The following is a 53,835-nucleotide window of genomic DNA, read 5'->3' on the forward strand; positions in this document are numbered from 1 at the left end:
CCTGAAAGTTGGCCCCGCCGCCCGCCAACAGGACGGACAGAGCTATAGTCGACACGCCCACTTCCGTACTTCCTCTGATGAACCCATCCGCACGGTACGGCTGCGACCCGAAGTGGAGTGAACACCACTATCATCATAAAATCGAGAGACTTTGTCAGCGCGGCTGCATGCACCGTTCCGCTTCGGGAGACTGCGGTGAGAAAGGGAGTTCCCCACCCCCCGCATCCTGTGGCACAGGGAGGTTCATGTTAGCTGACCTTCCTGTCACAATGACCGCCGTTGGTTACGATGCACCCGGCGGCCCCGAAGTCCTGCGACCTGAAACGGTCCCGGTGCCCCGGCCGGGTCCCGGCGAAGTGCTGGTCAAGGTCGCCTTCGCGGGCGTCAATCGCCCCGATGTGGTGCAGCGCATGGGCAATTACCCGCCGCCGCCGGGCGCCTCGCCGATCCCCGGGCTGGAGATTTCGGGCACCGTTGCCGCGCTGGGCGAGGGGGTGAGCCGGCTCCTTCCGGGGCAGGAGGTCTGCGCGCTCGTTTCGGGCGGCGGATATGCGCAATACTGCATCGCCAGGGCCGGACACTGCCTGCCGGTGCCCGAGGGTCTGTCCCTCGCCGAAGCGGCGGCGCTGCCGGAAACCCTGTTCACCGTGTGGCACAACGTCTTCGAGCGCGGCTGCGCGCGTGAAGGCGAACGGCTGCTCGTCCATGGCGGCACCAGCGGCATCGGCACGATGGCGGCGATGCTGGGGCGCCATTTCGGGCTGACGGTGATCGTCACTTGCGGCTCGGCCGAGAAGTGCGCGGCGGCGCTGGAGATCGGCGCCCATCACGCGATCGACTACAAGGCGACCGACTTCGTCGAGGAAGTCGCGCGGATCACCGGCGGGCGCGGTGTCGACGTGGTGCTCGACATGGTCGCGGGCAGCTATGTCGCGCGCAACCTCAAGTGCCTTGCGCCGGACGGCCGCCACGTCACCATCGCGGTGCAGGGCGGGACGAAGGCGGAGATCAACATGGCAGTGGTCATGACCCGGCGCTACACGCTGACCGGCTCGACGCTGCGGCCGCGCTCCGATGCGTTCAAGGAGGCGGTCGCGCAGGAGATTCTCGAATGCGCCTGGCCTCTGGTCGAGGAGGGCCTGCTGCGCCCGGTGATGGACGCGCGCTTCCCGCTCGCCGATGCCGCCGTCGCTCATGCGCGGATGGAGGCCGGAGATCACGTCGGGAAGATCGTGCTGGAGGTGTGAAGGTGCGCTTGTGGCACCCTTGAGTGCCTTTGAGTGCCGTCAAATCGTGACGAAATGCGCGTTCCACGTGAAACGCATCGACGGAATGACGCAATTTTCGGCCCCTTTTGCTTGCTCCTTCGGCAAAAATTCCCTAAATCGACCCGGTGAGGCCGCTCCGCGAAGGGGCGGCCCTTATTGTTTCCGCCGGAGATAGAGACATGAGCCAGCCCACTCCGCTGATGCCGCACGCGACCGCCTCGTGGCTGGTCGACACGACCGCGCTGACTTTCGAGCAGATCGCAGAATTCTGCGGCCTTCACATGCTCGAAGTACAGGCGATGGCCGACGATCTGGCGTCCAGCAAGTATACCGGCCGCGACCCCGTTCGCTCGGGCGAGCTGACGATGGAAGAGATCGAGAAGGGGCAGGCCAACCCCGACTACAAGCTGCGTATGCACAAGGTGCCGCTCGCGCAGAACCGTACGAAAGGCCCGCGCTACACCCCGGTGTCCAAGCGTCAGGACAAGCCGGACGGCATCGCCTGGATCCTGCGCAACCACCCCGAGGTTTCGGACGCGCAGATCGGCAAGCTGATCGGCACCACGCGCAACACGATCGCGGCGATCCGCGACCGTTCGCACTGGAACATCGCCAACATCACCCCCAAGGACCCGGTCACGCTGGGCCTGTGCTCGCAGCGCGAGCTGGACGCCCTCGTCGCCAAGGCCGCGAAGAAGGCGGGCATTCAGGACACCGGCGAGGGCGATGAGCGTCTGGTCGACGATCGCCAGGCCCTGATCGACGAACTGCGCGCAGAGCGTCAGGCGCAGGCCCAGGCCGCGTCGGAAGCCGCGCAGGAAGCCGAAGTCGCCGCCTGGCTCGAAGCCAAGCGCGCTGCCGAAGCCGCCGAAGCCCGCGGCGAGTAACTTCGCTTCGGCCTGAGGGCTGAATCGAAAAGGGGACATGGGATCGGCTCCCATGTCCCTTTTTCGTGTCCGCTTTCGGGGGGCTTCGACAAGCTCAGCCTGAGCGGGATTTGAGGTTTACACTGCTTCCGCTCACCCTGAGCTTGTCGAAGGGTCACGGCTGAGCTTGCCGAAGCCCTCACTCCGCCGCTGCCGAAAGCTCCTCGTCCTCTTCCTCCGCGACGACCTCGACCGGCGGTGCCGAAGCGGGCAGCCGCGCGATCGCCGGGGGCATCTGCCCGCCGTTCGGCGACAGGCGCCCTTCGAGCCGCGCGCCCTGCTCGATGGTCAGGGTGTCGTAGGATACGTCGCCCTCGATCCGCGCGGTCTTGAGGATCACGACCTCACGCGCCGACACCGAACCCCTTATGAGGCCCGCGACGCGCACTGATTCGGATCTGACCGCGCCGGTGATCTCGCTGCCTTCGCCCTGGATCAGGGCCTTGCAGGAAATGTCGCCGTTGACGCTGCCGTCCACATGCAGGTCGGCGCTTGCCGAAATGTCTCCGCTGATGACGGTGTCGCCGCCCAGCATCGAAAAGCTCGAACTGTTGATGCTCGCACGCGAGCTTATGAAGGCCTTGGCCATGTCAGTGGTTCTCCTCCTGGCCCCTGTTGCTGCTCTTGTTCGCCCCCTGAAGACGTGCCGCTTCGAGGAACGGGCGCGGGTTGACCGGGCGGTCGTTCACGCGAACCTCGAAGTGGAGATGCGGGCCGGTCGAGCGCCCGGTGCTGCCCATTGCACCGATCAGCGCCCCGGCGTCGACTTCCTGACCCACACGGGTGCGGAAGCCGGAAAGGTGGCCGTAGCGGGTCATCAAGCCGTTGCCGTGCGTCACCTCGATGCAGTTGCCGTAGCCGGACTTCTGCCCGACGAAGGTGACGCGCCCCTTGGCAGCGGCATAGATCGGCGAGCCCATCGGTCCCGGAAAGTCGAGCCCGGCATGGAACGCCGCGCCGCCGGTGAACGGGTCCGAACGATAGCCGTAGCTGGACGAGACGTAGGCGACGTGCGCCGGACTCACCTGCGGGATCGAGGCGAGGCCGTTCTCCAGCGCGTCCATGCGGGCAAGGCTCTTGCCCATCGTCAGGAAGCGCGGATCGACGCTGCCGTCGGCCCCGGTCGCCAGCTTCACCAGCGGGCCACCCTCGGCCATGCGCGCGCGCGAAATCATCGCATTGGGATTGAGCCCCAGCTTGCGGATCGAAGCCATCGCGGCGTCCGAACGCTGGTCGGCATAGCGGGTGAGGCGATCGACCAGCGCCAGCTGCTTCGCCTCGATGTCGGCAAGGTTGCCGACGCCAGGAACGGCGGCGCTGACCTTCTTCGCGGTCGCTTCGGTTCGGGCCGTAGGTTGCCCCTCATCCGCCTCTTCAGGGACATCGTCGATATGGGCATCGACCACCTGGGTGATGAATTCCTGGCGCTGCTGAAGGTCAGCGACGACCGAATCGACGTTGCGGCGGTACTGCGCGACGCTCTTCTCGGCCTTGGCGACATTGGCCGCGCGCTCGGCGAGGGAGGCGCTTTCGCTGCCGACGGATGCCTGCGAGAGCGCCAGAGCGCCCACCGATGCGGCCCACATGCCGAGCACGCCGACGGCCGCTCCCGCAGCGATCTTCTGTGCCCGCGAGGAAACGCGGATGAAACGGACCTGTCCCTGCGACCGCATGATGAACTCGCGGTCGGGGAACGCCGTCCTGAGGCGCTGGATGAACGCCCCGGTTGACTTGGAAAGCAAAACGACCCCGCTTGAAATCTATGTCTCAGTCCCGGACCGCGCCGGTAGCAGGCGGTAGTTACCAAAGCGAATCGGCTCGGCCCGAACCTCTGCGGAATCGGGGCGAGTCGAAAACAGATAGCGGTGAGCCGAGGAACCTTACCTTTTCGCGACGGTGAAACGACATGCGAATCGATTTCACGACGATGATTTGACCGCCGCAATCCGGTGACAACTGCACGCTTCGATGGTAGTTCGCCCGCATGACTTTGCAGAGCACCCTGACCGCACAGCCCGTAGCGCTCTCGCCCGAGGCGGCCCCTGAGCAGCTCGTCGAGCAACTGGCCCGCGACGGCCGCGCCGCGCAGCGCGTGCTGGCGAAGCTGACCGACGCCGATAAGGCTGCTGCCCTGCGCGCCGCCGCCACGGCGCTGCGCGAGGCGGAAGGGGAAATTCTCGAAGCCAACGCGAAGGACATCGCGGCGGGCGAGGCCAAGGGGCTTTCGGGCGCGATGCTCGATCGCCTGAAGCTCGATTCCGCGCGGCTGGCGGGAATCGCCGACGCGGTCGATCAGGTCGCTGCCCTGCCCGACCCGGTGGGCGAGGTGATCGCTTCCAGCGAACGCCCCAACGGCCTCAAGCTGTCGCGCGTGCGCATCCCCATCGGCCTGATCGGCATCATCTACGAAAGCCGCCCGAACGTCACCGCCGACGCTGCCGCGCTGTGCCTGCGCTCGGGCAATGCGGTGCTGCTGCGCGGCGGCAGCGAGGCGATCCATTCCAACCACGCGATCCGCGCCGCCTTCGCCAAGGGCCTCGCCACCGTGGGCCTGCCCGAAGCGGCGATCCAGCTGATCCCGACGCAGGACCGCGCGGTGGTCGGCGCGATGCTGACGGCGGCGGGCCTCATCGACATGATCGTGCCGCGCGGAGGCAAGAGCCTCGTCGCGCGGGTGCAGGCCGATGCGCGGGTGCCGGTGCTCGCGCACCTCGACGGCATCTGCCACACCTATGTCCACGCCTCGGCCGATGCGGAAATGGCGCGCAAGCTGACGCTCAACGCCAAGATGCGCCGCACCGGCATCTGCGGGGCGATGGAGACGCTGCTGCTCGACACCCAGTTCCCCGAGAGCGAATCGGTCGTCGCCGGCCTGCTCGACGCGGGCTGTGAACTGCGCGGCGATGCGCGCGCGCAGGCGCTCGACCCGCGCGTGCTGCCCGCCAACGACGAGGACTGGGATACCGAATACCTCGACGCCGTGCTGGCCGTGGCGGTGGTCGATGGCATCGAGCCCGCGCTGGAGCACATCGCCGCGCATTCCTCGCACCACACCGATGCGATCGTCACCGAAGACGCGGAATCGGCCGAGCGCTTCCTCGCCGAAGTCGACAGTGCGATCGTGATGGTCAATGCCTCCAGCCAGTTCGCCGATGGCGGCGAGTTCGGCCTCGGCGCCGAGATCGGTATCGCCACCGGCCGCCTGCACGCACGCGGACCTGTCGCGCTGGAGGGCCTGACGACCTACAAGTGGCAGGTGCGCGGAACCGGGCAGGCGCGGCCCTGAGGCGGACGACAACCCGCCCCGGCCCGGTCACCGGGCTGCTCGGCGGCAGCTTCAATCCGGCGCATGGTGGCCACCGGCGAGTCACCTTGTTCACCATCGAGGCGCTGGCGCTCGACGAGGTGTGGTGGCTTGTCTCACCGGGCAATCCGCTCAAGCCCAAGACGGGGATGGCCCCGCTGCCCGCGCGGATGAAGTCCGCTCAGAGGCAGGCGCGAGGGGCGAGAATCAGGCCCACCGCGATCGAGCGCGAACTGGGCACCCGCTTCACCGTCGACACCCTCCGCGCACTGCTTCGCCGCTACCCGAAACGGCGCTTCGTGTGGCTGATGGGGGCGGACAACCTCGCCCAGTTGCACCGCTGGAAGGACTGGCGGACACTCGCCCGACTCATGCCGATTGCGGTAATCGCGCGTCCGGGGTATGATGGCGCTGCCCTCGCGAGCCCCGCGATGGCCTGGCTGGGGAAATACCGGAGACCCCTGACCAGTCTTCGCGGTCCGGAAGAGTGGAGCGCACCCGCGCTGGTGACATTGCGATTCGACCCCGATACGCGGTCGGCAACGGCGATACGCCAGGCCGATCCGGACTGGGCACGAAGGTTTTCGGATAGACCTTCGCGTGACGCAGTCACGTTCCACTTGATCTCCGGAACGGCGGAATGAGCGGCTTTCAGGCCCTCTTCCCGCATACCCGGCTTACACGGCAGACGATCGAACGCGGCAGGATGGCCTCCATCCTGCCCGGTCGGTTTTGAAAGGAGCAGAACCCAACCAAGATGCCACAGGCAGAACTACAGCCGGAATCAACCGGCGCCACCCCGCTTCCGGTCACGATCGAAAGCGATGATCCGTTGCTGAACCTCGTGCTTTCGTCGCTGGACGACGATCAGGCGCAGGAACTGGTGACGATCGACCTCGACGGCAAATCGAGCATCGCCGACTTCATGGTGATCGCTTCGGGCCGTTCGACCCGCCAGGTTGCGTCCATGGCGCAGAAACTGGGCGAGCGACTGAAGCAGAACGGCTTTGGTCATCCGCGTATCGAGGGCCTTCCGGCGGCCGACTGGGTGCTCGTCGATGCGGGCAGCGTGGTCGTCCACCTGTTCCGTCCCGAAGTGCGCACGTTCTACAATCTCGAGCGGATGTGGGGCTTCGACGGCCCGTCCGGGGCAGCCTGATCGCTGCCTAGAGGATGATCCTCCGGTCGCGACGGTGACCGGAAAATCGAAAGGAAACACGCGGGGGTCCTGCTCCGTCCCCGCGTTCCGGCTTGCTTATGCTGCTGCACATCATCGCTCGCGGAAAGATCGCCCGCTCGCCCGAGGGCGAGATGCTGGATCGCTACGCGAAGCGCATCACCTGGCCGTTCAGGCATAGCGAACTGCCCGATGTCGGCGGCAAGGTGCCGCCTCCCGTCCATACCCCGGTCCGCGAAGTCCTGCTCGACGAGCGGGGCAAGCTGATGAGTTCGGAAGAATTCGCCGCGCTGCTCGGCCGCTGGCGCGACGAGGGCGTGCGCGAATGCCGCTTCCTGATCGGCGCCGCCGACGGCCACGGCGACGAGGCGCGGGCGCAGGCCGACCACCTCCTGTGCTTCGGCCGCATGACCTGGCCGCACCTGATGGTCCGCGCGATGCTGGCCGAACAGCTGTGGCGTGCCACCGCGATCCTGGCGGGGCATCCCTACCATCGTTCGGGCTGATGAAGCGGCTGAAAGTCTTCTTCGACGGCGGGTGTCGCCCGAATCCCGGACCTATCGAGGTCGCCGTGGTGGTGCGCGGCGTGGCGCATATCTTCGAGGATTGCGGCTCCGGCACGAATAGCGATGCTGAGTGGCTGGCGCTGATTCATGCGCTCGAACTCTGCCGGGAGCAGGGTTTGGACCATGTCGAACTGATCGGCGATGCGGTCGAGATCATCCGGCAGGCAAAACGGGCCTTGCAGGACGGCCATAGCATAGAGCCGCACGTAGCGCGGTTCCTGACGCTGGCGGCACAGGTTCGTCCTGCGCGCGTACGATGGATCAAGCGCGAGCAGAACCTTGCCGGAATTGCACTGGCAGCCCGGCACCCGCGTTGACGGCCTTCTTATCCTCCCTGTCGCGCAGCGATGGGGAGGTGGCAGCCCGTAGGGCTGACGGAGGGGTTTTCCATCCGCTCGACCACCGACTTCGTCGGCGGTCCCCCTCCCCATCGCTGCGCGACAGGGAGGATCAAGGGTGCATTTCCTCTCTTTCCGGCTGACTCCCCGTGCCCTAATCACGAATTGTGAAGCCCGCCCACCGCATTCTCCTGACCATCGCCGTACTCGGCTCTGCCGTGCTTGCCACGCAGGCGCTGACGCAGCAGGGCGGGTTTGCGGTGCTCGACCCGGCGGTGGATGCGCGGGCTGCGCGGGCGGACATGATCGCTGCGCGGCGCGAGGGCGCGGCGGCAGGCAAGCGGGCGGAGAAGCTGGAGGCGCGCGCCCGGGAAGTGACCGAGCAGGCCGAGACGACCGCGCGAGAGGCTGCCGCCGTTGCCGCGCGCATTCAGGAAACCGACGCGCAGATCGCCGTGCAGCAGGCCCAGATCCGCCTGATCGCCTCGCAGCGCGAGGGTTTGCGGGCGCAACTGGCGCAGAAGCAGGGGCCTCTGGCGCGGCTCACCGGATCCTTGCAGCGGCTGTCGCGGCGGCCGCCTCTGCTCGCGCTGTTGCGGCCGGGTTCGGTGCGGGACGCGGTCTACATGCGGGCGCTGCTCGACACGATGCTGCCCGAGGTGGAGGCGCGCACGGCGGGGCTGCGCGTGGCGATCGAGCGGGGGCGGGCGCTGGAGCAGCAGGCCAAGGCCGCCGCCGCCGGGCTCTCGCAGGCACAGGCGCAGATGCGCGAGCGGCGCGGGCAACTCGCCGCCATCGAATCGCGCCAGCGGCTCGCCGGGCGCGAGGCCAGCGGCATCGCCGCGCGTGAGAGCGAGCGGGCGCTGGCGCTGGCGGAGAAGGCGCGCGACCTTGGCGATCTGGTGGTGCAGGTCGGCCGTCAGGGCGCGTTGCGCGCGGAACTGGCTGCGCTGCCGGGGCCGATCATGCGGCCCGCCCGGCCGGAGGATGCGCAAGTCATCGGCGCCGGGCAGTTCACGCCGCTGCCCGAGGGGTTGTCGAGCTACATGCTGCCGGTGACCGGGCGGCTGGTGACCGGCTTCGGCGAGGATGCGCCGGGGCAGGCGCGGTCGAACGGGCTGGTCATGGCCCCGCGCGCGCATGCGCAGGCGGTCTCTCCGGCGCCGGGGCGGGTGGCTTTCGCGGGGCCTTATCGCGGTTTCCAGAGCATCGTCATCATTGAGCACGAGGGCGGCTGGACGTCGCTCATAACGGGTCTGGCCCGGCTGGACGTGGCGGTGGGGGCGCAAGTGGTGGCGGGGTCTCCGATCGGCGTGACCGGGCCGGGCGATCCGCGCGTGATGGTCGAACTGCGGCAGGGCGGGTCGCCGGTCAATCCGCTGCAGTATATCCGGGCGTTGTGAGGGATTGTTCGGGCAATTCCCCCGATGCCTCCTATATGAACGCAAATCCTGCCGTTCCGCTGGCGTTCACCGTCATCGGACGATAGGATGACGGTCACGAACCTCCACCGGCGCCTCGCGCCGGACCGACGCATTGAAGAGGCATCACGCCCGATGAAGATCCCTTCGTTCCGCCCCGCAGCCTTCCTGCGCGCAACCCTGCTGGTTTCCGCCGTGGCCGTGCTGCCCGTCGCGACCTCGGGCCTGGCGGCGGTGGACACGCGCACCAGTCACGAATTCGACAAGCTCTTCACGATCTACCAGATCGTGAAGGACAACTATGTCGATCAGGTGAGCGACGACAAGCTGCTCAAGGGCGCGATCGACGGGATGCTGGCCAGCCTCGACCCGCATTCGAACTACCTCGACGGCCAGTCGCTGCAGCGGCTGGAGACGATGATCGACGGCAAGTATACCGGCCTCGGCCTTTCGGTGGTCGAGGATGACGGTGCGGTGAAGATCGTCTCGCCGTTCAAGGGCAGCCCGGCCGAGAAGGCGGGGCTCAAGGCGGGCGACTACATCACCCACCTCGACGGCGTGCTCTATTACGAGCGCGATCTGGACGAGGCGGTATCGAAGATGCGCGGCGAGGCTGGCTCCTCGATCCGCCTGACGATCTTCCGCCCCGGCCGCGACGCGCCGTTCGACGTCACCGTGACGCGCGGCGTGATCGAGCTTGAGCCGGTGACCTGGGAATTCAAGGACAACGTCGGCGTGATCTCGGTGAACGAGTTCTCGCGCGATGTCGGCAACGACGTGAACAACGCCATCTCCGACCTCAAGAAGCAGGCGGCGGTGAAGGGCGGCAAGCTGACCGGGCTGGTGCTCGACCTGCGCTCCAACCCCGGCGGTTCGCTGGACGAGGCGGTGGCGCTGTCCGACCTGTTCCTCGACCATGGCGACATCGTCTCGCAGCGCGGGCGCAATGCGAACGAGAACCAGTTCTACCGCGCCGAATCGGTGTTCAAGGGCGACGTCGCCAAGGGCCTGCCGGTCGTCGTGCTGGTGGACGCGGGCTCGGCCTCAGCCTCGGAGATCGTCGCGGGCGCACTGCAGGACCAGCACCGCGCGGTGATCATGGGCGAGCGGACCTTCGGCAAGGGCTCGGTCCAGTCGTTCCTGCCACTCGACCAGAACAGCGCGATCAAGATCACCACCGCGCGGTACTACACGCCTTCGGGCCACTCGGTGCAGGAGGGCGGCATTGCTCCCGACATCAAGGTGCCGCAGTTGTCCGACCCCGATGCCCGTGCCCGCGCCGAGCGCGCGGTGCGCGAATCCGACCTGCGCGGCCACCTCATCAACGAGGCGGCGCTCAAGGACAAGGATCTGGAGACCGACAAGCAGGACGATCCGCGCTTCAAGGTGACGGCTGCGGAACTGGAAAAGGAAGGCATCAAGGACTTCCAGCTGCATTACGCGATCTCCACGCTGCAGCGCACGGCGGGCAAGCCCGCGCTCGCCGCCGTTTCCAAGAACTGACGGCCGGGAGCACGAGGGGCATGGCCGTTTCCGCCGCACCGTCCGTGCGCGCCGCGCGTATGCTGGCGCTTGGCATTCCCGTCATCGCGCTCGGCGGGGCGCTGGTGAGCCAGTACGTCTTCGGGCTGAACCCTTGCGAGATGTGCTGGTGGCAGCGCTATCCGCACATGCTGGCCATCGTCTTCGCGCTGCTGGCGTTCTTCTGGCGACCGGTGCGCCCGCTGGTGGCCGTCGCGGCGCTGGCGGTGCTGGTGTCCGGGCTGATCGGCGGCTTCCACGCGGGTGTCGAATACAAGTGGTGGGAAGGCGTGACCGCGTGCACCGCCAGTCCCTTTGCGGCAGGCGGCGACGCGCTTGACGCGATCATGAAGGCGCCGGTGATCCGCTGCGACGTGGCGCCGTGGAGCCTGTTCGGCATTTCGCTGGCGGGCTTCAACTTCCTGTTCTCGACGCTGGGCGCGCTGGCGGTCTTCGCCCTCATCGGCCGCAGCGACCGAAAGGCTTGATATGAACGCGATGACGAAGACGCCGGGGAGCAAACGCAGCGAACGCATGCTGCGGGTCGATCAGGCGGGCGAATTCGGCGCGACGCGGATCTATGCGGGACAACTCGCGGTGATGGGCACGCGCGCCCCGCACTCGACCGAGGTGGCCGGCATGGCCGCGCAGGAAGCCGAGCATCAGGCCAGGTTCGACGCCATGATCGCCGAGCGAGGCGTGCGTCCCACCCTGCTGCAGCCGGTGTGGTCGGTCGCGGGCTTTGCGCTGGGCGCGGCGACGGCGCTGATCGGGCCGGAAGCGGCGATGGCCTGCACCGCCGCGATCGAGACCGAGATCGACCGCCACTACACCGAACAGCTGGAGGAACTTGGCGACGAGGACCCCGAACTGGGCGCCGCGATCGAAAAGTTCCGCGACGAGGAGCGCGAGCACCGTGACGCCGCGCTGGCGGCAGGCGCGGAGAAGGCCCCGGCCTATCCGCTGCTGTTCCGCGCGATTCGCATGGGGTGCCGTGTGGCCATCAAGCTGTCGGAACGGATCTGACCTCTCGCGGGTTGTGCGGTTGTATTTGCCGCGTTTTTCCGAGTCGTCAGGTTTCCACCTGACTGGAAAACGCTCTTAAGCTGTCATTCAACCCGCAGCCTGCCTATATCGGGTGCGACCCGATCATGACGCCTCCGGGCCTATACCTGCTGGAGCCACCGATGACCCGCCTTCTCCTCACTGCCGCAGTTGCCGCCCTTTCGATGGCCTCTGCACCTGCATTCGCACAGGATTCGGGGCTCACCGATCCGGGCGGCGAGAAGGTCAACCAGTTGATCGTCTACGGTGACGATCCGTGCCCGGAATCGGCCTCGGGCGAGATCACCGTCTGTGCCCGCAAGCCGGAGGAAGAGCGCTATCGTATTCCCGCACCGCTGCGCGGCATCGACCAGCCCCAGTCGGAGGCATGGGCCAACAAGGTGCAGGCTTACGAGACGGTGGGCCGCTTTGGCACGCAGAGCTGTTCCCCCGCAGGTTCGGGCGGCTGGCTGGGCTGCACGCAGCAACTGATCAACAGTGCTTATGCCGAAAAGGAAAACGGTTCCGAAGTCCGCTTCGGAGAACTGATCCAGGCTGAGCGCGAGAAGCGCCTCTCGACCATCGATGCCGATGCCGCTGCCGAACAGGCCCGGGTCGAGGAAGCCGAAAAGGCCTACTTCGAGCAGCAGAAGCGCCAGGCCGCAGAGCAGGACGCCAAGGAGGGGGCAACCCCGCCGCCGCCCAGCGTCAAGTAAGGCGCCACACCCTCGTCATTGCGTCGCTTCGCTAACAATGACGGCCAGGGAAGGGCGCACACAAGTCCCTCTTCACCCCCTGAAACCCGAATTCCGCTTGTCTTGAGCGGGCAAACCGGCTGGAACGGCGCCCGACAACATAAGCCAGGCAAGGATACGGGTTTCGCGATGGGCGTGACGGGTTCGATCGATTTCTTCCACGCCGTCGCAGGGCTGCTCGTCGGCCTGCTGGTCGGGCTGACCGGCGTGGGCGGCGGCTCGCTGATGACGCCGCTGCTGGTGTTGCTGTTCGGCGTCAGCGCCAAGACGGCGGTGGGCACCGACCTGCTCTTTGCCGCCGTGACCAAGATCGCCGGCTCGGCCGTCCATGGCTCGCGCGAGAGCGTGGAGTGGAAGATCGTGCGGCGCATGGCCATGGGCAGCGTGCCCGCCGCGCTGGTCACGCTGCTGATCATGGCCCGGATGGGGTCGGTCGGCAAATCCACGGAGCACGTCATCCTCGTCTCGCTGGCCTGCCTTCTGGCGCTGACTTCGCTTGCGGTCATCGGGCGCAAGTGGTTGTTCCGCCATGCCCATGACGGGGCCGCACAGCGTTCGCCGATGGTGGAACTCGGCGGCACGATCGCGCTGGGTGCGCTGATCGGCGTGGCCGTTTCGGTATCCTCGGTGGGCGCGGGAGCGATCGGGGTCACCGTGCTCTTCGTGCTCTATCCCCGCCTGCCGGTGGCGCGAATCGTCGGATCGGACATTGCCCATGCCGTGCCGCTGACGCTGATCGCGGGCACCGGGCACTGGATCATGGGCGACGTCAACGGCACTCTGCTGACCAACCTGCTGATCGGCTCGATCCCGGGCGTGGTGGTGGGCAGCTACCTGTCCTCACGCGCACCGGACAAGGTGCTGCAGCCGCTGCTGGCGGCGGTGCTGGCGGTATCGTCGTGGCAGCTGTTCGTGAAGGCCAGCGCGCCGGAGAAGGTGAAGGTGGACGTCATCGCCCCGGCCAAGGCGGCGGAAGTTCGCTGAGGGGGTGCGTGCCGCTCGTCCTTCGACAGGCTCAGGACGAGCGGGGAGGGGCTGGCGCTTATCCTCTATCGACACCGCTCATGCTGAGTCCTGAGCCTGCCGAAGAATCGAAGCACCATCGTCGTAAAGAAAAGGCCGGAGGAGAACCTCCGGCCTTTCTTGTTTCAGCCTTCAGACCAGCGCGATGTCCGGCGCGTCTTCCTGTTTCATGCCGACGAGGTGATAGCCCGAGTCCACATGATGCGTCTCGCCGGTCACGCCCGAGGACAGGTCCGACAGGAAGTACAGGCCCGAACCGCCCACGTCCTCGATCGTGGTATTGCGGCGCAGCGGCGAGTTCAGTTCGTTCCACTTCAGGATGTAGCGGAAGTCGCCGATGCCGCTGGCGGCCAGCGTCTTGACCGGGCCGGCCGAGATCGCGTTGACGCGGATGCCCTGCGGGCCGAGGTCGTTGGCGAGGTACTTCACCGAAGCCTCCAGCGCGGCCTTGGCGACGCCCATGACGTTGTAGTGCGGCACGACCTTCTCGGCGCCGTAATACGTCAGCGTCAGGATCGATCCGCCGTTGGGCATCATCGCCATCGCCCGCTTGGTCACGGCGACCAGCGAGTAGGCCGAGATGTTCATCGTCATCAGGAAGTTGTCGAGGCTGGTGTCGACGTACTTGCCGCGCAGCTCGTTCTTGTCCGAGAAGCCGATGGCGTGGACCACGAAGTCGATCGTCTCCCAGCGCTCCGTCAGAGTGGCGAAGGCGGTGTCGATCGCGTCCATGCTGGACACGTCGCAGTCGATGAGGAAATCGGAACCGAGGCTCTCGGCAAGCGGCCTCACCCGCTTGGCAAGGGCGTCGCCCTGATAGGCGAAGGCCAGTTCGGCCCCCTGTTCGCTCAGCTTCTTCGCGATACCCCAGGCCAGCGACTTGTCGTTGGCGAGGCCCATGATGAGCCCCCTCTTGCCGTGCATCAGACCGGTCATTCGTTTCTTCCTGTAACCACTTTAATCGTTGGGCCTGTCGGCCTGTGCGGGGGCTGAAGGCACACCTGTGCCCTCATTCGCCTGCGCCAGCGCAGCGTTCAACTCTGCGCCTATGACCATCCCTAAGCCCACAAGCCAGAAAAAGAAAAGCGCGATCATCACTCCGGCGAGGCTTCCGTAAGTCAAATCGTACATGAGGAAACTCTGCAACACTTTCGGCAGCGCCCAGGCGACCAGCAGCCACCACAGCGTGACGAATGCCGGCCCGGGCCATTTGCGGTAGCGCCGCTTCTGGTAGGCCGAGGGCGTGAGCAGGTAGAACAGCATGTAGATGGAGACGAAAATCCCGCCTCCGCTCATCGCCGTGGTGAGCGCCATCTGCTCGGAAAGCGTGTCGAGCCGGGGGAACAACGTCGCCAGAACCGTCTCGGCGGTGGACAGCAGCACCTGCGAGGAGAGCGAGATCAGCAGCAGCAGCACCGAGCCGAAGATCACCGCGCTCGATACGAGGCGCGAGCGCCAGAAGCGGTGGCGCTTCTTCGCGTCGTAGGCGCGGTGAAGGATGTCGCGGATGGTCTCGACCAGGCTGCCCGCGGTCCACATGCCGAGCACCCCGCCCACCCACAGCAGCCAGCCATGGCGCGCGGCGGCGACATCGTGCGCCACCGGGCGCAGCACTTCGCCGACGCGCGAGGGCAGGGCACGCAGGATCGTGTCGATCGAGGCGCCCATCTGGTCCTGCTCGCCCAGCATCGAGAGGATCGCGGCGAGGGCGATGAAGAAGGGAAACAGCGCAAGCAGGCTCATGTACGCGAGGTTGCCCGCGTGGATGAACCCGTCGTCCCAGGTCCCCGAGACGACGCGCATCACCACGCGGAAAGTGCGGGTGCCCGGTCCCGCCTTGCGCCGCAGCTTCCTGCTCAGCGCCTCATGGTCGGCATCAGACGCCAAGCTTTCCGCGCACGTCGCGGGTGTCGTGCCAGCCTTCGAGACGGCGGGCGAGTTCGGCGCCCGCTTCGGAATCCGCATCGGGCATGGCGATCTGCAACGCGATCAACTGGTCGCCGCGAGTGCCGTCCTTGCGGGGCATCCCGCGCCCCTTGAGCCGCAGGACCTTGCCGGAGCTGGCCCCGACCGGGACGGACAGCATGACCGCGCCGGAAGGCGTCGGCGCCTTGACCTTGGCTCCGGAGAGAGCTTCGTCGAGTGTGATGGGCAGGTCGATGCGCAAGTCGTCGCCATCGCGCCGGAAGAAGGCGTGCGGCTGGATCTGGATGGTGACGGTGGCGTCGCCGTTGCCGCCGGGACCGGGCTCGCCCTTGCCCGCAAGGCGCATCTGGGTGCCGTCCTCGACGCCCGCGGGCAGCTTGAGATCGATGGTCTTGCCATCGGACAGGGTGATGCGCTGGGGCTTCAGTTCGGCCGCGTCGGTCAGCGGTACGGAGAGACGGTAGGTCACGTTGGCGCCCTTGGGCGCGGCGCGGCGCCCGCCGGCCATGCCCGCGCGTCCGCCGCCGCCGAATATCCCGCCGAAGATATCCTCCAGGTCGATGCCCTCTTCGGCCCCGAAGCCGCCGCCGAAGCCGCGCTGGCCGCCGGGGCCGCCGCCATAGCCGCCTCCGCCGAAGCCGCTGCCGAACGGATTGGCCGGATTGCCCTCGGCATCGATCTCGCCCCGGTCGAACTGGGCGCGCTTGGTCTTGTCCGAAAGCAGGTCGTAGGCGCGCGTCACATCGTTGAAGCGCGCCGCCGCTGCCGGGTTGTCCTTGTTGGTGTCGGGGTGGAGTTCCTTCGCCAGCTTGCGATAGGCGGACTTGATGTCCTTCTCGCTCGCACCGCGCGACACGCCGAGGGTGGTATAGGGATCTGCTGCCATGATGCCCCTAGCTAGGTTGCGACTCGGGTTTGGACAAGCGCTCCTTCAGGTTGCGCGGGGCCAATGTGTTCCCTAATTCGCAGGGAAGACTTGTCCGCGATCAAGGTGATGCCTTGTTCAACCGGGCACTGGCGGGCGAGTTCCCTTCTTTCCAGCTCAGGACGTTCAGACCGTGACCACCGCGCATCCTACCGAAACCGACGCCCGCGAAGTGATCCCGCATGGCGATCCCTTCGCGCTGTTCACGCAGTGGTACGATGAGGCACGGGGTACGGAACCCAACGATTCCAATGCCATGGCGCTTGCCACCGCCACCCCCGACGGGCTGCCTTCGGTACGCATGGTGCTGCTGAAGGGCTACGATTTGCAGGGCTTCGTGTTCTACACCAATGGCCACAGCCGCAAGGGACGGGAGATCGCGGCCAATCCCCGCGTCGCGCTGCTGTTCCACTGGAAGAGCCTGCGCCGCCAGATCCGTATCGAGGGCACGCTCTCGCCCGTCAGCGAGGCCGAGGCCGAGGCCTATTTCCATTCGCGCGCCCGTGATTCGCAACTGGGCGCGGTGGCGTCCGACCAGTCCGCCCCGCTCGATTCGCGCGAGACTTTCCTGGGCCGCTACGAAGAGGCGCGCAGCCGCTTCGACGGGGTCGAGGTAGAGCGTCCCGCGCACTGGGGCGGCTGGAGGGTCCGCCCGCAGGCGATGGAATTCTGGCACGACCGTCCCTACCGCCTCCATGAACGCCGCCGTTTCGAGCATGGGCCGGACGGCTGGGCCAGCACACTGCTCTATCCATGAGCGAAGCGCCGATCAGTTCCGGAGCGCTCAACCGCAGCGCGGCCCTGGCCAGCATCGGCGCGGCCACGCTGCTGCTGGCGATCAAGGGCTGGGCGGCGTGGTCGACCGGATCGACGGCGATGCTCGGCAGCCTTGCCGACACCACGCTCGATCTCGTCGCCAGTGTCGCGACGCTGATCGGCGTGTGGATCGCCGCGCATCCGCCCGACGACAAGCACCGCTTCGGCCACGGCAAGGCGGAGGCGATCGCGGCGCTGTTCCAGATCGTGCTGATCTCGATCTCGGCGCTGGCCATCGCCAGCCGGGCGGTGGAGGATTTCTTCGCGGGCGCAAGGGTCGAGGCGGCGGAGACCGGCATCGGCGTCTCGGTCGCGGCGATCGTGGTGACTTTCGCGCTGATCGGCTGGCAGCGCCATGTGATCCGCCGCACCGGCAGCCTCGCGATCGCGACCGACAGCGTGCATTATCAGTCCGACCTGCTGCTCAACGTCGCGGTGATCGCGGCGCTTGTGCTCGACCAGTTCGCCGGGCTTTCGGGTGCCGACCCGCTGTTCGGCTTCGGCATTGCGTTGTGGCTGGCCTGGGGGGCGTGGAAGGCCTCGGAGGAAGTGCTCGATCAGTTGATGGACCATGAGTGGCCTGCGGAAAAGAAGCAGCGCTTTCTCGAAGTGCTCGCCCGCAACCCCGACATCACCGGCGTCCACGACTTGCGCACCCGCACCTCGGGTAACCGCGATTTCGTGCAGTTCCACGTCTGGGTCGACGCGAACATGACCGTGCGCGAGGCGCACAAGGTCATGGATGCGCTGGAGGAGCGGTTGAAGGCCGAATTTCCCGGCACCGAAATCCTGATCCATCCGGACCCGGAAGGTCTGGTGGACGAGGCAGGGGATGCCGGGCTGGACGTGCTGCCGCCGATCCGGGTGGGATGAGGTAGCTGTGGCGGCTTACGCCCCGTTGCGGTCGCTGGAGATCGGCGCTTATTCTGTTGGCATGCGCGAACCTCTACCGTCTTCAATCAGGTCTCGGCTTTCGGGTTGCTATCCGGTCATCGCACTCTATGCGGTGATCATTCTTTTGATCGCAGGATTCCAGAGCGGGAATTTTATTGAAGCCGCAGTTGTTGGATTGTTCGGCGCTCTGATTTTGGGCGCTTCATTTTTGATATTCCGTGGCTCTCGCGACTGACCGCTAACCACCCAAATCGGCCGTCACCCTGAACTTGTTTCAGGGTCCATCAAGCCGATGGCGCAGTTTCGTGATTGGCGAACCGAGATGGCAGTTTGCGACACAACGCACCGGCACCAACTGCCCGATGGATCCTGAAACGAGTTCAGGATGACGGCGTGGGGGGCAATGGCGGTTCCCCACCCCTACACGCCGTAGTCCTGAAACACCTTGGAACGAAGGGCATCGGCAGAACCGATTCTCACCTCTGCCGCAGCGCCGCCACGCAGGCGGCGCGGTCCACGTTCTGACCGTCCGAACTGCGCCGGGTTTCCACGTAGGTCGCGTGGGGCTCCTTCGACGTCGTGCTGGGATAGAGGAACACGTCGAGCACACAGGCGGTGCCGGTGAACTGCAGCTTGCGCGCGTCGCCTTCCCACACGTCGAGGCGGGGCTCCCCGAACATGCGGGTGAGTTGGCCCTGGTTGGCGCCGATCACGCCTTCGAGGCCCGGGGCCATCTGAACGGCGGCATCGCGCGGTGCGGCGCGGGTCGGCTGGCGGGTGACGGGGACGCCCTTGATCCGCTTGCCGGGGGACGGCGCAGGCGTGCTCGCCACGCTGCCGCCGGTGGACGAACAGGCCGACAGGGCAAGCGCCAGCGCAGCCGCACCGAGCGGAAGAAGGAAGCGGGGCTGCAGGGGAACTCTCCCGGAAAACGTCGTGTTCATGATCGTCTGCGGCATCGCCCGGAGGCGAGGGCAAGTCAACGGCCCAGCGCCGGAACCGGGCACATGCGCGGGGAATGGCGGCTGTCCTACAGGGACGATGCCGGGGTATCCTTGCGCCATGTTCCGGATTGCCCACTTCGCTGACCTGTCACCTTGCATGAAACGCAAGGTGACACTTGCGGCCTGCAAGGTGACACATCGCCCGTACAAGGTGACACCTTTGCGACGCAAGGTGACACGTCCGGGTTTACAAGGTGACACTTTCAGGCCCGAAACCGTCCGGAATCGCCACAAGGTGACACCTTTTCCCTCTGGACCGTGTAAACCGTGTAAACTCTGTAACCTTGCAGCGCTTCCGGCCCCGCGCTAGTCGCTCGGGCAATCGAAATTTCCGGACACTTCCGGCTCCCACTGAAGGACTTACCCACCCCATGACGCAACCCCGTCTGGACGTCATCGCCATCGGCAACGCCATCATCGACGTCATCGGCAACTGCTCGGACGCGCAGATCGAGGAACTCGGCCTGGTGCGCGGCGGCATGCAGCTGATCGACGGCGATCAGGCCCGCACCCTCTACGACGCGATGGGGCCAGCCCGCGAAGTCTCGGGCGGTTCGGCCGCCAACACGCTGGCGGGCCTCGCCGCGCTGGGCGCCAAGTGCGGCTTCATCGGCCAGGTCGCCGACGACCAGCTGGGCGAGGTCTTCACCCACGACATCCGCGCCGGCGGCATCGAGTTCGACGTCCCCGCCCGCGCCGGCGAGACGCCGACCGCGCGCTGCCTGATCTTCGTCACCGCCGACGGCCAGCGCACGATGAACACCTTCCTCGGCGCCTCGCACCTGCTCTCCGCCGACATGGTGGCCGATGAGACGATCGCCGAAGCGGCCGTGCTCTACCTCGAAGGCTACCTGTGGGACCCGGTCGAGCCGCGCGCGGCGATGCGCAAGGCGATCGCGGCGGCCCGCGCCGCCGGCCGCAAGATCGCCTTCACGCCGTCGGAATCGTTCATCATCGACATGCACCGCGGCGATTTCCTGTCGCTGATCGACGAAGGCCTGATCGACCTCCTCTTCTGCAACGAGACCGAACTGGCGACGCTGACCGGCCTGTCTTCGTTCGAGGACGGCATCGCGATGCTGGCGGCGAAGGTCTCGGTGCTGGTCGTGACCAAGGGCGCGGACGGCGCCGTGGCGCTTTCGGGCGGTGAGCGGGCGGAAGTCGCCGCGCAGCCGATCGCGCGCGTGGTCGACACCACCGGCGCGGGCGACCTGTTCGCGGCGGGCTTCCTCTACGGCCACGTGCGCGGCAAGGGGCTTGAGGAAAGCCTCAAGATGGGCGCAATCTGTGCGAGCGAAATCATCTCGCACTACGGCGCGCGTCCGGAATGCGACCTGGCGGACTTCGTCGCGGCGCGGATGTAACGAAAGGAACCACCGGTTTGAGCTGTCCCGCGCTGATCGACTTCGAGGCGAGCTGCCTGCCCGAATATGGGCAGTCCTATCCCATCGAAGTCGCGGTGGCGCGGATCGACGGCTCGAACCGGGCCTGGCTCATCAAACCCGCCGAGGTCTGGCGCTACTGGGACTGGTCGGACGAGGCAGAGCAGCTTCACGGCATCACCCAGCAGATGCTCGACGACGAGGGCCTGCCGCCTGCGCAAGTGTTGGCGGAAATGGCTGAATTCGTGGCGGGCTGCCCGGTCTATGCCGACGCTGATCTCGACCAGCACTGGCTGGAAGTGCTGTGTCAGGCGGTGGGCACGAAGCTGCCGTTCCCGGTGCACTACCTCGGCGAGTTCCTGAAGGACGGCGGCTATTCACGCCCGCAGGTCGTCGCTGCGCTGGAAGAGGCCAAGCGCCTGCTCCCCAAGGAACATCTGGCGCGCGAGGATGCCAAGCGGCTGGCGATGGTGGTGAAGCTGCTGGTGGACGGCGAGGTGGGGTGATCAACAGACCCGTCATCCCAGCGAAGGCTGGGACCGCTGGCTGTCTTTAGGCGCACCTCATCGCCAAGGCGCCTCGCCGCTCGCAAGGCTGGTCACGGCCAGCGGTTCCAGCCTTCGCTGGGATGACGTTTTACTGACCGCCCCGCTGCGCCGCCTGCAACTGGCCCGCGCACTGCGCCTTCCTCTGATCCCGCGCCTCTGAAAGCGACTGCGCGGTCTGCGAGGGCAGAGCGCAGTCCTGAGCCGGGCGGATCGGATGTTTGGCAAGACAGCCACTGCGGGTGCTGAACAGGTCGTCGGCGCAGTCGTCGAAGGCAGACTGATCGGCATCGTGCATCGCTTGGCACGCCTGCGTCCAGCGCTGGCGATAGGCGCTCTCGGCCAGATCCGTGCACTGGCCGTATGCGGCCTGCGCCTCCTGTTCCCGCCGGGCGCGTTCGGCCAGCGCGCGCGATTGCTCGGCGGCCTTGGACTGCTTCTCGGCCATCGCCAGCGTCTGCTGGTGGATGTCCTGCGCGGGCAGGTAGATGCCGTAGTAATACCCGACCCCGGCACCGCCCATCAGCGCGCCGAGCGCCAGACACAGCTTCAGGATCGGATCGATATGTTTAAGCACGCTCGCGCGCCACTTCGCGCCAGCCGATGTCGCGGCGGGTGAAGCCGGTGGGGAAGTCGATCGCATCGACGGCGGCGTAAGCCTTGGCCTGCGCCTCGGTCACGCTGCCCGCGCGGGCGGTGACGGCCAGCACACGCCCGCCGCTGGCGACCAGTTCGCCGTCCTTCAGCGCGGTGCCCGCGTGGAAGACCCTGGCGCCGTTCGTTTCGGCCTCGGCCACATTGCGGATCGCGCCGCCCTTGGCCGGGGTGCCGGGGTAGCCGTCTGCGGCCATCACCACGGTCAGCGCGACGTCGTCGGAGAAACGCGGCGGCTCGATCGCGGCGAGGCGGTTCTCGGCGCAGGCGTGCAGCAGTTCGACGAGGTCCGATTCGAGCCGCATCATGATGACCTGGCATTCCGGGTCGCCGAAGCGGCAGTTGTACTCGATCAGCTGCGGCCCCTTGGCGGTCAGCATCAGGCCGAGGAACAGCACGCCGGAATAGGGCATGCCCTCGTCGGCCAGCGTCTTGACGGTCGGCGCGATGATCTTCGTCATCGCCTCGGCCTGCAGCTTGGAAGTCAGCACCTTTGCCGGGCTGTAGGCGCCCATGCCGCCGGTGTTGGGTCCGGTATCGCCGTCGCCGACGCGCTTGTGGTCCTGCGCCGAGGCGAAGGGAACGATGGTAGAGCCGTCTGTCAGCGCGAAGAAGCTGGCTTCCTCGCCTTCAAGAAATTCCTCGATCACTGCTTCCGCGCCCGCTTCACCGAAGCGCCCGGCGAAGATGTCGCGCACTGCCGCTTCCGCTTCGTCCATGGTCATCGCCACGGTGACGCCCTTGCCCGCCGCGAGGCCATCGGCCTTGATGACGACCGGGGCACCGAACTTCGCCAGCGCGGCCATCGCAGTGGCTTCGGAAGAAACGCGCTCGTAGCCGCCGGTCGGGATGTTCGCTCGGGCGCACAAGTCCTTGGTGAAGCCCTTGGAGCCTTCCAGCTGCGCCGCTGCCTTGCTGGGGCCGAACACCGCGAAGCCTTCGCCCCGCAGTGAGTCGGCGAGGCCGTCCACCAGCGGCGCCTCGGGACCGATGACGACGAGGCCGATGACGTTCGCCTCGCAGAAGGCCAGCACGGCGGCGTGGTCGGTCGCGTCGAGGTCGATGCACGTCGCGAGGCTCGAAATGCCGGGATTTCCGGGCGCCGCCCACAGGGCATCGCAGCGCGGGGATTGCGCCAGCTTCCAGGCCAGCGCATGTTCGCGGCCGCCCGAGCCCAGTAGCAGGATGTTCATTTCCCGTGCCTTCCGATCAGTTCTTCTACGATGATGACTATAACGACGGTCGTTCTGGCGGGCTGGTAGCGAAGGACACGGCCGGGGACAACGCCGCGCCGCTCTCGATCAGTGAGATTTCGAATCTCCTCAAGCGCACGGTGGAGGACCGCTTCGGCTTCGTGCGCCTGCGCGGCGAGCTTTCGGGCGTGAAGCGGGCGGCCTCGGGCCACCTCTATTGCGCGCTCAAGGACGACAAGGCGGTGATCGACGGGGTGATGTGGAAAGGCGGCGCCCAGCGCCTCGCCTTCCGCCCCGAGGATGGCGTCGAGGTCATCGCCACCGGCAAGCTGACGACCTATCCGGGGCGCTCGAAGTACCAGATCGTCATCGAGACGATGGAGATCGCGGGCGAAGGCGCACTGCTGGCGCTGCTGGAAAAGCTGCGTGCCCGCCTCGCCGCCGAGGGCCTGTTCGCGCCCGAGCGCAAGCGTCCGCTGCCCTATCTCCCGCAAGTGATCGGCGTGGTGACCTCGCCTACCGGCGCGGTTATCCGCGACATCCTGCATCGTCTGGCCGACCGCTTCCCCAGCCGGGTGCTGGTCTGGCCGGTGCTGGTGCAGGGCGAGGGCGCGGCGGCGCAGGTGGCGGGCGCGGTGCGCGGCTTCTCGGCCATCCAGCCCGGCGGGCCGGTTCCCCGCCCCGACCTTGTGATCGTCGCGCGCGGCGGTGGTTCGATCGAGGACTTGTGGAGCTTCAACGAGGAGATCGTCGTGCGCGCCGTCGCCGATTCGACGATCCCCGTGATCTCGGCAGTCGGGCACGAGACCGATACGACCTTGTGCGACCATGCCGCCGACCGCCGCGCGCCGACCCCTACCGCCGCTGCCGAGATGGCAGTGCCGGTCCGCGCGGAACTCTCGGCCCAGCTGGCAGACCTCGCCATGCGCAAGCGCCGCTGCGCGCTGCGTCCGGTCACGCTCGGTCGCGAGCGGCTGGAAGCGCGCGTGCAGCGCCTGCCCAAACCCGAAGCGATTCTCGCCGCCAAGGCGCAAAAGCTCGACGAACTCTCCGAACGCCTGCGCCGGGGCCTGCAGGACCGCGCCACCGCCAAGGGCCGCGCGCTGCAGCAGGTCGCGGGCCGTCTGTCGTTGCCGCTGTTGCGGCACCGCGTGCAGGTCTGCGACGAGCGGCTTGTTCGCGTGGGCCTCGCCCCGCGCCTGCTCGAACGCCGCTGGATGCTGGCGCGCGATGCGCTGGCGCCGGTGAGCCGCGTGTTGCCGCAACTCGACCCGCGCCTGCCGCTGCAGCGGGGCTATGCGCTGGTGAAGTCCTCTGCGGGCGCCGCGCTCACCACGCGCGAAGCCGCGCTGCGCGAGGGCAGTCTGGTGATCGAGTTCCGCGACGGCGAACTGCCGGTCACCACGCGCGAGGGCGCTGAGGCCGCTACGCCGCGCCCAGCGCCGGTCAAGCCCGCGCGACAGTCTTCAAACCCGCCGCGACAGGGCGATTTGTTCTGAGGCGGCGGCTCTGCTAGGATCATCGCCATGTTGATGTCCTCCGCAGACCGCCCCGCCAAGCTCGCTTACGGCCCGAACGGCTTTCGCGTGCTCAGCCCGGGTCACTACGTCACGTGCGCCGTGACCGGTGAGCAGATTTCGCTCGAAACCTTGCGCTACTGGAGCGTCGAGCGCCAGGAAGCTTACGCTACCGCTGAAATCGCAACGAAACGTTTGCTCGGCCAGGCCTGAACCTGACGCCATGAACCGTCGCGCGCAGCGCTTCGCACTGCTGGTGGCCATCGCGGCAGGCAGTACCGCCGTTGTGCCTTTGGTGGCGCTGAGAGCCGCGCAGCCTGTAGCACCGGTGGCTCCCGCCGCGCCGCCGCGGGCCGTCACCCTGCCGTTCGTCGGCGAGTTGACGCAAGGAGGCTGGCTGCGGGGCACTTTGCCGAAAGGCGTGCGCTCGCTTTCGCTGGACGGCATCCCGGTCAGGGTCGCGGCCGATGGCGGGTGGTTCGTCGCCTTCGATCGCGATGCGGGGCCGCAGGCGGTGCTGCGCGTATCCTATGCAAACGCCACGATCGGCGAGCAGCGCATCGCCGTCGCCCCGCGTGCGTGGCGGATCGAGAACGTCAACATCGCGCGCAAGCCCGGCGGTCCGTCGGAGGCGTTCATGGCGCTGCGCCGTCCAGAACTCGCGAGGATAGAGGCGGCGCGCAGTCTCGCCACGGACGCGCAGGGCTGGCGGCAGCATTTCGTCTGGCCGATCAAAGCACGCATCTCCGGCCGGTTCGGCTCGCAGCGCATCTATCGCGGGGAGCCGGGCGCTTACCATTCCGGGCTGGACCTGGCACCCGGGGGCAGCGGAGCGACGTTCGTTGCTCCGGCCGACGGCGTCGTGATCCTGGCGGCGGAGAAGCCGTTCACACTGGAGGGCAACCTGCTGATGCTGGATCATGGCATGGGCCTTAACAGCGCATTCCTGCACTGCTCCCAGATCCTCGTGAAGGAAGGCGATCATGTGAAGCAGGGCCAGATCATCGGCCGCATCGGCATGACCGGGCGCGCCACCGGGCCGCACCTGCACTGGTCGATCAAATGGAACGAGGCGCGGCTGGATCCGCTGTTGTTCACAGGGCCGATGACCTGATAGCCCGAGGTCCGGTTGCCATTCCGGAAAGATGACCTAAGCACGCCTGGTGCGCCGCAGCATTCCTCTTCTGGCCCTCGCCGTTCCGCTTTTGTGGGTGACATGGGGGCGGACGGCCGTGCCGCCGGCCGGGCATACTCCGATAGCGGCGCTCGAAGTTGAGCGACAGGTCCTGCCGCCAGATGAGGTCCTCGCACGTTACCTTGGTCCATTCCGGATGGAAGCGGCCTGGCAATATCGATCGAAAAACCCTCGGGTAGCGGGCTATTCGGCTCTCGTGGCGAAGCCTGGCGGGAGGCTTCTTGCCTTTAGCGATGCAGGCGGCGCTCTCTATTTTGCTCCTCCTGGCGAGCGGCCGGTAGAAGCGCGAGCCTTGTGGCTGATGTTCAGCTCGTCCGGAGAGGAAAAGGCTGGTCGGGACGTGGAATCCGTTGCGACCGATCCTGCCACCGGTCGCTATTGGGTCGCGCTTGAGGGCAGCAATCGCATCGTCCGGCTTTCCCCGATCCTGAAGGAGACGGGGCAGGTTGCCCCTCACGCCATGGCATCGTGGGGCATAAATACCGGTGCCGAAGCCATGACCCGCCTTCCGGACGGGCGATTCGTCGCGATCCGGGAAATACCGCCTTCGCCGGGCGAACCGCGTCTCCATGAAGCGGTGCTGTTTTCCGGCGATCCGATCGAACATCCGGATGCGCGCAGGTTCCTCTTCGACGGACCGGACAACTTTTCGGTCGTGGACATGGCGCTGCTACCCGATGGGCGCGCGTTGATTCTGATGCGGCGGTTGCTGTGGCCGATGCCGATGCGGTTCGTCGGGCGGATCGTCATTGCCGATACCGCCCGGATCCGGCCGGGCAAGGTCTGGCACTCGGCGCCCCTGGCCTCGCTCGCTTCCGTCCTGCCGGTCGACAATTTCGAGGCGATCGCGGCGGTGCCCCGGGCCGACGGGCGGATCACCGTATGGCTGATGTCGGACGACAACGCCATGCGGGTGCTGCAGCGCACGCTTCTGTGGAAGCTCTCGGTCGATCCGAAGCAGTTGCCCTGGCCGAAATAAGAGACCTGACTAGAACGCGAAAAAGCGTGCGAAGCATAGCCTCGCACGCTTTTTCAAAGCCCGTATTCCCGATGCGCTCCCCCGTCAGGAGGAGCGGGCGATCAGGCGGCCTGGGTCTTCTTGAGGTCGCGCTTTACCTTGACGGCGCGCGGCGACAGCTTGGCGTCCGAGGTCTTCAGCAGCCAGTTGTCGAGGCCGCCGTTGTGCTCGACCGAGCGCAGGCCGTGCGTCGAGACGCGGAACTTGAAGCTGCGGTCCAGACCTTCCGACATCAGGGTGACGTTCTGGAGGTTGGGCAGGAAGACGCGCTTGGTCTTGTTGTTCGCGTGGCTGACGTTGCAGCCAACCTGGCGGCCCTTGCCAGTCAGTTCGCAGATGCGGGACATAGTCTTTCTCGCTCGAAAATTGCTTGCCGTTAAGTACGGGAAGGCGCGCCCTTACCGATTCCCCCTCCGAAGGTCAAGTTGCACACAGGTTTTTGACGGGCTAGCGCGTTCGAATGACTCGCTGGCCTCTTCCCGAACCCATGGCGCTTGCCCTGCAGGAGGCGCAGGCCGCCGCCGATTCCGGTGAAGTGCCGATCGGCGCAGTGATCGTCAAGGACGGCCGTGTGATCGCCACTGGCCGCAACGCCCCGCGCGAACGCCACGACCCCACCAGCCACGCCGAGATCGAGGCGATTCGCGCCGCCGCCCGGATTCTCGGCAACGAGCGGCTGGAAGGCTGCGAGTTGTGGGTGACGCTGGAACCCTGCGCGATGTGCGCGGGCGCCATCGCTCATGCGCGAATCGCGCGGGTCTATTACGGTGCATCCGATCCCAAGGGCGGGGCGGTGGAACATGGCGCGCGGGTCTTCGAGCATCCGCAGTGCCTGCACCGGCCGGAGGTCTATGGGGGGATCGGGGAAACGCAGGCGGCGGAGATGCTGCGGGGATTCTTTCGGGCGAAGCGGTAACGGGGAGGTCTTGTGCCGCGCCGATGGGGCTTCGACAGGCTCAGCCTGAGCGGAATTTAAAGACCTGCTTTCAAAACCGCTCAGGCTGAGCCTGTCGAAGCCCCATCGGCTCACAATCCACGCCAGATCTTCAGAAGAGCCGAATCGCTTGGACCATATTGCCGCGCCGCGCATCGCGCCGGGCGGAAGTCCTTGCCGTAGCAAAGCTGCACCTCGCGCAGCCAACCGCTGCGGCTGATCTCGACGCCTACCGCCTCGCGCGGCCAGCCTCGATTCGCGGCGACAAATTCCTCGCGCAGGTCGCCCACCGTCAAGTCGCGTTTGCGTGAGAGTCGATCGGCATCGGGCCAGTGGATCGAGCGCCACAGGATCGCACTGACGCGGAAATACTTCTGCGGGCTGGCGACCATGCAACTCCCGTGCTTGGCCCACTCATGCGCCAGCAGGCCGGGCGAGGGGGTCATGCACAGGTTCTCGCGCAGAACCTGCGGCGAGGGCACGCTCTGCGCCCCGCACCACTGCGGCGAGGGGCCACGTGCCGCTTCGGGCCAGAGGCCATGCAAGATGAAGCCAAAACGGCCATTGGCCCGGTTGCACTGCATAGAGCGCGTGTCGCCGCTGGTCTTGCAGTAGTCGGGGGACCAGCTGGCGGACAGCGTGTATCCGGCGATCGTTGTGCGCCGTACCGGGCCGTCCGGTGTCAGCGGCTGCACAGGCGCGATCTGGCGCGGGACGGAACACTGATAGGCCTGCGCCCATGCAGGCCCCGGAAACACGGCCAGCGCCGCTATGACGGCGGCCGCCAGCCTCACAGGGGCGTGAAGTCCAGCCCGATGTCGGCTGCGGGGGCGCTCTGGGTCAGGCGGCCTACCGATACGTAAGTGACACCGCTGGCGGCAATGGCGCCGATAGTCTTGAGGTTTACGCCGCCCGAGGCTTCCGTCGGCACCCGGCCCGCTACCAGCGCTACCGCCTCGCGCAGCATGTCCGGCCCCATGTTGTCGAGCAGCAGGTGATGGGCTCCAGCCGCGATGGCAGGCTCGATCTGGTCGAGATGATCGACCTCGCAGATGATCTGCGCCACTCCCGCCGCCTTCGCGCGCGCCACCGCCGGGCCGACACCGCCCGCGACGAGCACGTGGTTGTCCTTGATCATCGCCGCGTCCCACAGGCCCATGCGATGATTCTTCGCGCCGCCCATGCGGGTTGCGTACTTCTCCAGATGGCGCAGGCCGGGGATGGTCTTGCGGGTGTCGAGCAGGGTGGCGTGGCCACCCATGGCGTCCACGTACTCGCGGGTCATCGTGGCGATGCCCGAGAGATGCTGTACGGTATTGAGGGCGCTGCGCTCGGCCGTCAGCATGGCGCGGGCGTTGCCGGTGAGGCGCATCAGCTGCGTTCCGGGAACGACCTGCGCGCCTTCCTCGACGAGAATCTCGATCTCCATCGCCGGGTCCAACTGGCGGAAGAACGCCGCCGCGATCGGCAGGCCCGTGACGGTGATCGCATCGCGCGAGTCCATCACGCCGGAAAAGCGCGCGTCGGCGTCGATCACGCTTTCCGAGGTGACGTCACGACCGCCGCCGGGAAGACCTTCGCCAAGGTCCTCTGCCAGAGTGGCGGTGACGAATGCGGGGAGGTCGAAAGCCGGAAGCGCGAACTGGGTCATGGCCGGGTTCTTTGCGCTTTATCTGCGGGTTGTCGAGTGAAGAAAAGGGAAGTCCTGGGGCCATTGCCCCAGACCCCGGAACTGTCGTCGTCGTGCGTGCAGCGGCGTCGAGGCATGGTCGATGGGAACGATAGCCTGCGGCGCTTCCAACTCATTTCGTCATTGCGAGCGTAGCGAAGCAATCCAGTGCGGTTCAAGACTGTCCTGGATTGCTTCGCTACGCTCGCAATGACGAAGATTGAGGTGTGCACCCCAGAAAGCGGCGCGCACAACGACGATAGTAATGGGGGTGCAGGGGGGCTATGCTCCCCTGCCTTTACCCTTCGATCCTTAGTGAACGAACCGCGCGATCACATCGCGGTAAGAGCGCGAAACCTTCACTTGCGCGCCCGAATCGAGCACGAGGAAGCATTCGCCGTTGGTATGCGGCTTTACCTGACGGACCTGATTCAAATTCACGATCGTCGAGCGATGCACGCGCTGGAACACGCGCGGGTCGAGGCGACGCTCGAGGTCCTTCATCGTCTCGCGCAGGATCAGCGAGTTGTCGGCGGTGCGAATGCACATGTAGTCGCCGGCGGCTTCGATGTGTTCGATGGAGTCCACGTCGATCCTGAAGATCTGGCCGCGGTCCTTGATGTTGATGAGCTTTTCGTAGCGGTCGGCGCCCGGGTCGGTTTCCTCGGGAATCTGGTCGACCGCATCGGGAGCGACTTCGGCGAGGACCGTCTTGAGCTTTTCCGCTTCCTCCGAGCTGCGCTTCTCGGACAGGCGCTGGCGCACGCGGGCGAGGGTATCGTCCAGCTTGCTTTCGTCCACCGGCTTCATCAGGTAGTTCACCGCGTTCGCCTCGAAGGCGCGGACGGCGTGTTCCTGATAAGCGGTGACGAAGACGAACAGGGGAGGTTCGATCTCCATCACGCCCTTGACGACGGAAAATCCGTCGAAGCCGGGCATCTGGATGTCGAGGAAGACGAGATCGGGCTTTTCCGTCTTGATCTTGCGGATCGCCTCGCGCCCGTTCGCGCAAGTGTCGATGATCTCGACGTCGGGGTACTTTTCGAGCCGCAGTTGCAGGCCCTGGATTGCGAGTTTCTCATCATCGACGAGAATCGTGCGAATGGTCATAGGTGTGTGTCTCCGGTGCGGCTAACGCGCACGGGGCAGGATTGTTTCATCGCGCCATCTGAACGGGCTGACGCGCGGGTTCGGGCATGTCCTCGGTGGTTTCGCGGCGCTCGAAAGGGAGTTCTATCACGACTGCGAAGCCGCCTTCCAGCGGTTCGATCGTTTCAAAACGGTGGTTCTCGCCATAGGCCTGCGACAGGCGGTCGCGGATGTTGGACAATCCCACGCCGGTGGAAACCGGCTCCCCTCCATCGTAGGTCATGCCTGACAGCCTGTTGTCGGTCGTGGGACTTTGCAAGCCCGGCCCGGTGTCCGAGACGGTGATGCGAAGCATCGGCCCGACGAGTTGCGTGGCGACGGTGATCTCGGCTCCGGCTTCCTGCTGGCTGACGGCGTACTTGATCGCGTTCTCGACCAGCGGCTGAAGCAGCAGCGAGGGCAGTAGTGCGACTTCGGTGGCGGGATCGATGGTGAAGGTGGTGCGCAGGCGCTCCTCGAAGCGCATGCGCTCGATGTCGAGATAGAGTTGGAGGGTTTCGACCTCCTGCTCCACGGTGACGCGCGCGGAAGGCTTGTTGATGAGCGTATAGCGCAGAAATGAGGACAGGCGGCTGAGCATCGCGTTGGCAGGCTCGGTCTGCTTCAGCAGCACCAGCGTTGAGATCGAGTTCAGCGTGTTGAACAGGAAATGCGGGTTCAGCTGATAGCGCAGCATCGCCAGCTGGGCGCTGGTGGCCTGGTTCTCCAGCCGGATCAGCTGGTCGTTCTGTTCCTCCACCTGCAAGTAGAAGTTCACCATGTAGTAGAGCGCGGTCCAGGCGCCCAGCAGCGTCGCGTCGAAGTAGAAGACGCCGAGGAACAGCTGCGCGAAGCTGTCCCCCTCGCCGCGCCAGAGCGAGATGACCCAGGCGTCGATGAAGGCGTGCAAGCCGACTGCGAGCGGCAGCACCAGCGCGGTCAGGCCCCAGGTGACGATCGGCCGCCGCTTGATCAGCGCGCGATAGATCACCGAGAGCACCAGCGAGACGGAGAAGCCCGTGATCGTGGCGATGACGACCAGCACCAGCGAGGCGGAGGACTGGTTGTTGGCCAGCGTCGACATCGTGCGCAGCACCATGGCGCCGCCCCAGCCGATGAATTGCAGGCGCCAGAACGCGCGGTCCTTGTTGGCGAAGAAGGGAATGGGCTGGATCGGCAGGACGCTCATGCGGACAAACCTAGACGATCTTGCAAAGGTTTCAAATCATGCGCCACGTGCGGCCTTCACGGCTTCCGACAACTGATCGAAGCCGACCGCGCCGGGGATGAGCTTGTCGCCCGCGATCCAGCTGGGGGTGCCGGAGAAGCCGAGGCGCTGGGCCATTTCCATGCTGCGGCCAAGTTCGGCCTCCACCGTCGGGCTGGCGGCGATGCGACGGGCGCGGTCCATGTCGAGGCCGATGGATTTGGCGACTGCCTCGATGGTGGGCGCGTCGACTTGCCCGGCCTTGTACATGGCGTCGTGGAACTGGGCGTACTTGCCTTGCTCGGCAGCGGCGAGGGCCATCTTGGCGGCATCCGGGCTGTGCGGGCTGATGATCGGCAGTTCGCGCACGACGATGCGCAAGTCCGGGTTCTTGGCGATCAGCTGGGCGACGTCGGGCAGGCTCTGGCGGCAGTAGCCGCAGGCATAGTCGGAGAATTCGACCAGCGTGACCTTGCCGTTCGGATTGCCGAGCACGGCGCCGGGGAACGGCGTCTCGACCGCCTGACGAACCCCGCCGAGCGCCTTGGCGGCCTCGCGGCGGCGCAGTTCGTCCATCGCCTGCGGCAGGATCTCGGGATTTTCGAGGATGTAGTCGTGGACCACGTGCTGCACGGCGATGCGACCGCCATACCAGCCTGCGCCGCCAACGATGGCCAGTCCCACGATACCCATTACGAACTTGCCGGCTGTACTCATGGCGTTGATAAATACCTGTCTTGATTGACGTTTTGCGGACGCTTTAGCGCCGCTTCTTGTCGCGTTCCAGTTCGGCACGCGCCTGCATCTCGATGTCCTGCGCGCGGATCCAGTCGGGCGAGCCTTGCGGGAGGCCCGCTTCCGCCGCCTGTGCGCTGCGCAGGGCTTCCTCCATGCGGCCGGAGAGCACCTGCTGCTCGGCGCTGGCGAGGTAGGCGCGGGGCATGTCGCCATTGGCGGCGTAGATCATGCCCAGCTGATACCAGGTAAAGGGGTTCTCCCGGTCGCGCGCGGCGGCGGTCTTGAGGACTTCCTGTGCTTCCTTGTAGTTCGCCGGGTCCTCGGTGGCCATCAGGGCGTGGCCGAAGAGGGTGGCGATCAGCGGGGTGTTGCCGGAAATCGTGTTGGCCTTGCGCAGCATCGGCAGGGCCTCGGCAGGCTTGCCCGCCTCGAGCAGGATCTGGCCGTCGAGTTCGAGGAAATAGGGATCGTTCGGATCGGTGGCGATCAGCGCCTCGGTCTCGGCGCGGGCCTCGGCGAACTTCGATTCGCGATGGAAGGCATAGGCGCGGGCGTAACGGGCGGGGACCGAGTTGTCGGTCATCGGGTACTTGCGCAGCACCTGATAGGGCTCGGCCAGGAAGCCGAACAGCTTGGCCTTGGCGCGCAGGAAGCGCTTCTGCAGGGCCGCGTCGTCCGGTTTCTGCCAGGCGGCGTCCTTTTCGTAGGTGTCCTTGAGGGTGGCGATACGATCGCCGGTCAGGGGGTGACTGGAGTAGAACTCGTCCCCGTCCTTGGGCCGGTAGCCGTAGCGGAACTCCATGTTCTGGAGCTTCTCGAAGAAGGCGATCGAGCCGCGCCCGCTGATCCCGGCCTTCGACAGATACTGCGCGCCCGCCGCGTCGGCCGAGGCTTCCTGCGAGCGGTTATAGGCGAGATACTTGCCCATCGCCGCCTGCTGCCCGGCCATGATGACGCCCATCGCCGCCTCGCCGCCGCCCGCCGCCGCCGCCGCCGCGCCGAGCAGGAGCGAGAGCAGCGAGATATTGGTCGCGCCCTTGCCGCCCATGTTGAGCACCGCATGGCCGCCGGTCACGTGGCCGAGTTCGTGGGCGACGACGCCCTGCACTTCGGCGGCGGTGTCCGCTTCATCGATGAGGCCGGAATTGACGTAGACCGCTTGCCCGCCCGCGACGAAGGCGTTGACCGAGGAATCGTTGACGAGGACGATGTCGACGTCGCCCGGACGCAAGCCGGAGGCCTTGACCAGCGGCGCGGCCATGTCGCGCAGCAGCGCTTCGGTTTCGGCATCGCGCAGGATCGACTGGGCGGAGGCGGGAGCGGCGCAGGCCCCGAGCAGCGCGGGAATCGCGAACAGCAGGGCAGGTAGTCGCAGCTTGGGCATCGGCTCTCTTGGGGACCCCGGGGGCTTAACCGGCGATGAAGCCGCATGCATGCACGGTTGGGGTGGAGGTGTCGAGGCCCACGCCTCTTTCGCCACCCGCGAGCGCAGCGAAGCAATCCAGCGCGGCGTAGTGTTGCCCTGGGTTGCTTCGCTGCGCTCGCAATGACGAGGGTGGTTCAGCCCAGCAGCCGCCTTGCCGCGCGCTGCAGCAGCGCTTCGTCGTCGCTGACTTCGCCGACCAGCACGACCTCGCCACCCGGCAGCCGCCGCGCGATGAGCACCGTAAACTCCTCGCCGTTCGCATCGAGGTCCGCCAGCGGCCGCGCCTCGATCGCGCGCAGTTCGCTGGCGAGGCGTTCTCGAGCATTGGCGGGCACGGTCCCCGCTTCCTCGCGGCGCAGGCGGCGTTCCTCGCGCACCAGCGCCTTTACGCCGCCGGGCGTCGCCGCGAGATGCGCGGAGAGCGTGCCGACCGTGAGGCCGATCCGTCCGGCATGGGCGATGACGGTGGCGAACTCGGTGAGGCGGGTCTTGTCGTAGTCGGTGCCGAACACAAGCTTGACCAGCGGCAGCAAGGGCGCGCGCTCCTGCGCTTTCAGCCCCGCGTCCTCGATCAGTTCGGCGAGATCTTCCGGGGCGTCCTGCGCGGCCAGCGCGAAGTCGTGGGCACGGCCGATGGCGTCGTAGAGCGCCTGATGCGAGCGTTCCTCGCTGCGCCGGGCCAGCAGCGCCAGTTCGCGCGCGGAGGCCAGCCAGTCGGCAAGGCCCATCGCGTGATCGACGAAGGAGGTCGGCTCGGCGTCGAAGGAGAAGCCGGGGCTCGGCAGCTCCATCGGGGTATAGGCATCGATCGCGGGAAGCGAGAAGTCGCCACTGCCGAAATCCGCAGGTCCATCCGCCCAGTCGGTCAGCGGCTCGGGCGCGCGCAGCATCGCGGGGCGGCTTTCCTCGTCGTCGGCCTCGTTCGGCTGGCGGCGGGGAGGCAGCGGCTCGGCGCTCTCCTTCCAGTTGATCACGCCGTAGATGTAATCGATCCGCTGCCCGTCGCGCGAAAAGGGCATGAGGATGCCGCGATAGAGCACCGTCATGCCCTGCGGGTTGACGTACTCGGCCTCGAACCCGATCGGCGCCTCATTGGCGAGGATCTGCATGTAGTGGTCGGTGATGCGCGAGAGCAGCGAGCCGCTGGGCACATCGGCAAGGCGACGGATCGTCCCTTGCGCGTCGCACTCCTGCACCAGCATCGCGCCGACATAGGCGATGGCGGGGTCTTCTATCCCGTCCGTGAAGTCGAGCAGGACGCTGCGCGGGCCGAAATCGGGCAAGTTGGCGGGATCGAGATCGGCGATGTCGGGGAAGGTCTTCTCCCCCAGCAGGCTCGCCCAGAAATTGTAGGCCCGCACCTGCATGCGGCGCTCGTCGTTGCCCGGCTTGGCGACCGGCGCGGCAGTGCCGGGGTCTTCCCCTTCGCAATCGCCTTCATCCGAAAACTCGCCGCGCAAACTGTCCATGTCGAATCCCGACTCGCCCCTGTAGAGGGCCGGTTCTGGCGCAACTTGGTGTAATAAGGATTAAGTTGCGCCCGTGGCGTCACCCTTGCTTGAGCACGCCCTCGCCCGGCTTGGGCAGCGGGGCGATCACGCGCAAGGCCACGAAGGAGATGATCAGGAAGATCGATCCGGCATGCAGCGCGAAGGGCAGGTCCTTCCAGTCGGCCAGCGCCCCCCATGTCCATGCTCCCAGCGCCATGCCGCCGAAAGTCACCGCCTGATAGATCGACAGGCACCGGCCGAGGATCGCGTCAGGCGATCGCAGCTGCACCGCCGTGTTGAGCGTCGTCAGGATCATCACCCAGGCCATGCCCGATACGAAGGCGGCGGGCAGGGCGTAGGCGATGCGGTCCACCTCGGCGATCAGCGAGAGCGAGAAGACGAACATCGCCGCGCCTAGCGCAAGGATGCCCTCCAGCCCGATCCTGCGGCGGATCGGCCCGGTCAGCGGCGCGGCGGTGATCGAGCCGATGCCGAACAGGCCCAGCATCAACCCATAATCCAGTTCGTCGCCATGGATCGGACCGTTCACCACGGTCGGCAGCAGCGACTGGTAGGCGGCAAGGCTGAAGCCGAGCGCGAAGCAGCGCGTCAGGATGCGGCGTATCTGCGGGTTGGTGGCGCAGTAGCGGATGCCGACGCCGACGGCGGGCAGGATCGGACGGCGCTCGATCTGCCGCGGCGGCGGCCTCCACCACAGCAGCACGCCGATCAGGCCCACATAGCTGACCGCGTTGAAGGCGAAGGCGAACGACACGTCCCACAGCGAGATCAGCACCCCGCCCAGCGCCGGGCCGACCGAGCGGGCGATGTTGAACGAGATCGAATTGAGCGCGATCGCCTGCGGCAATTCGTGCGGCTCCACCTGCTGGCGCACCGAAGCCTGCCACGCCGGGGAGTTCAGCGCCGTGCCGATGCCCACGCTCAGCGTGAAGGCGAGCAGCAGGAACGGCGTCAGCATGTGCGCGTAGGCCATCGCCGCCAGCGCGGCCGAGACCACCAGCATCCCCACTTGCGCGGTCAGCATGACGAGGCGGCGGTCGTAGTTGTCGGCGATGGCGCCCGCGAAGACGCCGAACAGCATGATGGGCACCGTCGCCGATGCCTGCACCAGCGCGACGAGCTGGTGCGAGGTGGTCAGCTCGGTCATCATCCATGCCGCCGCGACGCCCTGCAGCGTGCCGCCGAGGTTCGAGAACAGGTTGGCGGTCCAGATCGCGCGGAACACCGGATAGCGGAACGGCGAGAACGCGCCCGTCGGCGGAGGCGGCACGAGGTCCGCCGTTGCCATCTCGACCGTCTTTTCGACGGCCTCCTCGATCCTGTCCTCTTCCCGTCTCACGCCTCAGGGGTAAGGCGCGGGACTGGCGGGGGCAAGTCGATCAGAGCAGATATCGCATCCGGATCGCCAGGCGGACAGGTTCGCCGCCCACGTCGAACGCCGCCTGCGCGAATTTGGGCGGCCCCATGCGCACCGGCGCGTCGCGCGAAAAGCCATAGCCTTCGCGCGGGATCATCAGCCGGGTGTCGAGCTTGCCGTTGCCGTTCTCGTCGTGGATCAGCGACACCGCATAGCGACCCTGCGGCACTGCGCCGAAGTCCAGATGGAGGTCGTGTCCCGCCGTGACCGTCAGCTTGCGGGCCAGGGGGTCCTTCGCGCAATCGGGGAAGGCATCGGGCCGCGTGGTCAGGCAGGCAAGCACCTGCCCCTTCGCCGAACGCATGTCCGTCACCGAAACCGACACGTCCGTGTTCTGCGGCGCCGTCGCCCCGGCCAGCACTACGACCAGGCCTAGGGTCGCGAGAACGCCTGCGACAGCCCGGCATCGGTGCCGCATAGATGGTCCCAGTGGCGGAAATAAAGACCGTAGTTGCATCGATAGCTTTCATGGTGCCGCTGGTGATGGCTGGCGGTGATGAGCCAGCGCCCGAGCGGCGAATGAACGAGGGCACGAGGAAACATCTCCCAGCCCATGTGATTGGTGATGCCCATCACCGTCATGATCGTCAGCACCACGCCCAGCGCGCCGACGTGGATCGGCACCAGCAGAACGAGCGCCGGTATCACCACCGCCCCGGTCAGCGCCTCGACCGGATGGAAGCTCATCGCCGCCCACGCCGTAGGCGGGCGGCTGGCGTGGTGGACGGCATGGGCGATGCGGAATACCCGTGGCCGGTGCATCCAGCGATGGGTCCAATAGAACCACGTGTCGTGGAGCAAAAGGTAGACGAGCACCGAAACGGGCAGCCACCAGAGCGGCCGGTCGTGCACATCAGTATAGATGCGCGTCCAGCCATGCTCGCGCCAGCCCCATGCGACAACGCCTGAGGGAATGCCGTAGATCGCGGCCGAGGCGAGCGACCATGCGATCTCGCCGCGGATCTGGCGGTCCAGGCCCTTGTAATGGCCGGGCCGTACTCGCGCGGTGATCCAGGCGAACAGGCCGGACGTGAGGAGATAACGGACGCCCACGATAGCCGTCATGGCAAAGGCGGAAACAAACACCGCAACAAGGGGAGCGTCGAGCGCCATGGGCGCGGGGAGTATGCCCTCAGAAGGGGAAGGGGAAGATAAAAAGAGAAAACCCGGGGCCAAAGGCCCCAGACCCCCATACTGTCGAAGTCCCGCGCGCAGCTTCGCAGTGCTGCCCATTGCCGCCCCCACATCGTCATTGCGAGCGAAGCGAAGCAACCCAGGGCAGCATTACGCCGTCCTGGGTTGCTTCGCTTCGCTCGCAATGACGAAACGTCGCGTTGAGCGCGCTACGTAGCTGCGCGAACAACGACGACAGTAACGGGGTCTGGGGCAATGGCCCCAGATTCCCTTTACTTCATTCTTAGCCTGCGCGCTTAACGGCACCCTTGTGCGCACCCATGCCCTTGGGGCCGCGCGGACGGAAGCGACGCTTGCGCTCACCGCCCTCGCCTTCGCCGCCTTCACGGCGATCGCCGCGCGGTGCGTCGGAGCGGTTACGCTCGCCCTGCGGCCGATCACCACGCTGGCCGTCGCGGCGCGGCTGGCCGCCACGACCGCCGCCGTTACCGCTGCGCTGTCCGCCGCCCTGACCGCGACCGCCGCCCTGAGGCTGTTCGACCTTGCGCGAGGGCGCGGGCAGGCGCGCGGCCTGGTTCATGAAGTCTTCCGGCAGCGCCAGCGGGTCGAGCTTCACGCGGGTCAGGCGTTCGATGTCGCGGATGTAGGGCTTTTCGTCCGGCGCGACGTAGCTGATGGCGACGCCGGTGGCGCCGGCGCGCGCGGTGCGGCCGATGCGGTGGACGTACTGTTCGGCGACGTTCGGGATCTCGAAGTTGTAGACGTGCGAAACGCCCGAGACGTCGATGCCGCGCGCGGCGATGTCGGTGGCAACGAGGACGCGCACGGTGCCCTGGCGGAAGCCGCCGAGGGCGGCGGTGCGCTGGGCCTGGCTCTTGTTGCCGTGGATCGCGGCGGCCGGGATACCGGCGGCGACGAGGTGGCGCACCACGCGGTCGGCGCCGTGCTTGGTGCGGGTGAACACCAGAGCGCGGTCGATGGCGCCGTGCGATGCCTTCTCCTCGGCGTCAGGCGCAAGGCCCGCGCGCAGCGAGAGGGTCAGCAGCGCCTGCTTTTCGGCTTGGTTGATGTGGGTGGCGAACTGTTCGACGCGCTCGGCGGTGGTCGACTGCGGCGCCACTTCGATCTTGACCGGGTCGTTGATGAACTGGCGGCCGAGGTCGGCGATCGCCTGCGGCATGGTGGCCGAGAAGAACAGGCTCTGGCGCGACTTGGGCAGCAGCGCGGCGACGCGCTTGAGTGGCACGATGAAGCCGAGGTCCATCATCTGGTCGGCTTCGTCGAGCACGAAGATCTCGACGTGGCGCAGCGTCAGCGCGCGCTGGTCGATCAGGTCGAGCAGGCGGCCAGGGGTGGCGACGAGGATGTCGACGCCGCGCTCCAGCGCGCGGGCCTGCTTGCCCACGGGCACGCCGCCGAAGATGCACTGGACCGTCAGGTTCAGGAACTTCGCGTAGCCGCGCATGTTCTCGGCGATCTGCGCGGCGAGTTCGCGGGTGGGCGAGAGGACCAGCATGCGGCATCCGGCGTTCTGGCGCGGCTTGGGATCCTGCGCCAGACGGTGCAGCGAAGGCAGCGAGAACGCGGCGGTCTTGCCGGTGCCGGTCTGCGCGATGCCGAGTAGGTCACGGCCTTCGAGCAGCGAGGGGATCGCCTTGCGCTGGATCGGCGAGGGATCGGTGTAGCCCTTGGCGGTCAGAGCGCGGAGAATCGGCTCGGCGAGGCCAAGTTCGGAGAAATAGGACATGCGTCACTTTCAAAAGTGCGGGGCGCGCAAGGCTTTTGAAAAAAAGGCGCGCGCACAGCGAGGTGTCGTTGTGGCGACCCTGCGTGAGGAAGGAAGCTAGTTGGTCGCAACCGCCAGTCCGGGCCGGTCTTGGCTTGATGCCGCGACCTCACGCTGCCCTCGGATTGCGGCGGGGTGGACCCCGCACGCCGGTTGCTGGCGGGTCACTTAGTGTGAATTACGGCAAAGCGCAAGAAAATTGCGGATAAGTTGAAGACGTGCCCACCCCGCTGCGGCTTGGCATTTCCGGACCAGAGTTCGCTCCCCTCTTCTCCTTCGTCACCCTGAACTTGTTTCAGGGTCCATCTCGCCTCAAGCCCGGTGGTTTGCCCCAGCAAACCGGGAGCGCCGTTGGTGGCACCAGCTCTCCGGAACAACTGCCCGATGGACCCTGAAACAAGTTCAGGGTGACGAAGAAAGGGACGGGTATCGCTACCCTTCATTCCCCCACTGCAGCGTATGCGGATCGCCCAGCGTCACCAGCCGTCGCAGCGAGGCGCGCGCCAGGCGCTCCGTCTCCACCTTGCGCCGGGCGGCGGCCAGCTGGCGCAGCGGCGCGGGGCGCAGGATTTCCGCGTCGTAGCCATCGGCCACGATCACGCCGCAACTGTCGGGCAGGAACGCCTCGCTCTCAAGCGGGCTGCGGTCCAGCAAAGGAGAGAGCCCCCAGTAGAACCGGTCGCAGTAGTCGAGATAGTCGGTCCACTTGCCGTCGCCGAGCAGGTCCGTGCGCGCCACCTTGATCTCGACGATGATGACGTGCCCCTTGGCGTCGATCCCCATGAGATCGGCCCGCCGCCCACAGCGCAGCGGCATTTCCGGCATGCACCAGATGCCGTTGCGGGCGAACAGCCGGGCGATCCCGCGAGCCACTGCCATGGCGGTATACCCATGCGAAGGGGCGAGGGAGAGCGAATCAACTTCGGCCATATCCGCCATCATAGGAACATATAGGGAACTTACAAGTCATCGCATGAGACGCGAATTTGGCGCTGGAAACCCCCGTCGCCGTCTGCTAACCGCGCTGGCACTGCACCCGTAGCTCAGCTGGATAGAGCGCTGCCCTCCGAAGGCAGAGGCCACAGGTTCGAATCCTGTCGGGTGCACCATCTTTCGCCATTCAAGCGACTGATTTAAAATAGAAATCAGCGCTTGCCGCAAAATCAATACCCCCATTCGTTCCCTCATTTTGACTGGGCTATGAGCGAATGGCAGCGGTCCCGCGCGCGAGCAGGCAGACATCACAACAGATCAAGCTGCGACGGGGGCACGTAGGGCGCAGGCAGAATTGTAGGCGCCACAAGCTGCCTCAGGCTGTCGACATGCACCAAGCGCCGTCTGCCGAGCTTTACGGTTGAGATCGTCCCGTCTGCGACCAGTTCATAGAATCGCGTCCGGCCAATACCGATCATAGCGAGGGCTTCGTCCACAGTGACGGTTAACACCTCGACGCGGCGAACGAACCGACGCGGAGTATGCGGTGAACTATTCACTTACAACCTCCTAGCAGGGAGGCTGGCGGGCCTTACGCAAAGCAACATTTACGCTAGTAAAATGTCTCTATGTAGTCAAGTTACATTGAGTATTGTGAGAAATACTCAATGAGTGCCGAAAACTCAATGAGTGTCGTTCAATTGTCTAATTTAAAAAGGTAATTTGACAAAAACTCAATGAGTTTCACGTTGAGTGTTGCGGAGTTTTAATTTTATTATTATTTAATGCGTTAAAATAGAACAATAATCCCGCAACGGCGTTGCGTAGGGTGTGCGTCTACAAAGCGATTTCTCCCGTAGAGATGGAGATCAATCGACAATCTCCCGTCCGGCATTGGTGCCCGATTCGCCGAGGAGGAGATCAGCCGCGATCCGGCTAGACAAAGCGCGTGGTGCGATAGTTCCGACGGAGGGGGTGACGGTGGGGGCTGTGATTAGGTAGTTGGCGCGCTCGGGCTGGATCCGTCCCAGCGCCTGGAGAACGAAGATGACTGCCGAGAATTTAAGCCCCGAGCATGAACGGAACGCCGCGATCTATGTCGCGGTGATCGACGGGGCAACCTTCGGCCAGCTCGCCGAGCGGTACGGCATCAGCAAGGTCCGGGTGCAGAAGGCTTACGCTCGCGAGCGGACAAACGCTTGGGAGGCTCGCAGGCAGGGTGAGACCAGTTACCTTGGCCGGCCGATTCCGAAGGACGTTTGATCAACACCTTAGGGCATGGCGACAAGCGGGGATAGCGCATGCACTTATCAGCGTCGCCCTGGCTCGGTAGGTGATCGTCCAGCGTTCATGGTCAGGCTCACGAGAACAGTCGTCGCTTCGACGCATACACAGCTTGGAGGCGGTCTTTGTCGAGCGATGGGCTCGACATAACGCAAAATCCCGATGACCGACGTGTTGTGCAGCACTCCGGTAAGAGCAGGGATAGCCGGAAGGCATTGCCGCTTCCGGTCAAACACTCAATTCAACGGACGATAGGATCGAGAACCAGCCCGCTTGCCGTACCCATCAGACGGCCATGGAGTTGGTAGGCTTCATTTTCCGTCAGAGAGGCGACACAATCAGCGGCCAGGCGGGCCGGCTTCTCATCTGGATTGTCTTCCCATATGTAACGCAGCCTCGCGGGCAGCACCTTCAAATTGCCGCTCTTGCCTTGCTCTAGGAATATCCCAAAGAGTTCTCGCACAATCCGCTTTTGCCCGAACTGTTGGGCATGAAGGGCGGGCAAGCCAATAACGTAGCGGCGGGCGAAGTACTTCAATACGCGGACTTCTTCTGCCGCCCAGTCAGCGATAGCGACTGCGGGGCCGGTAGTATCCTTACTAAGCGTCACTGCCCGAACATAATGACCAATAAGCAGCGACGAGAAATTGCGGAGCTGGCGCCGCTGCTCCCGCGTACCAGTGTAGGTTTCGTTGGCGACGGTGGGAAACGGGATGAGCTTCCTCGTCACACGATCGAGGGCCGCGCTTACCCGACGCGGTGCGTCCGCAGGATATTGAGGGTCCCGCTTCCAATCCTTTAGGACGCCTTGAATAAGCCCTTCACGCGCTTCGCTGGATACGATCTCCCGCCATGGGATAATGCCCACCCGGTGAAAATCCTCGAGATCATGAACGGAATACGAAATGTCGTCCGCCCAGTCCATGAGTTCTGCTTCGGCGGTCTTAAACTCGCCATGGCAGTGTTCTCGGGCCCAACGAAATTCCCGCTCATCAGATGCGTAGGCCGACCACTTCGACCTTTTTTTATCGTGGCCGTGGTCGCGCAGCCATGGATACTTGAGCGTCGCCGCGAGCGTGGCGCGCGTGAGATCCAAGCCCGGATTATCCTTGCTGTACCGAACGGCTAGCTTGGTTAGGATGCGAAAGGTTTGAGCATTTCCCTCATAACCGTCGTCCGCAGCATCCTCGGGCAGACCACCAGCCTTTGTCGGGTTGCGGACAAGGTCATCAAGCTCCATCTCGGCCGCATGTCCAAACGGAGGATGCCCCAAGTCGTGCGCTAGGCAGGCAGCCTCGACGACCTCCGGATGGAGCCCGTGCAAAGCAGCCTCGACCGGTTGCTCACGAATGCGATGTTCCGCCAAGCGTCGCCCGATTTGGGCAACCTTGTACGTGTGCTGCTGGCGGGTGTGAAATATGTCCAATTCACCGGCGCGAACGATCTGGGTGATGCCCGCTAGCCGGTGAAATGCCGAACAATACAAAATGCGATCGCGGTCACGCTCGAACGGCGTTCGCTGATCTTCGCCAGAAGCTGTTTCGTCACTGAAACACCGGCTAACACGTGCCGCATCCAGCGACGACACCCCCCCAGCAGTCACCTAATACCCCCCGTCGGTACTTTATGCGGCGTTTGCCAGCTCAGGCATCAAGGAAATGACCATTCCTTCGCCAGTGAGCGAAATTTTACCGCGCTCAATGGCGCGCTGCAGTGCTTCGATCACGTCAGGCAACTGATATTTGACCGTCAGCGTGTCGATCAACTTCTGCGGGTCAACGCCGTCGTCGCCTGCTTCGCGGATCGTCGCGAGAATCTCTGTGTCTTGCGGGTCCTTATCTGCCATGGTTGCTCTCCACCTGGTTAGACCTCTCCGGTTTCGCGTAATGTCGTCATCTATATAGTAACGAACAATGCGCGCGTTCGGTGCCAGCGGACGCCAGCGAGCGCTCACTCTCTCATTTCCACATATTCTGTCAAATCCGGCCGCTCTCACGCCGCCAGTGCGATCCGCACTTTTTGCCCGTCAAACGCCGTAGGACGCATCGATACGTTTTTGACGCCGTGATTCACGAAAAAAATTCTTCACGTCGTACGATGCATCCGGCGCGCATTTTGAGCGCATTTAAAGCGCACCTGTATCGCGCTCGTTGGTGTAGCGACAAAAACGCCCATTTAAACCTGCGTCACCCGGGACGTTCGGCAGGAGTTGCTTGTGATTGTATCAGTCGCACGGCCGACCATGTCGGCTCATAGCGTATCTGTGCACGACGTAGCTTATTCCACCAACATCGCCTGCAACAGCGCCTGCGCCATCTCCGGCAGCGGCACAGGTACGCTGGTGCTCACATACCCAACATTCCATGCCCGCCGCTGGCCGAACCGCTCGATCCAATGCCGCCCATTGTGCCGCCAGGCGCGCTGGAGCAGCACGACCGGCAGAAGGTAGCATCGGCGCGACGGCGCGAAGGCGTAGGCGATGAAGTCGCACGCCAAGGGCTTCTGTACCCAGCCGGGCTTGCGCCGCTCCTCGTCGCTCCACTGCTCCAAGAGGATGTCGGGCCAGTCAGCCGCTCGCACCTTCTCGTCGATGGTGTAGGTCCGTCCGCAGGCCAAGGTGATGACGCGATCGATACCGCCGCGCTGTGCCCAGCCGTCGTCGCGCACCGAGACGGCGGAGATCATGGTCGGGAACGCCTTGCGGTACAGTTCGACCCACCAGCCTGCGTCGGCCTGCTCGTTCGACATGGCGAGGCTGGTCGCAAAGTCATGAACCTGCGGGACACGCGCCGAAACGCCCTGATCCACCGGGGACCAGGGCGCCATCGGCAGCAGATGCTGCGTTTCGCTCAGTGGAGGCCTCGCTTTCGGGTGCTGGCTGGCCTCTCACCTAGTCCGAGCCATCCGTTATCGGTGCGCCACCCAACCATTCTTAGGATGCGCCTGATTTGCTGGTCTGACCGGAGCCGCTTGCGCATGTCGAAATAGGCTCGCCCTGCGCGCATGCACTCGGCGGCCTCTTCCGGTGATCCCTCAAGGAAGGGGCGGGGCACACCGAGACCTTCGGTCACCTCACCTTCCGGCGTGACGAGTATGCGTCCTCCGTTCCTGACGTAATCGCGAACGGCGATGGTGGTTGCACGAGGATCTGTCGCGCGCTCATCCCAAACAAGACCAGCCATCTGTAGATTGCGGATGAGCAGATCCCGCCGGTCATCGACTGCCTTGAGATCTTCACGCAGGAAATGAAACCAGCGGTTCCGGTGCCGAGCTTGTGCATCGCAAGGGAAGCCGATGCTGACATGCTGTTCGCCCATCTTATCGATGTGCAGCGTCAGGGACGCGCCGATCTCATCGACGTAAGCCTGCCACTGAGTGACGTAAGCCACGCTATCGTCATTCAGTTCCGCGAGGTGATCCAGCATCGTCTCGACAGCCATGACGCTGCGCAAATCCGGACCATCAAACTGATCGCCCCACGGCGCCAAGATCGGCTCGTCTGTCGCTGCCACATGTGTTGGAAGTCCCATGCTCAGCACTCCCCTGCGAAGGTGTTCGGGGAATAGATGCCGATCACCGGGCCGAGCAGAAGGTCGCCCGCAGCCCACCGATGGATCGGACCCTCGGGACTGGCATAGCGCCGCTTTCCGCCAATCACTTTCGACCGAAGCGTGAGGTACTCCCAATTGCCGTTTGTCGGTGCGACACGGCTAGGCCGGACATAGACCACCTCGCGCGACACAATTCTCCGGCTGTCTGGATGCGGGGAGCAGGCGACCGGGCGCTGATGCTCGATGCAGTAGAAGCCGGATGGCAGATCCATCGGCGTCTCTTCACGATAGACGGCGACCTCGCCTTTGCGCAGCAGAACACCGCCCTCCTCTAGAATGGGGACGACGCCATGCCCATCTGCGATGCTCGTGATGATCTTCAGCCGGGCGCCATGATGCTCCATCTCGGCGGCTATCATGTCATGGAGGGTACGACGACCCTCAGGAACCAAGACATCTGTGTTCATGTCAGTTCTCCTTCACCCGCAGGGCGCCGGGGATCGGGCCACACCGGGCACTGCGAAGGTATCAGCTCGCCTGAGAATGCGACGATCCGGTAGGCGACGATGTTGTGCTTCCAACTGGTGGCACGCCCGGTCCAGAAGCTCTCATGCCAGAACTTGGCGTATTCGGCGTCGCGGCCGGTCAACACGAGACCGCCTCGCATCCACGTTTCGACGAGCGTCATTGGATGGAACGGGAAGGGCTGCCCTACAGGATGGACGATCCACCCGTCAGGCCGGATACGCACTCTCGGTTTGCCGCGGCGACGCGGCACCCAAAGCTCTGGCTGCTCGCCCTTCCGGTCGAACAGACAACGGAGGAAGCGGGGCGCCTTCACACGCCTTCCTCCTGATCGCCGCCCCAATACAGCCGCCCGTGGCGATAGACGGGAGCACAGCCGTCATCGCCAGCGAGGCAGACATCCTCCTCAGGCTCCAGATCGTGGTCGCCGTCCCGGTGGTCCAGTTCGTCGATCAGTCGCTCGATCACGTCCTCCAGTTCACCTCGCGAAAGCAGTGGGATCGACTGAGACAGCAAGCCAAGCGGCAGCGGGCGCAGACCCGCCGTGGTGATGGTCAGAAGCGCCATGGTCAGCCCTCCACCATCGCAGCCGAGCGGAGGTGCTCGGCGAGTTGCTGACGATCGGCGTTCGACAGGCCGACGACCATGGCGAACGTCTCCGCGCGATCGACATGACCGTACGTGCCGGGTGCGGGCCAGAGGTGAAGGTGGTCGTCGGCTAGGACGTAGGCGCCTCCTGCCTCCTTGAAGCGGGCCATCCAGACGGCGGCGTCGAATGCGAGTTGGGTCGCCATGTCACGCCCTCCCCATTCTGCTGGAGCCGCATGAGCGCGCTAGCTCTTGCTCCCACCACTCAAGCCGCCCAGGGGCGATGGCGCATTCCATGTAGCATTTGGCGCATTCCCACGCGCACTGAGCAGCGTTCAGAATAATGCCGCCGTCTTTTGCTCGCTCGTAAGGCCGGTTTGCTATCCGCGCAGACCATTTCTCGATCATTGCCATTGCGTGCAGCGGGTAGCTGAAGCCTGTGTTTTCAGGGGACGTTGCCATTACACCGCCTCCCCGGACAAAGCGCTGAGGTTGCGGATCGAAGTGAGCGCGGCGACAGCCATCCGCTCGTTCCAATCCAGGTCTTCGGACTGCGCCAGGAAGTGATTGAGATCTCGACGCCGGATGGCATCATCGTCGGCAGCGGTCCCGCCCACGGTATGGTGGAATGCAACCCATAGTTGGATTTCCGCCCCTTCGGGAGTCATCGCAACAGCATCGCAGATGGTCTGCTCGGCGTGGTCGATTTCAGCCCATATGGCATCGCCTTGGGGGCCTTCAGCGGCCATCCGATCGAGGTTGTGGTAGCGATCATATGCCGAACTTCGATCGGACCATGCCGCAAGAATTTGGGCATCGCCATCACGGGCCCGTGCGCTTGAAGGAAGGAAGGCTGTCGCTATAGGCGCCGACATCGCGGCGATTAGCAGCTTGCGCCGGTTCATCGCACCACCTCCATTCCCGTATGGTTGGCGCGCTCACGACGTTCCTTGTCGCGGAACTTGGCCTCACTCCAGCCTAATTGGAAAAGAGCGTTCCATGCTTCGACATGGGCGGGATTGAAGGGGTCGAAAGGTGCGACGCCAGCCGCATAGGCCGGAATGACGGTGCGCTGCCGGAAAGGCACGACGTTGCTATCGGCGGTATCCGCCGGTACTCGGGCTTTAGCCATAACGATCTCCACAGGATCATTTGTTGGTTAGAGCCGGGCTGGAAGTTGGCGCTTCCGACCGGCTCGCATTCGTGTTATCTCAAAATCAGCATGTCGTCAAATAGTGATAACACTAAATCGCGCGGACGCCCAAAGACCACCGGGAAGGGTGAGTTGATCGGTGTGCGGCTGCTGGGGGAAATCCTCCAACCGTTAGATAAGTGGATCGGTGAACAGCCCGATCCCAAGCCTTCCCGACCAGAAGCGATCCGCCGCTTGGTCAAGAGGGCTCTCGGGATCGATTGACCGAACCCAGCGGATGCGGGTTAGCACTATCGTGATGGTCGATCAGGAGCCCTTTGATGATCGCCTATGAGAAGCGGTTCTGGGTGTTGGCGGCGATGCTCGCGGCCTTGGCTGGCTTCGTTGACGCGATCGGGTTCATCAGCCTCGGCGGCTTTTTCGTATCGTTCATGAGCGGCAATTCAACGCGCGTGGCGGTCGGCCTGGTTCGGGATACACCGGCAGCATTCGTTGCGGGATCTCTGGTCTTGTCGTTCGTCTTGGGCGTTATCGCAGGAACGTGCGTCGCCTCCCGCGCCACCCGGCACCGAAAACCGGCCGTGCTGACGCTCGTGACCGGGCTTCTTACCGTCGCCGCATCGTTGAGCGAAGTGACTTCCCACCTGCCGGTCGCGATGGTCCTAGCGGCGGCTATGGGCGCAGAGAATGCCGTGTTCCAGCGCAACGGCGAAGTGTCGATCGGTGTGACCTACATGACCGGTGCGTTGGTCAAGCTGGGCCAGCATGTCGCCGCAGCTCTTATGGGCGGTCCGAGGTGGAATTGGGCGCCTTACCTGATCTTGTGGACGTCATTGGTCTGCGGGGCTTCCTTGGGTGCCTTCGCCTTCATACGGGCCGGTAACGTCGCGATCTGGATGGCGGTTTTCGCAGCTGGATCAATGGCGGTGTATGCCGCAATGGCGGGACCATCGAAGCGAGCGCCATAGGGCTGCCGGCCTGCGCGCGACCACCCCAAGGCCTCAGTAGGCATCCTCAGGGAATTTGAGGCACTCCGCGACCCGCTCGACGATCGGAGCATACTTGGCTGCAAGGCTCTCGGGATAGCGAATCCTCATGGCGATCAGCCGGCCTCCGACCCTGACGGCCTTCGTATAGAGGGCTTGGTCAACCCGCGTCCCGGCTACGACAAACCAGTTCTCGCCCCGCGCGATCAGGGCAACATGGGTGAGTCTTTCCTGCTCTATCCGGACAGGCTCGGCCAGCGTCTCGCGGGTGTAGTCGATGCTCCCGGCGATCAGCTGTGCGCTGTCTCCCGATTCCAACGCGATCGCGTGACCCGTGTCCGACACCCTGCGCTCCGTAAAAACGTCGGCCGGGTAGCAGATCGAGAAAGGGAAAGGTTCGCTCTGCCAGACCGCCCATTGGTCAGCATCGGCTACGGCTGGCAGTGGACCTGCCGATAGGGCCAGCAAGAGCGGCGACATCACTCGAAACAGTGAGTTCACGGATCGATCTCCAGTATCCGGACATGGCATTCGAGCAGTCTCGCCCGGTCGCCGAGTTTATGCCCGGGTCGTTGTGAAGGTGCCCAACTTTTCGTGACCAACGCAACAACGGCCAACTCGCGCGTCGCAAAAGAATTCGCAAACCGACCGTTCGCGAACGGCGGCGAAGGTTCGCGAAATGGCGCAAATCCTTGAGTTTCAGGCCCATTGTGTTACAGTTGGAACACTCAACGTCGAGATGACAGTGGAGCCGAAAATGCAGAACGTGCACGTCACATTCCGTGCCAATGAGGCGGTGGTCGCTGCCCTTAGCGAACGTGCCCGCAGCGCTGGGTGCTCTCTTTCCGAATACCTGCGCGCGATGGTGCGTGAGAAGGTCAACCTCCATTGACCGCGCCCGACGCCACCGGCCCAGCGGCAGATTACGCCCTCCTAGCCGACGCGGCTCGTGGTGATCTGGAAGCGCTGCGCCAACTCGCGATGTTCGGCATCAGCTTGGCTCGGGCAAACGATGACCCCTTCGCGCTCATGGAGGGCTTGGTGTTCGCCCGGCTCGCGGCCGCGGTAGGCGATCATACCGATGCGCAGTTTCTGCTCATGGCGCTGGGCTCGGTTTCGGACCTCGCCCACGCTTGCCCCAACCAAGAGCAATGGGCGGATGATACCGACGCCGAGATGCTGATCGTCGCTGCCCGGCTTGCCGACGTTGGCGCGGAGCACGCCGATAGGGTGCTGCTCGGCATGAGCACGGCAACCAGTGCGCGCGCCGCTCTCATTGCACGAGAACTGGTCGATGCCATGCCGCTGATGGGAGGGAATGCCTGATGCTTGGTTCGCGAAACAATGTCCCCGGCCTCTCGCCGGATTTTCTCAACAACATCGGCTTGCCGGGAGTTATCGGCGGTTATGGTGGCGGTACTTGGAACGCCGATGGGACCATGGCGACTACGCCCGCGCCCATGCCAACGATGCCCATGCCTACGCCCGCAGCACCCGCCAGAACCGGCATGTTCGGTCGCGGGTTTGGCGGGCAGTCCGCTGCCTCTCAAGCAAGTCCTGCCCCCGTCGATAGCGCTCAGCAGCCGAGCCCGCTGGGCGGCTCGATGCGTCAGCCCTTCGACTACGACGCCGCGCTTGCCCGTCTGGTGCCTCCGGAAAAGAAGGAATCCACCTGGGCGACGATCGCTTCAATCGTCGGCCCGGCATTGATGGCCGCAGGCGGCAACCAAGCTGGGGCCAACGCCATGATCCAGAACATGGCCGATCGCCGTAACTCGTCGCAGGATGCCCGCCGCCGCGCTCAGGAAGCGGTCGAACGGTGGAAGCATGAGGACTGGTCGCGCCAGCGCGATGCCGATCTGAACGCTGCCGCACCCTTCACCATCGGTCGGGATAGGCTCACCTACGACCCGGCGACGGGCGAGACGGCTTCGATCTACCATGGCGCCCCGGACTTCGAGGAATACGCCCGGCTCCAGGGTCTCCAGCCCGGCACGCCTGGCTACAACACGGCGATGGTCGATTACGTGCTGCGGGCGAACGGCCCCACCGCGCTTCAGGGCGACAAGGATCTGGAAATCCTCCGGTCCGGCAATCGCCTCAAGCTCGAGGATGTTCGTCAGGGCAACCGGATGGAACTGCGCGGCAGTCCAACCTACCGCGACACGCATGCACCTCCGCCCCGCCCGTCAACCGCCGGGTCTGGCGGTGGACGCCGTTCGTCGGGGCATCCGACTGCGACCGGCCCCAACGGACAGAAGGTGGAATGGAACGGCAGCGCATGGGTGCCCGCCACGTGAGCTTGCCGCCGCCCCCTCCCGGCTTTCGTCTGGATGACAACGGCACGCCTCCGCAGGCGTCGGCAGCGCCTGCACCTGCCGCACCGCCTCCGCCGCCAGGTTTCCAGATCGATCAGCCTTCGCCCAAGGCGCCAACCCTGCCGCCACTTTCCGGCGACATCATGGTGCGCCCCGTTGACGGCGACACTGCAAAGCTGTCCTCCGGGCAGAACCTGAGGCTCTGGGGCGTCGATGCGCCCGAACTGTCGCAGCAGGGCTGGGATCGATCGGGGCGTGCCGTTCCAATCGGGCAACAGTCACGTGACGCCTTCGGGGGCCTGCTCACCGAAGGGCCGCAGACGATCGGTTCCCCTGTCGGCATGTCCTTTCGCCGTCCTGTGGCGCCGATCGACATCGGCGGGAAGGATGCCGGGCTCACGCTGGCGAGGAACGGCAACGCGCTTGCTGCCCCGGATTTCCTTGCCGCCGATCCCCAGCGCCGGTTCGAGTACATGCAGGCGGAGCGCCTGGCCCGCCTCAACGGCCTCGGCATCCACAACACGAAATTCCAGCCCCCCGCCGACTATCGCAAGGAGCCTCTTCCTGCGCCATCCCGCGAAACCGTAGCGCAGTGGTGGGATACGCCTACGCCGCTGGCCGGGATGCGCCCCGAGGTCGAGCAGACTTTCCTCGGCATGGTCAACGACAGCAAGGTTCCGGTCGAGCAGGTCGTGAAGTTCTCCAAGGAGAACGGGTTCATCACCGATCCCGCCGATGTGACGCGGGCGCGGGAGCAGATCGAGAAGACCGGGCTCGCTGCCACCGCAGGCTACAAGGATTACGTCCGGCCGCTGACCGATCAGGGCGACGGCGCGCTCGGTGCATATGCGCGCGGCGTTGGCTCTGGAGCGCTGGCAAGCGGCCTCGATGAGGCTGGGGCCTTCGTAGACATGCTGGGCGGCACAGAAGGCCGCGAGAACGTCTGGAACAGCGACCGTCGCCTCGCTGACATCTGGTCGAACAACCAGCAGCAGAACGCCTCGATCCTCGGGTTCGACGACTACGTCCACCCTTACGCAACCGTGAGCGGTGAGTTGACCGGCGGCCTCCTCGTGCCGTTCGGCGCCCGAGCGAGAACTGTCGGGGAACTGGCCCGCGTCGGGGCCGCGTATGGCGGCGCCACGGGTTTTCTCGGCACTGAGGGCTCTGCCAGCGAGCGCGCGCTTGGGGCTGCGGTCGGCGTGCCAATGGGCGCTACCCTCGGCGTCGCGGGCGGCAAGTTGCTGGAGTATGGCGCTCCCCGCGCGCGAAAGCTCGTGGGCCGCATGTTCGGTCGAGGCTTCAATGACACCGCCCCGACTAGCAGCGCGCTCGACGACCTCGTTCCGGCTCCGATGCCGGAAGCGCCACCTCCTCCCCCGCCTGGTTTCAGGATGGACGATGCTCCAATGCCCATGGCTGCGGAACCGTCGCCGTCGATTTCGCAGGAGGTGCGTCAGCCCGACTACCTCGCGATGGAACGGCCGCAACCGATAGGCCAGCCCCTCACTGAGGCCCAGGTGCGGGCGCGCGCCAGCGACATTCAGCCGCGCGATGTGCTGCCGATCGCTGCAAGCGAAGACTGGCCTGCTGCTCCCGACTTTGCGGGCAACATCAACCTCGGCAAGCTGGATACTCCGCAGGACATCTCCCGCGCGCTGACGACCGTGGAGCGCGAGATTGGCTTTGATGCTGCCACGCGCGGCCGGGTGACGCAGGAAGAGACCGCGCGGCTCGCCGCTGACCTCAACATGACGCCCGAGACGCTGATGGCTCGTCGCCAGGGGCAGGCCTTCAACGCTGAGGAAGCCTTGGCCGCCCGGCAGATCCTCGCCAAGTCGGGCAATGAACTGGTGAACGCCGCGAAGCGCATCCAGGGCATGGACAATCCCGGCGATGAACTGCTGGCCGAGTTTCGCCAGAAACTCGTGCGGCATGTTGCCATTCAGGAGCAGGTGGCAGGTGCGACGGCGGAAGCCGGGCGTGCGCTGGCGCAGTTCCGCATGATGGCCGACAGCCGAGCCGTGCGCGGCAACGTGCTTTCCGCGATGGTTCGTGGCGGCGGTGGCAAGGACACGCTTCAGGACGTGGCGAACGTCATTCTCGATGCGCAGGAACTGGAGCCGGGCAAGTTCAACGCGCTCATCGACAAGGCGCTCAAGCCGACGTGGAAGAACAAGCTGACCGAGCTGTACGTCAACTTCCTGCTGTCCTTCCCCCAGACGCACGCGGTCAACATCACTTCCAACACGTTGATGGCGCTCGCGCAGGTTCCGGAACACGCGGCGGCAGCGGCGATCGGCAAAGCCCGTCAGGTGCTCCCTAGCGCCGATCTGGACCGCATCACCGGCACTGAGGTCGGACAGCGCATGTTCGGGCTGGTGCAAGGCGCAAAGGAAGGCGCCCGTCTGTTCTCGCGTGCCCTGCGTACTGGCGAGCCTGCCGACTTCATCAGCAAGGTAGAAGGGCAGGAATACAAGGCCATCCCCGGTATCGCGGGCGAGGTCGTCCGGACGCCCACCCGCCTGCTGACGGCGGAGGACGAGTTTTTCAAAGGCATCGCGCGTCGGATGGAACTCAACGGCATCGCAGCCCGGATGGCTCACAAGGAGGGCCTGAAAGGCAACGAGGCGGCCAACCGGATTGCGGATCTCGTGGCGAACCCGACCGATGAGATGCTGCACTCCGCCGAGGATTATGGGCGCTACGTCACCTTCCAGTCGAAGCTTGGGCCGTTCGCCCAGGGCGTCTCGAACATGGCGAACAGCAGCATCGTCACGAAGTTCTTCCTGCCGTTCATCCGCACCCCCACGAACCTGCTCAAGTTCGCGACGGAGCGCTCCCCGGCCGCCCCGCTGCTGGCTGAATGGCGCAAGGACTTCGTGGCTGGCGGCGCACGTCGCGATCTGGCGATGGCAAAGGCCCTTGTCGGCACAGGGTTTGGCGCGGCGATGTACGAAGCGGCCCAGAGCGGCACGATTACCGGCGCGGCACCCTCGGACCCAAAGAAGGCCCGGCTACTCTATGCCGATGGCTGGAAGCCCTACAGCGTCAAGGTCGGCGATACCTACTACAGCTATGCCCGCCTCGATCCCTTCTCGTCCACGATCGGCGTGGCGGCCGATATGGCGACCC

The 53,835-nt window shown here is 65.5% G+C and carries 63 protein-coding genes and 1 tRNA gene (2 of these 64 running past the window's edge); 30 read left to right on the plus strand and 34 right to left on the minus strand.

Annotated features, from left to right (window positions below):
- Positions 1-55: the start of an MlaA family lipoprotein gene (locus ACODRZ_RS04290; RefSeq protein ID WP_488969622.1), read on the minus strand. Its footprint begins 881 nt before the window's first position; only the first 55 of its 936 coding nucleotides appear in the window; its start codon is at positions 53-55; its stop codon lies off the left edge, out of view.
- A gap of 190 nt (positions 56-245) precedes the next feature.
- Here ACODRZ_RS04290 and ACODRZ_RS04295 point away from each other — a divergent pair, with 190 nt between their 5' ends.
- Entirely contained in the window at positions 246-1,247 is a 1,002-nt protein-coding gene (locus ACODRZ_RS04295; protein WP_488969623.1) for an NAD(P)H-quinone oxidoreductase, read from the plus strand.
- 200 nt (positions 1,248-1,447) lie between these two features.
- Positions 1,448-2,155 carry a DUF1013 domain-containing protein gene (locus ACODRZ_RS04300; protein ID WP_488969624.1) on the plus strand — a complete coding sequence of 236 codons (708 nt, stop codon included), beginning with the start codon at positions 1,448-1,450 and terminating at the stop codon, positions 2,153-2,155.
- 178 nt (positions 2,156-2,333) lie between these two features.
- Here the strand turns inward: ACODRZ_RS04300 and ACODRZ_RS04305 are convergent, their stop codons facing one another.
- Together ACODRZ_RS04305 and ACODRZ_RS04310 are read right to left on the minus strand one after the other, a co-directional pair.
- On the minus strand, positions 2,334-2,783 hold the full coding sequence (locus tag ACODRZ_RS04305; RefSeq protein ID WP_488969625.1) for a bactofilin family protein: 450 nt from the start codon (positions 2,781-2,783) through the stop codon (positions 2,334-2,336).
- Position 2,784: 1 nt separating this feature from the next.
- A complete protein-coding gene (locus ACODRZ_RS04310) occupies positions 2,785-3,936 on the minus strand; it encodes a M23 family metallopeptidase (RefSeq protein ID WP_488969626.1) in 1,152 nt (383 codons plus the stop codon).
- Positions 3,937-4,178: 242 nt separating this feature from the next.
- Here ACODRZ_RS04310 and ACODRZ_RS04315 point away from each other — a divergent pair, with 242 nt between their 5' ends.
- The 11 genes from ACODRZ_RS04315 (at position 4,179) to ACODRZ_RS04365 (ending at position 13,304) form a co-directional block, all read left to right on the plus strand.
- A complete protein-coding gene (locus ACODRZ_RS04315) occupies positions 4,179-5,480 on the plus strand; it encodes a glutamate-5-semialdehyde dehydrogenase (protein WP_488969627.1) in 1,302 nt (433 codons plus the stop codon).
- The gene (locus tag ACODRZ_RS04320; RefSeq protein ID WP_488969628.1) at positions 5,444-6,142 is read left to right on the plus strand and encodes a nicotinate-nucleotide adenylyltransferase; all 699 of its coding nucleotides are present in this window, start codon (positions 5,444-5,446) and stop codon (positions 6,140-6,142) included. The genes ACODRZ_RS04315 and ACODRZ_RS04320 overlap by 37 nt, the downstream gene beginning before the upstream one ends.
- Before the next feature lie 113 nt (positions 6,143-6,255).
- A complete protein-coding gene (rsfS, locus tag ACODRZ_RS04325; protein ID WP_008831383.1) occupies positions 6,256-6,657 on the plus strand; it encodes a ribosome silencing factor in 402 nt (133 codons plus the stop codon).
- A 98-nt stretch (positions 6,658-6,755) separates the two neighbouring features.
- On the plus strand, positions 6,756-7,181 hold the full coding sequence (locus ACODRZ_RS04330) for a 23S rRNA (pseudouridine(1915)-N(3))-methyltransferase RlmH (RefSeq protein WP_330702993.1): 426 nt from the start codon (positions 6,756-6,758) through the stop codon (positions 7,179-7,181).
- Positions 7,181-7,558: a ribonuclease HI gene (locus ACODRZ_RS04335; protein WP_488969629.1), complete on the plus strand. Its 378-nt coding sequence runs from the start codon at positions 7,181-7,183 to the stop codon at positions 7,556-7,558. Before ACODRZ_RS04330 ends, ACODRZ_RS04335 begins: the two co-directional genes overlap by 1 nt.
- A gap of 188 nt (positions 7,559-7,746) precedes the next feature.
- Positions 7,747-8,982 (plus strand): murein hydrolase activator EnvC family protein, encoded by a 1,236-nt coding sequence (locus tag ACODRZ_RS04340; protein WP_488969630.1) that lies wholly within the window; start codon positions 7,747-7,749, stop codon positions 8,980-8,982.
- A gap of 153 nt (positions 8,983-9,135) precedes the next feature.
- Entirely contained in the window at positions 9,136-10,503 is a 1,368-nt protein-coding gene (locus ACODRZ_RS04345; protein ID WP_488969631.1) for a S41 family peptidase, read from the plus strand.
- A gap of 20 nt (positions 10,504-10,523) precedes the next feature.
- On the plus strand, positions 10,524-11,009 hold the full coding sequence (locus ACODRZ_RS04350) for a disulfide bond formation protein B (RefSeq protein ID WP_488969632.1): 486 nt from the start codon (positions 10,524-10,526) through the stop codon (positions 11,007-11,009).
- A 1-nt stretch (position 11,010) separates the two neighbouring features.
- The gene (locus ACODRZ_RS04355; RefSeq protein WP_488969633.1) at positions 11,011-11,547 is read left to right on the plus strand and encodes a demethoxyubiquinone hydroxylase family protein; all 537 of its coding nucleotides are present in this window, start codon (positions 11,011-11,013) and stop codon (positions 11,545-11,547) included.
- Between the two features lie 161 nt (positions 11,548-11,708).
- On the plus strand, positions 11,709-12,281 hold the full coding sequence (locus ACODRZ_RS04360; protein ID WP_488969634.1) for a hypothetical protein: 573 nt from the start codon (positions 11,709-11,711) through the stop codon (positions 12,279-12,281).
- 168 nt (positions 12,282-12,449) lie between these two features.
- Positions 12,450-13,304 carry a sulfite exporter TauE/SafE family protein gene (locus tag ACODRZ_RS04365; protein WP_488969635.1) on the plus strand — a complete coding sequence of 285 codons (855 nt, stop codon included), beginning with the start codon at positions 12,450-12,452 and terminating at the stop codon, positions 13,302-13,304.
- A 171-nt stretch (positions 13,305-13,475) separates the two neighbouring features.
- Here ACODRZ_RS04365 and fabI read toward each other — a convergent pair whose 3' ends face one another.
- From fabI to ACODRZ_RS04380, 3 genes are read right to left on the minus strand one after another with little or no spacing between them, the layout of a single operon-like run.
- On the minus strand, positions 13,476-14,279 hold the full coding sequence (fabI, locus tag ACODRZ_RS04370) for an enoyl-ACP reductase FabI (RefSeq protein ID WP_488969636.1): 804 nt from the start codon (positions 14,277-14,279) through the stop codon (positions 13,476-13,478).
- 21 nt (positions 14,280-14,300) lie between these two features.
- Positions 14,301-15,230: a YihY/virulence factor BrkB family protein gene (locus ACODRZ_RS04375; RefSeq protein WP_488969637.1), complete on the minus strand. Its 930-nt coding sequence runs from the start codon at positions 15,228-15,230 to the stop codon at positions 14,301-14,303.
- The gene (locus tag ACODRZ_RS04380) at positions 15,220-16,155 is read right to left on the minus strand and encodes a DnaJ C-terminal domain-containing protein (RefSeq protein ID WP_488969638.1); all 936 of its coding nucleotides are present in this window, start codon (positions 16,153-16,155) and stop codon (positions 15,220-15,222) included. The genes ACODRZ_RS04375 and ACODRZ_RS04380 overlap by 11 nt, the downstream gene beginning before the upstream one ends.
- Positions 16,156-16,327: 172 nt before the next feature.
- Between ACODRZ_RS04380 and pdxH the strand changes: the two genes are divergently transcribed.
- From pdxH to ACODRZ_RS04395, 3 genes are read left to right on the plus strand one after another with little or no spacing between them, the layout of a single operon-like run.
- Positions 16,328-16,951, plus strand: a complete 624-nt coding sequence (gene pdxH / locus ACODRZ_RS04385) for a pyridoxamine 5'-phosphate oxidase (RefSeq protein ID WP_488969639.1) — start codon at positions 16,328-16,330, stop codon at positions 16,949-16,951.
- Positions 16,948-17,883, plus strand: coding sequence for a cation diffusion facilitator family transporter (locus ACODRZ_RS04390; RefSeq protein ID WP_488969640.1), 936 nt, complete (start codon positions 16,948-16,950; stop codon positions 17,881-17,883). The genes pdxH and ACODRZ_RS04390 overlap by 4 nt, the downstream gene beginning before the upstream one ends.
- A 7-nt stretch (positions 17,884-17,890) precedes the next feature.
- Entirely contained in the window at positions 17,891-18,139 is a 249-nt protein-coding gene (locus ACODRZ_RS04395) for a hypothetical protein (protein ID WP_488969641.1), read from the plus strand.
- 241 nt (positions 18,140-18,380) lie between these two features.
- Here ACODRZ_RS04395 and ACODRZ_RS04400 read toward each other — a convergent pair whose 3' ends face one another.
- The gene (locus ACODRZ_RS04400) at positions 18,381-18,848 is read right to left on the minus strand and encodes a hypothetical protein (protein WP_488969642.1); all 468 of its coding nucleotides are present in this window, start codon (positions 18,846-18,848) and stop codon (positions 18,381-18,383) included.
- Between the two features lie 431 nt (positions 18,849-19,279).
- On the opposite strand from ACODRZ_RS04400, the gene ACODRZ_RS04405 reads away from it, so the two are divergent.
- Both ACODRZ_RS04405 and ACODRZ_RS04410 read left to right on the plus strand, forming a co-directional pair.
- Positions 19,280-20,272: an adenosine kinase gene (locus ACODRZ_RS04405; protein WP_488969643.1), complete on the plus strand. Its 993-nt coding sequence runs from the start codon at positions 19,280-19,282 to the stop codon at positions 20,270-20,272.
- A 17-nt stretch (positions 20,273-20,289) separates the two neighbouring features.
- Positions 20,290-20,796, plus strand: a complete 507-nt coding sequence (locus ACODRZ_RS04410) for a 3'-5' exonuclease (RefSeq protein ID WP_488969644.1) — start codon at positions 20,290-20,292, stop codon at positions 20,794-20,796.
- Positions 20,797-20,926: 130 nt separating this feature from the next.
- On the opposite strand, the gene ACODRZ_RS04415 is transcribed toward ACODRZ_RS04410, so the two are convergent.
- Positions 20,927-21,412, minus strand: coding sequence for a hypothetical protein (locus ACODRZ_RS04415; RefSeq protein ID WP_488969645.1), 486 nt, complete (start codon positions 21,410-21,412; stop codon positions 20,927-20,929).
- Entirely contained in the window at positions 21,405-22,682 is a 1,278-nt protein-coding gene (purD, locus tag ACODRZ_RS04420) for a phosphoribosylamine--glycine ligase (RefSeq protein WP_488969646.1), read from the minus strand. The genes ACODRZ_RS04415 and purD overlap by 8 nt, the downstream gene beginning before the upstream one ends.
- Positions 22,683-22,687: 5 nt before the next feature.
- Here purD and xseA point away from each other — a divergent pair, with 5 nt between their 5' ends.
- Genes xseA through ACODRZ_RS04440 form a run of 4 tightly spaced genes read left to right on the plus strand, consistent with a single transcriptional unit; the run spans position 22,688 to position 26,373 of the window.
- A complete protein-coding gene (gene xseA, locus ACODRZ_RS04425) occupies positions 22,688-24,181 on the plus strand; it encodes an exodeoxyribonuclease VII large subunit (RefSeq protein ID WP_488969647.1) in 1,494 nt (497 codons plus the stop codon).
- 27 nt (positions 24,182-24,208) lie between these two features.
- Complete coding sequence (locus ACODRZ_RS04430) at positions 24,209-24,412, plus strand: DUF2093 domain-containing protein (RefSeq protein WP_488969648.1); 204 nt, start codon at positions 24,209-24,211, stop codon at positions 24,410-24,412.
- Between the two features lie 10 nt (positions 24,413-24,422).
- On the plus strand, positions 24,423-25,313 hold the full coding sequence (locus tag ACODRZ_RS04435; RefSeq protein WP_488969649.1) for a M23 family metallopeptidase: 891 nt from the start codon (positions 24,423-24,425) through the stop codon (positions 25,311-25,313).
- A 49-nt stretch (positions 25,314-25,362) separates the two neighbouring features.
- The gene (locus tag ACODRZ_RS04440; RefSeq protein ID WP_488969650.1) at positions 25,363-26,373 is read left to right on the plus strand and encodes an esterase-like activity of phytase family protein; all 1,011 of its coding nucleotides are present in this window, start codon (positions 25,363-25,365) and stop codon (positions 26,371-26,373) included.
- A 101-nt stretch (positions 26,374-26,474) separates the two neighbouring features.
- Here ACODRZ_RS04440 and rpmB read toward each other — a convergent pair whose 3' ends face one another.
- Positions 26,475-26,759 (minus strand): 50S ribosomal protein L28, encoded by a 285-nt coding sequence (gene rpmB, locus ACODRZ_RS04445; RefSeq protein ID WP_488969651.1) that lies wholly within the window; start codon positions 26,757-26,759, stop codon positions 26,475-26,477.
- A gap of 113 nt (positions 26,760-26,872) precedes the next feature.
- Here rpmB and ACODRZ_RS04450 point away from each other — a divergent pair, with 113 nt between their 5' ends.
- Positions 26,873-27,328, plus strand: a complete 456-nt coding sequence (locus tag ACODRZ_RS04450; RefSeq protein ID WP_488969652.1) for a nucleoside deaminase — start codon at positions 26,873-26,875, stop codon at positions 27,326-27,328.
- Positions 27,329-27,438: 110 nt separating this feature from the next.
- Here ACODRZ_RS04450 and ACODRZ_RS04455 read toward each other — a convergent pair whose 3' ends face one another.
- From ACODRZ_RS04455 to ACODRZ_RS04510, 12 genes are all read right to left on the minus strand, one after another.
- On the minus strand, positions 27,439-28,140 hold the full coding sequence (locus tag ACODRZ_RS04455; protein ID WP_488969653.1) for a ribonuclease T2 family protein: 702 nt from the start codon (positions 28,138-28,140) through the stop codon (positions 27,439-27,441).
- Positions 28,137-28,997: a carboxylating nicotinate-nucleotide diphosphorylase gene (gene nadC, locus ACODRZ_RS04460; protein WP_488969654.1), complete on the minus strand. Its 861-nt coding sequence runs from the start codon at positions 28,995-28,997 to the stop codon at positions 28,137-28,139. Before nadC ends, ACODRZ_RS04455 begins: the two co-directional genes overlap by 4 nt.
- A 330-nt stretch (positions 28,998-29,327) precedes the next feature.
- Positions 29,328-30,125, minus strand: coding sequence for a LytR/AlgR family response regulator transcription factor (locus ACODRZ_RS04465; RefSeq protein WP_488969655.1), 798 nt, complete (start codon positions 30,123-30,125; stop codon positions 29,328-29,330).
- Between the two features lie 46 nt (positions 30,126-30,171).
- Entirely contained in the window at positions 30,172-31,332 is a 1,161-nt protein-coding gene (locus tag ACODRZ_RS04470; protein ID WP_488969656.1) for a sensor histidine kinase, read from the minus strand.
- 36 nt (positions 31,333-31,368) lie between these two features.
- Positions 31,369-32,067: a DsbA family protein gene (locus tag ACODRZ_RS04475; protein ID WP_488969657.1), complete on the minus strand. Its 699-nt coding sequence runs from the start codon at positions 32,065-32,067 to the stop codon at positions 31,369-31,371.
- Positions 32,068-32,110: 43 nt separating this feature from the next.
- The gene (locus tag ACODRZ_RS04480; protein ID WP_488969658.1) at positions 32,111-33,472 is read right to left on the minus strand and encodes a M48 family metalloprotease; all 1,362 of its coding nucleotides are present in this window, start codon (positions 33,470-33,472) and stop codon (positions 32,111-32,113) included.
- A gap of 176 nt (positions 33,473-33,648) precedes the next feature.
- Positions 33,649-34,983: a PAS domain-containing protein gene (locus ACODRZ_RS04485; protein ID WP_488969659.1), complete on the minus strand. Its 1,335-nt coding sequence runs from the start codon at positions 34,981-34,983 to the stop codon at positions 33,649-33,651.
- A gap of 79 nt (positions 34,984-35,062) precedes the next feature.
- Positions 35,063-36,364, minus strand: a complete 1,302-nt coding sequence (locus ACODRZ_RS04490; protein WP_488969660.1) for an MFS transporter — start codon at positions 36,362-36,364, stop codon at positions 35,063-35,065.
- A 40-nt stretch (positions 36,365-36,404) separates the two neighbouring features.
- Positions 36,405-36,803: a DUF2141 domain-containing protein gene (locus ACODRZ_RS04495; protein ID WP_488969661.1), complete on the minus strand. Its 399-nt coding sequence runs from the start codon at positions 36,801-36,803 to the stop codon at positions 36,405-36,407.
- 11 nt (positions 36,804-36,814) lie between these two features.
- Positions 36,815-37,555 (minus strand): sterol desaturase family protein, encoded by a 741-nt coding sequence (locus ACODRZ_RS04500; RefSeq protein ID WP_488969662.1) that lies wholly within the window; start codon positions 37,553-37,555, stop codon positions 36,815-36,817.
- A 304-nt stretch (positions 37,556-37,859) separates the two neighbouring features.
- The gene (locus ACODRZ_RS04505; RefSeq protein WP_488969663.1) at positions 37,860-39,323 is read right to left on the minus strand and encodes a DEAD/DEAH box helicase; all 1,464 of its coding nucleotides are present in this window, start codon (positions 39,321-39,323) and stop codon (positions 37,860-37,862) included.
- Positions 39,324-39,794: 471 nt separating this feature from the next.
- Complete coding sequence (locus tag ACODRZ_RS04510) at positions 39,795-40,292, minus strand: MmcB family DNA repair protein (RefSeq protein ID WP_488969664.1); 498 nt, start codon at positions 40,290-40,292, stop codon at positions 39,795-39,797.
- Positions 40,293-40,394: 102 nt separating this feature from the next.
- Here ACODRZ_RS04510 and ACODRZ_RS04515 point away from each other — a divergent pair.
- Positions 40,395-40,471: transfer RNA gene (locus tag ACODRZ_RS04515), tRNA-Arg, on the plus strand.
- Between the two features lie 132 nt (positions 40,472-40,603).
- On the opposite strand, the gene ACODRZ_RS04520 is transcribed toward ACODRZ_RS04515, so the two are convergent.
- A complete protein-coding gene (locus tag ACODRZ_RS04520; RefSeq protein WP_488969665.1) occupies positions 40,604-40,855 on the minus strand; it encodes a helix-turn-helix domain-containing protein in 252 nt (83 codons plus the stop codon).
- Positions 40,856-41,342: 487 nt separating this feature from the next.
- Between ACODRZ_RS04520 and ACODRZ_RS04525 the strand changes: the two genes are divergently transcribed.
- Positions 41,343-41,558 carry a hypothetical protein gene (locus ACODRZ_RS04525; protein ID WP_488969666.1) on the plus strand — a complete coding sequence of 72 codons (216 nt, stop codon included), beginning with the start codon at positions 41,343-41,345 and terminating at the stop codon, positions 41,556-41,558.
- Positions 41,559-41,820: 262 nt separating this feature from the next.
- On the opposite strand, the gene ACODRZ_RS04530 is transcribed toward ACODRZ_RS04525, so the two are convergent.
- The 10 genes from ACODRZ_RS04530 to ACODRZ_RS04575 all read right to left on the minus strand — a co-directional run bounded on the left by ACODRZ_RS04530 (position 41,821) and on the right by ACODRZ_RS04575 (position 47,375).
- Positions 41,821-43,167 (minus strand): deoxyguanosinetriphosphate triphosphohydrolase family protein, encoded by a 1,347-nt coding sequence (locus ACODRZ_RS04530; protein WP_488969667.1) that lies wholly within the window; start codon positions 43,165-43,167, stop codon positions 41,821-41,823.
- A 36-nt stretch (positions 43,168-43,203) separates the two neighbouring features.
- Complete coding sequence (locus tag ACODRZ_RS04535; RefSeq protein WP_488969668.1) at positions 43,204-43,425, minus strand: hypothetical protein; 222 nt, start codon at positions 43,423-43,425, stop codon at positions 43,204-43,206.
- 431 nt (positions 43,426-43,856) lie between these two features.
- Complete coding sequence (locus tag ACODRZ_RS04540; RefSeq protein WP_488969669.1) at positions 43,857-44,405, minus strand: hypothetical protein; 549 nt, start codon at positions 44,403-44,405, stop codon at positions 43,857-43,859.
- Between the two features lie 23 nt (positions 44,406-44,428).
- On the minus strand, positions 44,429-45,109 hold the full coding sequence (locus ACODRZ_RS04545; protein ID WP_488969670.1) for a hypothetical protein: 681 nt from the start codon (positions 45,107-45,109) through the stop codon (positions 44,429-44,431).
- Between the two features lie 2 nt (positions 45,110-45,111).
- Positions 45,112-45,597: a hypothetical protein gene (locus ACODRZ_RS04550; protein ID WP_488969671.1), complete on the minus strand. Its 486-nt coding sequence runs from the start codon at positions 45,595-45,597 to the stop codon at positions 45,112-45,114.
- Complete coding sequence (locus ACODRZ_RS04555; RefSeq protein WP_488969672.1) at positions 45,594-45,881, minus strand: hypothetical protein; 288 nt, start codon at positions 45,879-45,881, stop codon at positions 45,594-45,596. The genes ACODRZ_RS04550 and ACODRZ_RS04555 overlap by 4 nt, the downstream gene beginning before the upstream one ends.
- An 86-nt stretch (positions 45,882-45,967) precedes the next feature.
- The gene (locus ACODRZ_RS04560; RefSeq protein WP_232493627.1) at positions 45,968-46,222 is read right to left on the minus strand and encodes a hypothetical protein; all 255 of its coding nucleotides are present in this window, start codon (positions 46,220-46,222) and stop codon (positions 45,968-45,970) included.
- 2 nt (positions 46,223-46,224) lie between these two features.
- Positions 46,225-46,449, minus strand: a complete 225-nt coding sequence (locus tag ACODRZ_RS04565) for a hypothetical protein (RefSeq protein ID WP_488969673.1) — start codon at positions 46,447-46,449, stop codon at positions 46,225-46,227.
- A 255-nt stretch (positions 46,450-46,704) separates the two neighbouring features.
- Positions 46,705-47,148 carry a hypothetical protein gene (locus ACODRZ_RS04570; RefSeq protein WP_488969674.1) on the minus strand — a complete coding sequence of 148 codons (444 nt, stop codon included), beginning with the start codon at positions 47,146-47,148 and terminating at the stop codon, positions 46,705-46,707.
- Positions 47,145-47,375, minus strand: a complete 231-nt coding sequence (locus ACODRZ_RS04575) for a hypothetical protein (protein ID WP_488969675.1) — start codon at positions 47,373-47,375, stop codon at positions 47,145-47,147. Before ACODRZ_RS04575 ends, ACODRZ_RS04570 begins: the two co-directional genes overlap by 4 nt.
- A gap of 341 nt (positions 47,376-47,716) precedes the next feature.
- On the opposite strand from ACODRZ_RS04575, the gene ACODRZ_RS04580 reads away from it, so the two are divergent.
- Entirely contained in the window at positions 47,717-48,364 is a 648-nt protein-coding gene (locus ACODRZ_RS04580; protein ID WP_488969676.1) for a YoaK family protein, read from the plus strand.
- Positions 48,365-48,397: 33 nt separating this feature from the next.
- Here ACODRZ_RS04580 and ACODRZ_RS04585 read toward each other — a convergent pair whose 3' ends face one another.
- Complete coding sequence (locus ACODRZ_RS04585) at positions 48,398-48,883, minus strand: hypothetical protein (RefSeq protein WP_488969677.1); 486 nt, start codon at positions 48,881-48,883, stop codon at positions 48,398-48,400.
- A 178-nt stretch (positions 48,884-49,061) separates the two neighbouring features.
- Here ACODRZ_RS04585 and ACODRZ_RS04590 point away from each other — a divergent pair, with 178 nt between their 5' ends.
- The 4 genes in view from ACODRZ_RS04590 to ACODRZ_RS04605 are tightly spaced (each overlapping or abutting the next) and all read left to right on the plus strand, a layout consistent with a single transcriptional unit that may run on beyond the window.
- The gene (locus ACODRZ_RS04590) at positions 49,062-49,274 is read left to right on the plus strand and encodes a plasmid mobilization protein (protein WP_488969678.1); all 213 of its coding nucleotides are present in this window, start codon (positions 49,062-49,064) and stop codon (positions 49,272-49,274) included.
- Positions 49,271-49,708, plus strand: a complete 438-nt coding sequence (locus ACODRZ_RS04595) for a hypothetical protein (RefSeq protein ID WP_488969679.1) — start codon at positions 49,271-49,273, stop codon at positions 49,706-49,708. The genes ACODRZ_RS04590 and ACODRZ_RS04595 overlap by 4 nt, the downstream gene beginning before the upstream one ends.
- Entirely contained in the window at positions 49,708-50,682 is a 975-nt protein-coding gene (locus ACODRZ_RS04600; RefSeq protein WP_488969680.1) for a hypothetical protein, read from the plus strand. Before ACODRZ_RS04595 ends, ACODRZ_RS04600 begins: the two co-directional genes overlap by 1 nt.
- A protein-coding gene (locus ACODRZ_RS04605; protein WP_488969681.1) for a thermonuclease family protein crosses the window boundary here: on the plus strand, positions 50,664-53,835 show its 5' portion. Its footprint extends 1,085 nt past the window's final position; the window shows 3,172 of its 4,257 coding nt (coding positions 1-3,172); it begins with the start codon at positions 50,664-50,666; the stop codon falls past the right edge of the window. The genes ACODRZ_RS04600 and ACODRZ_RS04605 overlap by 19 nt, the downstream gene beginning before the upstream one ends.

It is taken from the genome of Novosphingobium sp. FG90 (genome assembly GCF_057808725.1).

Coding starts and splice junctions, on each gene's coding strand:
- ACODRZ_RS04295 (WP_488969623.1), top strand. CDS start 246: ATGTTAGCTGACCTTCCTGTCACAATGACCGCCGTTGGTTACGATGCA.
- ACODRZ_RS04300 (WP_488969624.1), top strand. CDS start 1,448: ATGAGCCAGCCCACTCCGCTGATGCCGCACGCGACCGCCTCGTGGCTG.
- ACODRZ_RS04305 (WP_488969625.1), bottom strand. CDS start 2,783: ATGGCCAAGGCCTTCATAAGCTCGCGTGCGAGCATCAACAGTTCGAGC.
- ACODRZ_RS04315 (WP_488969627.1), top strand. CDS start 4,179: ATGACTTTGCAGAGCACCCTGACCGCACAGCCCGTAGCGCTCTCGCCC.
- rsfS (WP_008831383.1), top strand. CDS start 6,256: ATGCCACAGGCAGAACTACAGCCGGAATCAACCGGCGCCACCCCGCTT.
- ACODRZ_RS04330 (WP_330702993.1), top strand. CDS start 6,756: ATGCTGCTGCACATCATCGCTCGCGGAAAGATCGCCCGCTCGCCCGAG.
- ACODRZ_RS04335 (WP_488969629.1), top strand. CDS start 7,181: ATGAAGCGGCTGAAAGTCTTCTTCGACGGCGGGTGTCGCCCGAATCCC.
- ACODRZ_RS04345 (WP_488969631.1), top strand. CDS start 9,136: ATGAAGATCCCTTCGTTCCGCCCCGCAGCCTTCCTGCGCGCAACCCTG.
- ACODRZ_RS04350 (WP_488969632.1), top strand. CDS start 10,524: ATGGCCGTTTCCGCCGCACCGTCCGTGCGCGCCGCGCGTATGCTGGCG.
- ACODRZ_RS04355 (WP_488969633.1), top strand. CDS start 11,011: ATGAACGCGATGACGAAGACGCCGGGGAGCAAACGCAGCGAACGCATG.
- ACODRZ_RS04360 (WP_488969634.1), top strand. CDS start 11,709: ATGACCCGCCTTCTCCTCACTGCCGCAGTTGCCGCCCTTTCGATGGCC.
- ACODRZ_RS04365 (WP_488969635.1), top strand. CDS start 12,450: ATGGGCGTGACGGGTTCGATCGATTTCTTCCACGCCGTCGCAGGGCTG.
- fabI (WP_488969636.1), bottom strand. CDS start 14,279: ATGACCGGTCTGATGCACGGCAAGAGGGGGCTCATCATGGGCCTCGCC.
- ACODRZ_RS04380 (WP_488969638.1), bottom strand. CDS start 16,155: ATGGCAGCAGATCCCTATACCACCCTCGGCGTGTCGCGCGGTGCGAGC.
- ACODRZ_RS04390 (WP_488969640.1), top strand. CDS start 16,948: ATGAGCGAAGCGCCGATCAGTTCCGGAGCGCTCAACCGCAGCGCGGCC.
- ACODRZ_RS04400 (WP_488969642.1), bottom strand. CDS start 18,848: ATGAACACGACGTTTTCCGGGAGAGTTCCCCTGCAGCCCCGCTTCCTT.
- ACODRZ_RS04405 (WP_488969643.1), top strand. CDS start 19,280: ATGACGCAACCCCGTCTGGACGTCATCGCCATCGGCAACGCCATCATC.
- purD (WP_488969646.1), bottom strand. CDS start 22,682: ATGAACATCCTGCTACTGGGCTCGGGCGGCCGCGAACATGCGCTGGCC.
- ACODRZ_RS04430 (WP_488969648.1), top strand. CDS start 24,209: ATGTTGATGTCCTCCGCAGACCGCCCCGCCAAGCTCGCTTACGGCCCG.
- ACODRZ_RS04435 (WP_488969649.1), top strand. CDS start 24,423: ATGAACCGTCGCGCGCAGCGCTTCGCACTGCTGGTGGCCATCGCGGCA.
- rpmB (WP_488969651.1), bottom strand. CDS start 26,759: ATGTCCCGCATCTGCGAACTGACTGGCAAGGGCCGCCAGGTTGGCTGC.
- ACODRZ_RS04450 (WP_488969652.1), top strand. CDS start 26,873: ATGACTCGCTGGCCTCTTCCCGAACCCATGGCGCTTGCCCTGCAGGAG.
- nadC (WP_488969654.1), bottom strand. CDS start 28,997: ATGACCCAGTTCGCGCTTCCGGCTTTCGACCTCCCCGCATTCGTCACC.
- ACODRZ_RS04465 (WP_488969655.1), bottom strand. CDS start 30,125: ATGACCATTCGCACGATTCTCGTCGATGATGAGAAACTCGCAATCCAG.
- ACODRZ_RS04470 (WP_488969656.1), bottom strand. CDS start 31,332: ATGAGCGTCCTGCCGATCCAGCCCATTCCCTTCTTCGCCAACAAGGAC.
- ACODRZ_RS04475 (WP_488969657.1), bottom strand. CDS start 32,067: ATGAGTACAGCCGGCAAGTTCGTAATGGGTATCGTGGGACTGGCCATC.
- ACODRZ_RS04480 (WP_488969658.1), bottom strand. CDS start 33,472: ATGCCCAAGCTGCGACTACCTGCCCTGCTGTTCGCGATTCCCGCGCTG.
- ACODRZ_RS04485 (WP_488969659.1), bottom strand. CDS start 34,983: ATGGACAGTTTGCGCGGCGAGTTTTCGGATGAAGGCGATTGCGAAGGG.
- ACODRZ_RS04500 (WP_488969662.1), bottom strand. CDS start 37,555: ATGGCGCTCGACGCTCCCCTTGTTGCGGTGTTTGTTTCCGCCTTTGCC.
- ACODRZ_RS04505 (WP_488969663.1), bottom strand. CDS start 39,323: ATGTCCTATTTCTCCGAACTTGGCCTCGCCGAGCCGATTCTCCGCGCT.
- ACODRZ_RS04510 (WP_488969664.1), bottom strand. CDS start 40,292: ATGGCCGAAGTTGATTCGCTCTCCCTCGCCCCTTCGCATGGGTATACC.
- ACODRZ_RS04525 (WP_488969666.1), top strand. CDS start 41,343: ATGACTGCCGAGAATTTAAGCCCCGAGCATGAACGGAACGCCGCGATC.
- ACODRZ_RS04535 (WP_488969668.1), bottom strand. CDS start 43,425: ATGGCAGATAAGGACCCGCAAGACACAGAGATTCTCGCGACGATCCGC.
- ACODRZ_RS04540 (WP_488969669.1), bottom strand. CDS start 44,405: ATGGCGCCCTGGTCCCCGGTGGATCAGGGCGTTTCGGCGCGTGTCCCG.
- ACODRZ_RS04545 (WP_488969670.1), bottom strand. CDS start 45,109: ATGGGACTTCCAACACATGTGGCAGCGACAGACGAGCCGATCTTGGCG.
- ACODRZ_RS04550 (WP_488969671.1), bottom strand. CDS start 45,597: ATGAACACAGATGTCTTGGTTCCTGAGGGTCGTCGTACCCTCCATGAC.
- ACODRZ_RS04560 (WP_232493627.1), bottom strand. CDS start 46,222: ATGGCGCTTCTGACCATCACCACGGCGGGTCTGCGCCCGCTGCCGCTT.
- ACODRZ_RS04565 (WP_488969673.1), bottom strand. CDS start 46,449: ATGGCGACCCAACTCGCATTCGACGCCGCCGTCTGGATGGCCCGCTTC.
- ACODRZ_RS04570 (WP_488969674.1), bottom strand. CDS start 47,148: ATGAACCGGCGCAAGCTGCTAATCGCCGCGATGTCGGCGCCTATAGCG.
- ACODRZ_RS04575 (WP_488969675.1), bottom strand. CDS start 47,375: ATGGCTAAAGCCCGAGTACCGGCGGATACCGCCGATAGCAACGTCGTG.
- ACODRZ_RS04580 (WP_488969676.1), top strand. CDS start 47,717: ATGATCGCCTATGAGAAGCGGTTCTGGGTGTTGGCGGCGATGCTCGCG.
- ACODRZ_RS04590 (WP_488969678.1), top strand. CDS start 49,062: ATGGCGCAAATCCTTGAGTTTCAGGCCCATTGTGTTACAGTTGGAACA.
- ACODRZ_RS04600 (WP_488969680.1), top strand. CDS start 49,708: ATGCTTGGTTCGCGAAACAATGTCCCCGGCCTCTCGCCGGATTTTCTC.